Annotated in this window: 75 protein-coding genes (1 of these 75 cut by a window edge); 71 read left to right on the top strand and 4 right to left on the bottom strand. The window is 50.0% G+C overall.

Annotated features, from left to right (window positions below; translation table 11 throughout):
* The 38 genes from CAG68_RS05375 to CAG68_RS05190 all read left to right on the top strand — a co-directional run.
* Window positions 1-502, top strand: partial view of a hypothetical protein gene (locus tag CAG68_RS05375; protein ID WP_161440884.1) — the 3' portion only. Its footprint begins 98 nt before the window's first position; the window shows 502 of its 600 coding nt (coding positions 99-600); its start codon lies beyond the left edge, outside the window; the stop codon is at window positions 500-502.
* Between the two features lie 21 nt (window positions 503-523).
* Window positions 524-1,534 carry a nucleoid-associated protein YejK gene (yejK, locus tag CAG68_RS05370; RefSeq protein ID WP_161440883.1) on the top strand — a complete coding sequence of 337 codons (1,011 nt, stop codon included), beginning with the start codon at window positions 524-526 and terminating at the stop codon, window positions 1,532-1,534.
* A complete protein-coding gene (locus CAG68_RS05365) occupies window positions 1,531-2,262 on the top strand; it encodes a hypothetical protein (RefSeq protein ID WP_161440882.1) in 732 nt (243 codons plus the stop codon). Before yejK ends, CAG68_RS05365 begins: the two co-directional genes overlap by 4 nt.
* A gap of 2 nt (window positions 2,263-2,264) precedes the next feature.
* Window positions 2,265-2,750 carry a hypothetical protein gene (locus tag CAG68_RS05360; protein WP_161440881.1) on the top strand — a complete coding sequence of 162 codons (486 nt, stop codon included), beginning with the start codon at window positions 2,265-2,267 and terminating at the stop codon, window positions 2,748-2,750.
* 2 nt (window positions 2,751-2,752) lie between these two features.
* The gene (locus tag CAG68_RS05355; protein ID WP_140352487.1) at window positions 2,753-3,235 is read left to right on the top strand and encodes a hypothetical protein; all 483 of its coding nucleotides are present in this window, start codon (window positions 2,753-2,755) and stop codon (window positions 3,233-3,235) included.
* Window positions 3,236-3,246: 11 nt separating this feature from the next.
* Window positions 3,247-3,648, top strand: coding sequence for a hypothetical protein (locus tag CAG68_RS05350; protein WP_046376538.1), 402 nt, complete (start codon window positions 3,247-3,249; stop codon window positions 3,646-3,648).
* Window positions 3,645-5,396 carry an SNF2-related protein gene (locus CAG68_RS05345; RefSeq protein WP_161440880.1) on the top strand — a complete coding sequence of 584 codons (1,752 nt, stop codon included), beginning with the start codon at window positions 3,645-3,647 and terminating at the stop codon, window positions 5,394-5,396. Before CAG68_RS05350 ends, CAG68_RS05345 begins: the two co-directional genes overlap by 4 nt.
* Window positions 5,397-5,408: 12 nt before the next feature.
* Window positions 5,409-5,630 (top strand): hypothetical protein, encoded by a 222-nt coding sequence (locus CAG68_RS05340; protein WP_161440879.1) that lies wholly within the window; start codon window positions 5,409-5,411, stop codon window positions 5,628-5,630.
* Window positions 5,631-5,640: 10 nt separating this feature from the next.
* Window positions 5,641-6,405, top strand: coding sequence for a hypothetical protein (locus CAG68_RS05335; RefSeq protein WP_020195229.1), 765 nt, complete (start codon window positions 5,641-5,643; stop codon window positions 6,403-6,405).
* Window positions 6,402-6,713 (top strand): hypothetical protein, encoded by a 312-nt coding sequence (locus CAG68_RS05330; RefSeq protein WP_161440878.1) that lies wholly within the window; start codon window positions 6,402-6,404, stop codon window positions 6,711-6,713. The genes CAG68_RS05335 and CAG68_RS05330 overlap by 4 nt, the downstream gene beginning before the upstream one ends.
* Window positions 6,710-7,159, top strand: a complete 450-nt coding sequence (locus tag CAG68_RS05325; RefSeq protein ID WP_161440877.1) for a hypothetical protein — start codon at window positions 6,710-6,712, stop codon at window positions 7,157-7,159. Before CAG68_RS05330 ends, CAG68_RS05325 begins: the two co-directional genes overlap by 4 nt.
* 311 nt (window positions 7,160-7,470) lie before the next feature.
* The gene (locus CAG68_RS05320) at window positions 7,471-7,719 is read left to right on the top strand and encodes a hypothetical protein (protein WP_012219902.1); all 249 of its coding nucleotides are present in this window, start codon (window positions 7,471-7,473) and stop codon (window positions 7,717-7,719) included.
* 67 nt (window positions 7,720-7,786) lie between these two features.
* Window positions 7,787-8,218 carry a transglycosylase SLT domain-containing protein gene (locus tag CAG68_RS05315; RefSeq protein WP_020195233.1) on the top strand — a complete coding sequence of 144 codons (432 nt, stop codon included), beginning with the start codon at window positions 7,787-7,789 and terminating at the stop codon, window positions 8,216-8,218.
* Window positions 8,215-8,613 (top strand): hypothetical protein, encoded by a 399-nt coding sequence (locus CAG68_RS05310; RefSeq protein ID WP_161440876.1) that lies wholly within the window; start codon window positions 8,215-8,217, stop codon window positions 8,611-8,613. Before CAG68_RS05315 ends, CAG68_RS05310 begins: the two co-directional genes overlap by 4 nt.
* Window positions 8,606-8,809, top strand: coding sequence for an Rz1-like lysis system protein LysC (lysC, locus tag CAG68_RS05305; protein WP_020195235.1), 204 nt, complete (start codon window positions 8,606-8,608; stop codon window positions 8,807-8,809). Before CAG68_RS05310 ends, lysC begins: the two co-directional genes overlap by 8 nt.
* The gene (locus tag CAG68_RS05300) at window positions 8,796-9,206 is read left to right on the top strand and encodes a hypothetical protein (protein ID WP_161440875.1); all 411 of its coding nucleotides are present in this window, start codon (window positions 8,796-8,798) and stop codon (window positions 9,204-9,206) included. Before lysC ends, CAG68_RS05300 begins: the two co-directional genes overlap by 14 nt.
* Window positions 9,207-9,218: 12 nt before the next feature.
* Entirely contained in the window at window positions 9,219-10,391 is a 1,173-nt protein-coding gene (locus CAG68_RS22120; RefSeq protein WP_202599853.1) for a hypothetical protein, read from the top strand.
* Window positions 10,381-12,099, top strand: coding sequence for a hypothetical protein (locus CAG68_RS05290; protein WP_046376547.1), 1,719 nt, complete (start codon window positions 10,381-10,383; stop codon window positions 12,097-12,099). The genes CAG68_RS22120 and CAG68_RS05290 overlap by 11 nt, the downstream gene beginning before the upstream one ends.
* Before the next feature lie 632 nt (window positions 12,100-12,731).
* The gene (locus CAG68_RS05285) at window positions 12,732-13,286 is read left to right on the top strand and encodes a hypothetical protein (protein WP_161440874.1); all 555 of its coding nucleotides are present in this window, start codon (window positions 12,732-12,734) and stop codon (window positions 13,284-13,286) included.
* A complete protein-coding gene (locus CAG68_RS05280) occupies window positions 13,283-13,969 on the top strand; it encodes a DUF7168 domain-containing protein (RefSeq protein WP_161440873.1) in 687 nt (228 codons plus the stop codon). Before CAG68_RS05285 ends, CAG68_RS05280 begins: the two co-directional genes overlap by 4 nt.
* Window positions 13,970-13,979: 10 nt before the next feature.
* On the top strand, window positions 13,980-14,621 hold the full coding sequence (locus tag CAG68_RS05275; RefSeq protein ID WP_237667848.1) for a tyrosine-type recombinase/integrase: 642 nt from the start codon (window positions 13,980-13,982) through the stop codon (window positions 14,619-14,621).
* Window positions 14,611-15,183 (top strand): hypothetical protein, encoded by a 573-nt coding sequence (locus CAG68_RS05270; protein WP_237667847.1) that lies wholly within the window; start codon window positions 14,611-14,613, stop codon window positions 15,181-15,183. Before CAG68_RS05275 ends, CAG68_RS05270 begins: the two co-directional genes overlap by 11 nt.
* Entirely contained in the window at window positions 15,176-15,514 is a 339-nt protein-coding gene (locus CAG68_RS05265; RefSeq protein ID WP_161440872.1) for a hypothetical protein, read from the top strand. Before CAG68_RS05270 ends, CAG68_RS05265 begins: the two co-directional genes overlap by 8 nt.
* The gene (locus CAG68_RS05260; protein ID WP_161440871.1) at window positions 15,504-16,127 is read left to right on the top strand and encodes a hypothetical protein; all 624 of its coding nucleotides are present in this window, start codon (window positions 15,504-15,506) and stop codon (window positions 16,125-16,127) included. The genes CAG68_RS05265 and CAG68_RS05260 overlap by 11 nt, the downstream gene beginning before the upstream one ends.
* A gap of 56 nt (window positions 16,128-16,183) precedes the next feature.
* The gene (locus CAG68_RS05255; protein ID WP_014980821.1) at window positions 16,184-16,390 is read left to right on the top strand and encodes a DUF4236 domain-containing protein; all 207 of its coding nucleotides are present in this window, start codon (window positions 16,184-16,186) and stop codon (window positions 16,388-16,390) included.
* A gap of 64 nt (window positions 16,391-16,454) precedes the next feature.
* Window positions 16,455-16,766 carry a hypothetical protein gene (locus CAG68_RS05250; RefSeq protein ID WP_012219943.1) on the top strand — a complete coding sequence of 104 codons (312 nt, stop codon included), beginning with the start codon at window positions 16,455-16,457 and terminating at the stop codon, window positions 16,764-16,766.
* Between the two features lie 81 nt (window positions 16,767-16,847).
* Window positions 16,848-17,216, top strand: coding sequence for a hypothetical protein (locus tag CAG68_RS05245; RefSeq protein WP_014980820.1), 369 nt, complete (start codon window positions 16,848-16,850; stop codon window positions 17,214-17,216).
* An 11-nt stretch (window positions 17,217-17,227) separates the two neighbouring features.
* Window positions 17,228-17,710, top strand: a complete 483-nt coding sequence (locus tag CAG68_RS05240; RefSeq protein ID WP_237667846.1) for a DUF2781 domain-containing protein — start codon at window positions 17,228-17,230, stop codon at window positions 17,708-17,710.
* Window positions 17,707-18,021 (top strand): DUF6527 family protein, encoded by a 315-nt coding sequence (locus CAG68_RS05235; protein ID WP_202599852.1) that lies wholly within the window; start codon window positions 17,707-17,709, stop codon window positions 18,019-18,021. Before CAG68_RS05240 ends, CAG68_RS05235 begins: the two co-directional genes overlap by 4 nt.
* Window positions 18,022-18,101: 80 nt before the next feature.
* Window positions 18,102-18,752: a hypothetical protein gene (locus tag CAG68_RS05230; RefSeq protein ID WP_161440870.1), complete on the top strand. Its 651-nt coding sequence runs from the start codon at window positions 18,102-18,104 to the stop codon at window positions 18,750-18,752.
* 218 nt (window positions 18,753-18,970) lie between these two features.
* On the top strand, window positions 18,971-19,354 hold the full coding sequence (locus tag CAG68_RS05225; RefSeq protein WP_161440869.1) for a hypothetical protein: 384 nt from the start codon (window positions 18,971-18,973) through the stop codon (window positions 19,352-19,354).
* Window positions 19,351-20,493, top strand: coding sequence for a tyrosine-type recombinase/integrase (locus CAG68_RS05220; RefSeq protein WP_161440868.1), 1,143 nt, complete (start codon window positions 19,351-19,353; stop codon window positions 20,491-20,493). Before CAG68_RS05225 ends, CAG68_RS05220 begins: the two co-directional genes overlap by 4 nt.
* Window positions 20,494-20,586: 93 nt before the next feature.
* Window positions 20,587-21,000, top strand: coding sequence for a hypothetical protein (locus CAG68_RS05215; RefSeq protein ID WP_161440867.1), 414 nt, complete (start codon window positions 20,587-20,589; stop codon window positions 20,998-21,000).
* A 16-nt stretch (window positions 21,001-21,016) separates the two neighbouring features.
* The gene (locus tag CAG68_RS05210; RefSeq protein ID WP_202599851.1) at window positions 21,017-21,289 is read left to right on the top strand and encodes a hypothetical protein; all 273 of its coding nucleotides are present in this window, start codon (window positions 21,017-21,019) and stop codon (window positions 21,287-21,289) included.
* Window positions 21,290-21,300: 11 nt separating this feature from the next.
* Window positions 21,301-21,621 (top strand): hypothetical protein, encoded by a 321-nt coding sequence (locus CAG68_RS05205; protein WP_161440866.1) that lies wholly within the window; start codon window positions 21,301-21,303, stop codon window positions 21,619-21,621.
* Between the two features lie 2 nt (window positions 21,622-21,623).
* Window positions 21,624-21,911, top strand: coding sequence for a hypothetical protein (locus CAG68_RS05200; protein ID WP_161440865.1), 288 nt, complete (start codon window positions 21,624-21,626; stop codon window positions 21,909-21,911).
* Between the two features lie 3 nt (window positions 21,912-21,914).
* The gene (locus CAG68_RS05195; RefSeq protein ID WP_161440864.1) at window positions 21,915-22,130 is read left to right on the top strand and encodes a hypothetical protein; all 216 of its coding nucleotides are present in this window, start codon (window positions 21,915-21,917) and stop codon (window positions 22,128-22,130) included.
* A gap of 129 nt (window positions 22,131-22,259) precedes the next feature.
* Complete coding sequence (locus CAG68_RS05190) at window positions 22,260-22,607, top strand: hypothetical protein (protein ID WP_020195255.1); 348 nt, start codon at window positions 22,260-22,262, stop codon at window positions 22,605-22,607.
* A 40-nt stretch (window positions 22,608-22,647) separates the two neighbouring features.
* Here CAG68_RS05190 and CAG68_RS05185 read toward each other — a convergent pair whose 3' ends face one another.
* Window positions 22,648-22,971: a type II toxin-antitoxin system RelE/ParE family toxin gene (locus tag CAG68_RS05185; protein WP_161440863.1), complete on the bottom strand. Its 324-nt coding sequence runs from the start codon at window positions 22,969-22,971 to the stop codon at window positions 22,648-22,650.
* The gene (locus tag CAG68_RS05180) at window positions 22,946-23,176 is read right to left on the bottom strand and encodes a TA system antitoxin ParD family protein (protein ID WP_020195257.1); all 231 of its coding nucleotides are present in this window, start codon (window positions 23,174-23,176) and stop codon (window positions 22,946-22,948) included. The genes CAG68_RS05185 and CAG68_RS05180 overlap by 26 nt, the downstream gene beginning before the upstream one ends.
* A 314-nt stretch (window positions 23,177-23,490) precedes the next feature.
* On the opposite strand from CAG68_RS05180, the gene CAG68_RS05175 reads away from it, so the two are divergent.
* The 33 genes from CAG68_RS05175 to CAG68_RS05015 all read left to right on the top strand — a co-directional run bounded on the left by CAG68_RS05175 (window position 23,491) and on the right by CAG68_RS05015 (window position 51,941).
* The gene (locus CAG68_RS05175; protein ID WP_161440862.1) at window positions 23,491-24,117 is read left to right on the top strand and encodes a hypothetical protein; all 627 of its coding nucleotides are present in this window, start codon (window positions 23,491-23,493) and stop codon (window positions 24,115-24,117) included.
* On the top strand, window positions 24,114-24,428 hold the full coding sequence (locus CAG68_RS05170) for a hypothetical protein (protein ID WP_012219870.1): 315 nt from the start codon (window positions 24,114-24,116) through the stop codon (window positions 24,426-24,428). The genes CAG68_RS05175 and CAG68_RS05170 overlap by 4 nt, the downstream gene beginning before the upstream one ends.
* Window positions 24,425-25,603 (top strand): hypothetical protein, encoded by a 1,179-nt coding sequence (locus CAG68_RS05165; protein ID WP_161440861.1) that lies wholly within the window; start codon window positions 24,425-24,427, stop codon window positions 25,601-25,603. The genes CAG68_RS05170 and CAG68_RS05165 overlap by 4 nt, the downstream gene beginning before the upstream one ends.
* Entirely contained in the window at window positions 25,603-26,343 is a 741-nt protein-coding gene (locus CAG68_RS05160) for a hypothetical protein (RefSeq protein ID WP_161440860.1), read from the top strand. The genes CAG68_RS05165 and CAG68_RS05160 overlap by 1 nt, the downstream gene beginning before the upstream one ends.
* On the top strand, window positions 26,340-27,263 hold the full coding sequence (locus tag CAG68_RS05155; RefSeq protein WP_161440859.1) for a chemotaxis protein: 924 nt from the start codon (window positions 26,340-26,342) through the stop codon (window positions 27,261-27,263). Before CAG68_RS05160 ends, CAG68_RS05155 begins: the two co-directional genes overlap by 4 nt.
* Window positions 27,264-27,265: 2 nt before the next feature.
* Window positions 27,266-27,463: a hypothetical protein gene (locus tag CAG68_RS05150; RefSeq protein ID WP_161440858.1), complete on the top strand. Its 198-nt coding sequence runs from the start codon at window positions 27,266-27,268 to the stop codon at window positions 27,461-27,463.
* A 20-nt stretch (window positions 27,464-27,483) separates the two neighbouring features.
* A complete protein-coding gene (locus tag CAG68_RS05145; protein WP_161440857.1) occupies window positions 27,484-28,266 on the top strand; it encodes a hypothetical protein in 783 nt (260 codons plus the stop codon).
* Between the two features lie 3 nt (window positions 28,267-28,269).
* Window positions 28,270-28,575: a phage tail assembly chaperone gene (locus CAG68_RS05140; RefSeq protein WP_161440856.1), complete on the top strand. Its 306-nt coding sequence runs from the start codon at window positions 28,270-28,272 to the stop codon at window positions 28,573-28,575.
* A 72-nt stretch (window positions 28,576-28,647) separates the two neighbouring features.
* Window positions 28,648-29,379 carry a hypothetical protein gene (locus CAG68_RS05135; RefSeq protein WP_020195265.1) on the top strand — a complete coding sequence of 244 codons (732 nt, stop codon included), beginning with the start codon at window positions 28,648-28,650 and terminating at the stop codon, window positions 29,377-29,379.
* On the top strand, window positions 29,376-30,371 hold the full coding sequence (locus CAG68_RS05130; protein ID WP_161440855.1) for a hypothetical protein: 996 nt from the start codon (window positions 29,376-29,378) through the stop codon (window positions 30,369-30,371). Before CAG68_RS05135 ends, CAG68_RS05130 begins: the two co-directional genes overlap by 4 nt.
* A gap of 22 nt (window positions 30,372-30,393) precedes the next feature.
* On the top strand, window positions 30,394-31,179 hold the full coding sequence (locus tag CAG68_RS05125) for a phage baseplate assembly protein V (protein ID WP_161440854.1): 786 nt from the start codon (window positions 30,394-30,396) through the stop codon (window positions 31,177-31,179).
* Complete coding sequence (locus CAG68_RS05120; RefSeq protein WP_161440853.1) at window positions 31,179-31,379, top strand: hypothetical protein; 201 nt, start codon at window positions 31,179-31,181, stop codon at window positions 31,377-31,379. The genes CAG68_RS05125 and CAG68_RS05120 overlap by 1 nt, the downstream gene beginning before the upstream one ends.
* Complete coding sequence (locus CAG68_RS05115; protein ID WP_161440852.1) at window positions 31,376-31,666, top strand: hypothetical protein; 291 nt, start codon at window positions 31,376-31,378, stop codon at window positions 31,664-31,666. Before CAG68_RS05120 ends, CAG68_RS05115 begins: the two co-directional genes overlap by 4 nt.
* Window positions 31,667-31,962: 296 nt before the next feature.
* Entirely contained in the window at window positions 31,963-33,561 is a 1,599-nt protein-coding gene (locus tag CAG68_RS05110; RefSeq protein ID WP_161440851.1) for a hypothetical protein, read from the top strand.
* A gap of 69 nt (window positions 33,562-33,630) precedes the next feature.
* Window positions 33,631-34,134 carry a hypothetical protein gene (locus CAG68_RS05105; RefSeq protein ID WP_161440850.1) on the top strand — a complete coding sequence of 168 codons (504 nt, stop codon included), beginning with the start codon at window positions 33,631-33,633 and terminating at the stop codon, window positions 34,132-34,134.
* A 6-nt stretch (window positions 34,135-34,140) separates the two neighbouring features.
* Window positions 34,141-35,691: a hypothetical protein gene (locus tag CAG68_RS05100; protein ID WP_083135867.1), complete on the top strand. Its 1,551-nt coding sequence runs from the start codon at window positions 34,141-34,143 to the stop codon at window positions 35,689-35,691.
* A gap of 10 nt (window positions 35,692-35,701) precedes the next feature.
* Window positions 35,702-36,373, top strand: a complete 672-nt coding sequence (locus CAG68_RS05095) for a hypothetical protein (RefSeq protein ID WP_012219856.1) — start codon at window positions 35,702-35,704, stop codon at window positions 36,371-36,373.
* 110 nt (window positions 36,374-36,483) lie between these two features.
* On the top strand, window positions 36,484-37,017 hold the full coding sequence (locus CAG68_RS05090; RefSeq protein WP_227741527.1) for a hypothetical protein: 534 nt from the start codon (window positions 36,484-36,486) through the stop codon (window positions 37,015-37,017).
* 13 nt (window positions 37,018-37,030) lie between these two features.
* A complete protein-coding gene (locus CAG68_RS05085; protein ID WP_012219903.1) occupies window positions 37,031-37,531 on the top strand; it encodes a hypothetical protein in 501 nt (166 codons plus the stop codon).
* A complete protein-coding gene (locus CAG68_RS05080) occupies window positions 37,528-38,085 on the top strand; it encodes a hypothetical protein (protein WP_031847567.1) in 558 nt (185 codons plus the stop codon). The genes CAG68_RS05085 and CAG68_RS05080 overlap by 4 nt, the downstream gene beginning before the upstream one ends.
* 103 nt (window positions 38,086-38,188) lie before the next feature.
* Window positions 38,189-38,455 (top strand): hypothetical protein, encoded by a 267-nt coding sequence (locus CAG68_RS05075; protein ID WP_237667845.1) that lies wholly within the window; start codon window positions 38,189-38,191, stop codon window positions 38,453-38,455.
* A complete protein-coding gene (locus tag CAG68_RS05070; protein ID WP_014980795.1) occupies window positions 38,445-38,954 on the top strand; it encodes a hypothetical protein in 510 nt (169 codons plus the stop codon). The genes CAG68_RS05075 and CAG68_RS05070 overlap by 11 nt, the downstream gene beginning before the upstream one ends.
* 2 nt (window positions 38,955-38,956) lie before the next feature.
* Complete coding sequence (locus CAG68_RS05065) at window positions 38,957-39,754, top strand: hypothetical protein (protein ID WP_031847569.1); 798 nt, start codon at window positions 38,957-38,959, stop codon at window positions 39,752-39,754.
* A gap of 129 nt (window positions 39,755-39,883) precedes the next feature.
* Window positions 39,884-43,099 (top strand): hypothetical protein, encoded by a 3,216-nt coding sequence (locus CAG68_RS05060; protein WP_161440849.1) that lies wholly within the window; start codon window positions 39,884-39,886, stop codon window positions 43,097-43,099.
* Window positions 43,100-43,101: 2 nt separating this feature from the next.
* On the top strand, window positions 43,102-43,446 hold the full coding sequence (locus CAG68_RS05055; protein ID WP_012219872.1) for a hypothetical protein: 345 nt from the start codon (window positions 43,102-43,104) through the stop codon (window positions 43,444-43,446).
* Window positions 43,447-43,449: 3 nt separating this feature from the next.
* Window positions 43,450-44,874 carry a lipopolysaccharide biosynthesis protein BplA gene (locus CAG68_RS05050; protein WP_140352431.1) on the top strand — a complete coding sequence of 475 codons (1,425 nt, stop codon included), beginning with the start codon at window positions 43,450-43,452 and terminating at the stop codon, window positions 44,872-44,874.
* Window positions 44,875-44,985: 111 nt separating this feature from the next.
* Window positions 44,986-46,662 carry a hypothetical protein gene (locus CAG68_RS05045; RefSeq protein ID WP_161440848.1) on the top strand — a complete coding sequence of 559 codons (1,677 nt, stop codon included), beginning with the start codon at window positions 44,986-44,988 and terminating at the stop codon, window positions 46,660-46,662.
* 4 nt (window positions 46,663-46,666) lie between these two features.
* Window positions 46,667-47,104: a hypothetical protein gene (locus CAG68_RS05040; protein ID WP_012219881.1), complete on the top strand. Its 438-nt coding sequence runs from the start codon at window positions 46,667-46,669 to the stop codon at window positions 47,102-47,104.
* 3 nt (window positions 47,105-47,107) lie between these two features.
* Window positions 47,108-47,662 (top strand): hypothetical protein, encoded by a 555-nt coding sequence (locus CAG68_RS05035; protein WP_161440847.1) that lies wholly within the window; start codon window positions 47,108-47,110, stop codon window positions 47,660-47,662.
* A 110-nt stretch (window positions 47,663-47,772) separates the two neighbouring features.
* Entirely contained in the window at window positions 47,773-48,375 is a 603-nt protein-coding gene (locus tag CAG68_RS05030) for a hypothetical protein (protein WP_020195279.1), read from the top strand.
* Complete coding sequence (locus CAG68_RS05025) at window positions 48,372-49,880, top strand: hypothetical protein (RefSeq protein WP_161440846.1); 1,509 nt, start codon at window positions 48,372-48,374, stop codon at window positions 49,878-49,880. Before CAG68_RS05030 ends, CAG68_RS05025 begins: the two co-directional genes overlap by 4 nt.
* A 5-nt stretch (window positions 49,881-49,885) precedes the next feature.
* Window positions 49,886-50,197, top strand: a complete 312-nt coding sequence (locus tag CAG68_RS05020; protein WP_012219924.1) for a hypothetical protein — start codon at window positions 49,886-49,888, stop codon at window positions 50,195-50,197.
* On the top strand, window positions 50,172-51,941 hold the full coding sequence (locus CAG68_RS05015; protein ID WP_161440845.1) for a hypothetical protein: 1,770 nt from the start codon (window positions 50,172-50,174) through the stop codon (window positions 51,939-51,941). The genes CAG68_RS05020 and CAG68_RS05015 overlap by 26 nt, the downstream gene beginning before the upstream one ends.
* Window positions 51,942-51,986: 45 nt before the next feature.
* On the opposite strand, the gene CAG68_RS22315 is transcribed toward CAG68_RS05015, so the two are convergent.
* Window positions 51,987-52,550 carry a hypothetical protein gene (locus tag CAG68_RS22315; RefSeq protein ID WP_237667844.1) on the bottom strand — a complete coding sequence of 188 codons (564 nt, stop codon included), beginning with the start codon at window positions 52,548-52,550 and terminating at the stop codon, window positions 51,987-51,989.
* 166 nt (window positions 52,551-52,716) lie between these two features.
* Entirely contained in the window at window positions 52,717-53,328 is a 612-nt protein-coding gene (locus CAG68_RS05005) for a hypothetical protein (RefSeq protein ID WP_031847577.1), read from the bottom strand.
* Window positions 53,329-53,599 lie beyond the last annotated feature (271 nt).

Here is a 53,599-nt window from a genome sequence, read left to right as displayed (position 1 = left end):
GTCTCCATTGTCCGTTAAAGGCTTCTTGAAAAAGCCTGTGACAATTTGGACCGAAGAAGAAAAGCGAACCCTTGAGAAAAGCGCAGGGAAAATGAGTGCTGACGACATTGCTTGTTTAGTGGGTAAAACCAAAAAGCAGGTACAGGCCAAAGCGCAACGCATGGGTATTTCATTGGCGTTTAAGAATGCCAAGCCGAAGCCATGGACCTTAAATGATGAACGTTTCATCCAGCGTAATGCAGGCGTTATCTCTGGTGTTGAGATAGCCAAGCAGTTGGGCCGAAAGGTTGAGCATGTATATCGAAAAGCCTATCTGATGGGTGTGTCTCTCCATGTCTTAGGAGAAAACAGCCACGCAGCAATCTACCCCGACCATGAAATTGAGTTGTGCCGCCAGTTAGCCGACGAAGGGTTAAAGGCGCCAACAATCGCTAAGAAAATGGAAATGAGCCGTAGCTTTGTTCATCAAGTGATCAAGCACGAGCGCAGGACCTACAGATAATCACACAAAGAAGGAAACCCAATGAGTATTTCATTGAATGCAGTTGCTCTACACCAGCTGGTCAAAAATGAACAAGACGAGCTGACTGTTCACTATGGTAATCACCATCTACCTATCCAGCCGGCCTATGAGGCCCTTGTTGAAGAGCTTCACCGTGCTTACTCGGGGAAAACCAAAGGCTACGGACAGTTTCAGTCTGATAGCGAGTTCAAGCAGTGGCTGATTGATAGCCGCAAGGGTGAAACCCCTTTCTATGATTTCTCAAAGACTGGCGCCGCTCGTCTCAAAGAAGAGCTGAGCAAATACCCGTTTGCTGATGAAGGCACGCTGATCTTTGCTGAGTATCAATCCCTTGCAACGGACTACCTGCTGATCGGCTTGGTGTCTTCAAACTCAGGTATGACCGTCATGGATAACCTGAGCCTGAGCGCTACCGCCTATTTGGATATTGCCAAAATGGATCTGGCCGCTGTAGTTGACCTCTCAACATTTGAAACCGATCCGGCATCAAACCGCTACCTGTCATTCATCAAGGGGCGCGTGGGCCGCAAGGTGTCTGATTTCTTCCTTGATTTCCTGCAGGCAGAAGTAGGTTTTGATGCAAAACAGCAAAACCAAGTGCTGATGCAGGCGGTTGAAGACTTTTGCGCGGACGCAAAGCTTGAACGCGAAGAAAAGATCTCACTCAAGAAACAGGTTCATGACTACTGCAATGACCAGAAGAAAGCCGGTGAAGAGATCAGCGTTAAAGAGTTGTCAGGCGAGTTGCCAGAGTTTGACGGTGAAGTGGGTTCCTTTAGCCGCTACACCCAAGAGCAAGGCTATGAGCTGGAAGATAGCTTTCCTGTTGATGCCGGCTGCGTTCGTAAGCTTACAAAGTTCGTGGGTGCTGGTGGTGGTATCAATCTGACGTTTGACGCTCTGCTGCTGGGTGAGCGCGTGTTCTACGATGCGGAAACCGACACTCTGACTATCAAGGGAACACCGCCGAACCTGCGTGATCAGTTGACACGCCAAGGGGGTGCAAAATGAACCCACTATTCAACGCAAAGGGATCCCCAATCCCGCCACGCCCAAAACTTACCGATGAAATGAAGAAAGCCGGCGCACTAAAGGCAGCTCAAAGCGGTCACTTAACCCGTGTTGACGGAGATGAAGCGGTAGTGTTTGCCATTGATATCGCAAAACATTACCACTACGGCATTGACGCTTACGATTTAGCTAAAAAAATGGATACCTATGGCGGCTGGGACGTGGATTCGATGTTTGTTGATGATATGGAGCAAGTAGACGGTTATATCCAAGAGATCCATCGTGATGCAATTGAAAGTTGGGGCAAAGCCTATCAACCAGTACCGCCTTTTGAGCTTGGGACAGAGCTGGAAGCTTACTCGTTCTCAACGAATCGTCATGGAGGTGTGATCGATGGTATCTGTGAGCATACGCCAGCAATGTACTTGGTCAAAATGCACGATAGACCGGAAGATGATACTTCCCGCCGTCTAATTAAGTTCGAAGAAGCGAAGCTGCGCAAAGTGGCTGTTGGTGATGTGGTTGAGCCAATAAAACCTGACTATCAGCTGGCCAGTGGTTGCGGTCGCTACGATAGTGCCGTGGTCGTCTCTGTAGAACCCTTTGTTATTACCTCTCACGCTGCTGATATGCGTTGGCAATCAACCGTGAAGCGTGAGCAATTCAAAATCGTTGGCAAGGTAGAAGGTGAAGCACTGGAAGCCTGTATGAAGCGTTTGGAGGCTTAACCATGGCAAAAAAACTGACCAAATTGGATGCGGTCCGCCTATTTGAGCGAGCTACGGATCAAGAAAACCTCTGGGAACACTTGATGGACGATTTTTATGATGAAGATACCGACTCGTTTCCATCTATTTATGACGTCATGGTGGCCCTTGGGGTGAGCAAAGAAGAGTACATGCAGGCAACAAGTGCTCAGAATGTTGATTGGCCGGAAGAGACTAGCGCCCCAAGTGCTCTTATCAACACCTCTGTTGAAGTTAAAGGGCCGGTTGAATATGGCATGACACTGGCTGCTTACATGATTGCTGGTGCAGATGTGTGGCCGTGGCACAAGGGGTACAAACCTCTCGATACGGAAGAGTGTTCACACCACCTTTACGGTTGGGAAGAGTGCGGTTTCATGAAACATGCGGGTATTGCTGAATCAGCGTCTGGTGATTTCAAGTCTCCATTGGAATTAATCGAAGCAGTAAAACAGGGCAAGGGGGCTTAACCATGCACGATCCTATTTATATTGACCAAATGAGCTTGGTTAACGCCATCAATCAAGAGCTGTCTCGCCAATGCCCTGACATGCCATTTTGCCCGAGCATTTTTAATACTGCTATCAAAGCGGCCAACTTGGTTGTTGAAGAGTGTGCCCGAGAGCCGGTAAAGGTCAGAGAAGGTATGTCTATCTCTGAGTGGTTTGAATGTGATGATACGGGTACCAGCTCTAAATACATGGCCTATGTCATTGATGGCGGTACGACGCGCTTACCGATTCAGGGGTATTCCTACCCTCATGATGCTGATGACTTTGGTCGCTGCCTTCGCATGGTCCGAGCGCTTGGATTTGAGAAGAAAGTATTCCTGATGCTGACCACCGGTCATGAGTGGAGAGAGATAGCTTCTCACTGGGACGAGCTGGTGGCTCATTATGACAACGAAAACTGGGAAGAGCTTTACAGCTTCTTGTCCGGCTTGAGCAATCGCTAAGGAGTCGGAAGATGCAAAACAAAGTCGGGGCAGAATCAATCTGCCTCAACGATAAGCTGGAAGCCCTGATCGGCATTCTTCGCAAAGGAAAATACGAATTTGCTGATGAAAAGGTGTGCCAAGAGTACTTAGAAGAGCACTTCACCAACCTTGGGCTTCGCTTTGAGCGTGAATACCGCTTGTCTGATGGTCGCAGCATCATCGACTTTTTCTTTCCTAATTCCGGTATTGGGCTGGAAGTGAAAGCTTCCAAGGCGTGGAACAAGATGGGCGTTTACCGCCAGTGTGAGCGTTACTGCCTTAATCCGGAGGTAACAGGGCTGATTTTGGCGACCGCTAAGCCACAGGGCCTGCCAGAGCAAATCGAAGGCAAGCCGACGCGCTTCTATTACTTAGGGGAGAACGGTCTATGAGTAAGCTCGTGATTAACCGTACCTTTGGGGCGCTACGTCGCTCAGAATCGCGCTGGGAGCTGGTGGATATCGAGCCTCATGTTGCTATTCGCCTCAAGCAGTTGTTCCCGAAAATACCCAAACAGCAAGCCAAGCTTTTCTCTTTGCAGGACTCTCAGGAGGTTGCAGCGGATCTGCTTTGGTTTACCCAGCGTTATGCCCTGCAGGCGTCCGATAAAGATTTACGGTACCTGAAAAAACGCAGCCGTGAGTACCACAAGAAGCAGGAAGAGGCGCACGCTATCTTGCTGCCTGACTACACGCCGGCGGTACGGGCGGGGCTAATGCCTAACCAGTCTCTGCGTGATTATCAGCTGGTGGGGCTGGATCTGCTTGAGTCAGTTAAAAGACTGCTGGTTATTGATGATGTGGGTTTGGGTAAAACCTACCTTGGCTTAGGTGTTGGCCTGCTGCCTAACGCCTTGCCTTTGGTGATTGTTGTTGAGCCGCACTTGCAAGATCAGTGGTGTGAAAAAGCCGCTGAATTTATCAACCTGTCGGTCCATAAAGCGAAAGGCACCAAGCCGTACAAGCTGCCACAAGCTGATATCTATGTTTTCAAGTACAGCCAGCTTTCGCCATGGGTTGATGTGCTGTCCGCTGGCTGGGTAAAAGCCATTGTTTACGACGAGGTGCAGCAATTAAGACGAGGCGGAGAAAGCCAGCGCGGTATGGCGGCATCCGTTATTAATCAGAACGTCCCTATGGTTGTGGGTTTGACCGCAACGCTTATCTATAACTACGGGATTGAAGCCTTCAACATTTGCAACATGATTAAGCCGGAAGTGCTCGGAAGTCGTGACGAGTTCCTACGTGAATGGTGTACCCGTGATGCTGGCGTTGCCAACGATAAGGGCATTGTGGCGGATCCTGATGCGCTGGGTTCGTACCTGAGAGAATCAAGGGTGCTTATTCGCCGTACCAAGGCCGATGTTGGTCAGGTGGCGAAACAATTGGAGCCGCATATCGAGTGGGTGGCGCCAAACATGAAGAAAGTAGCAGATATGGAAGTGCTGGCTGAGCAGCTGGCCGTGAAAACGCTATCCGGCTCTTATGTGGAGCGAGGACAAGCGGCCCGAGACTTTGACCTCAAGATGCGAGAAATGACGGGGATAGCGAAAGCTCACAGCGTTGCGGCCTATGTTCGCATGTTCATTGAGTCTGGTACTCCTGTCGTTCTATTTGGTTGGCACAGAGGCGTTTATGACATTTGGGCCAAAGAGTTAGCCGATCTCAATCCGCTGTTTTACACCGGCTCTGAGAGCCAGACCCAGAAAGAGCGCAACAAGAAAGCCTTTATCAACGGTGAATCTGACCTTTTGATCATGAGTCTTCGCTCTGGTGCTGGTACCGATGGCATTCAGCACCGCTGCTCAACGGTAATTTTTGGTGAAGAGGATTGGAGTCCGCAGGTCATGACCCAGTGCATCGGTCGATTGGACCGTGACGGTCAGGAAGACTCTGTATTTGTGTTCCATGCGGTCACTCAGTACGGCAGTGATCCGGAAATGCTTTCTATCTTGGGTGTGAAATCTTCACAAGCACGAGGTATTCAAGACCCAGGTTCTAAAGTGGTTGGAAAGCAGGTGGACACGGACCGCATCAAGAAGCTGGCAGAGCATTATCTGGCAAGCCGTGGCGTGAAAGTGCCGGAGAAAGCGGAATCACTCAACGATGCAGACGTAGAGCTGCTTAGAGAAGTTATTTAGGGATTATTTATTATGGCAAGCACAATTATGCATGTACATATTCCGGTCGAAAGGCTTCTTTCTATGGAAGAGCAAGAGTTTAGCGAGACAGTAACGCATCCAGATGGCATGGAAGCGGCGAGAAAAGAGTTGAAGGAAATGCTTGATGAGGGGGTTACTTGTCTGGTGTTGGATTCGACTTGTGACAATAGAAACGCGGACGGCTCATGCGCTGGGCACCCTGAAGAAGACTAAGGATACGACGATGAAAGAAACATACCTCCCATTTACTGCAGATATGGTCAACGCGCTTTTAGATGGCCGCAAGCTTGTTACCCGTCGCCCTCTGGTTATTCCAGAGGGCTGGGAACTGCACGACCGCAAGCCTTCCAAAATCACCAGCTCTCACCCGAAAAAAGGCAAGTGGGGCGCGTTAATTCGTCGCGGAGTCGGGACCGACTTTCCTCAGTCAGATCTTGTTACGGCTCCTTGCTTTGTTGGTGATCTGGTCTGGGTTCGTGAAACTTGGGGTGTTGTGAACCATTCATTTGATGAAGACGGCAATATGGTTGAATGGACGCCAGATAGACCCGCTTTGCCAGTGAAAGAGCTGAAATATGGCAAGGGCTATTACACAGGGAGCGTTATTTATCGTGCCGATGGTGAAATGCGCTGGTGTAATGATTTTGAGGAAGAAATATCAGCATGGCATCCGTCAATTCACATGCCAAAGGCCGCAAGTCGAATTACATTGAAAGTGACTGACGTTCGTATTGAACGAGTGCAAGAGATTACTGAAGAGCAAGCCGTGCTTGAGGGAATGCCGACAGATGAAGAGTGCCAGCGTAAGGCGGTTGAATCTGGTTTGAGTTGGTACCAAAAGCCGGTTACTTGGTTCAAGAACTTATGGGATGGCCTTTACAACAATTGGAGTGATAACCCGTATGTCTGGGTTATTGAATTTGAGGCCGTCAATAAGAACGTTTCCGAGGTTGCCGAAGAGCTGAAACAACAGGAGAGCGCAGCATGAAAAACTACTTTGCAGAAATAATGAAGCTGGTTATGCGCCCTGATTACCGCTCAAGTAGTGCTGTCACTCAGGCGATGCATGAAGAGTTTGCAGACGCTCAGCTTGTTATCGGTGCTCAGGCTCAAATGGCTGAAAAGCTCAATCAATACCGTCAAAAAGGGCGCTATGGCTGGTGGAATGAAGAGGTTTGCACCATAGACGAGCTGTATTCTTACCGACAAAAGGCGCTTGATGACAACGATCATGCCAGCGTTCTGACATTTACCAGCATGATTGCCGCGAGAGAAGCGCATAAGGAATCATTGTGAACTACGGTCAATGTGTCCATTGCGGCAATGATGTCTATCAAAGCGATGAGCGTGTAAGCCTGTCATGGGGTGTGTCACACCTTGAATGTCATGAAGACTATCACGCCCAGTCTGAGCTTCTCATGAAGGAACTGGCTGAAGAAGAAAATGCCCGTTACAAGAGAGACTGTAAAGTCATTAGTCGCTTAAAGCGCACCCTTAAACCTAAGATTTGGCAAGCAATTGATTGGGCCATTTCTGAACACAGGTACCAAGACTTGAAGATTGTCGGTATTGATGAAGTTGCCGGCAGTAAAGAACGAGCAAGAGATTGGTATGGTGAGAGTGTTGCGGTTCGTTATATCTACGATGATACAAGCACTGACTACTGGGGCGACGGCTACGGTGGATTGATTTGGATACCTATCGGCAAGGCCCGTTATCTTCAAATGCACATATGGGGTTAGGTGACGACGTCACGTTAAAACACAACTCATACGATTAAAGACCAGCCAGAGCGCTGGTTTTTTTATGCCTGTATTTCACTGAAAAGCCCGATAAAAAAGCGAGACTGGCGCGTAATCACTGGTTTAGTGCTGCTTTGCGTAATCCCTTGTATTACGTGGGCTTGTCGCGCCTCAGTGAATCTATTGCATAGGAGGATTCGCGCTCTAGGCCGGCGCAGCTCAATAAAAACGTGTTGATGCGATAAATCCCCCGTCGAAACACACTACAGGCTCAGCTAACGCTGTCTTTTTGTTAATAAATCGGAGGGCTTATGCCTGAATCAATCAATCTCACCACGATGGGCGTGACCGCTCTGACTGGTATCGGTATGAAGTTGGTGTTGTTGTGCCTTGCTTTGGTGGTTATGACCATGATGCGCAAGGTTATTTTTGGTGAAGACGGGGTGAAAAATGACTGGATTGCGCAAGCTAAAGAAAAGGGCGATTACCGCTCTATTGCTATTTACCAGTGCGTTATGTTCGGCAGTACCTGCTTCCTCCTTGGCAGCGTCCTTTCCTGACACTTACGACACGCAGATCCGGAAGTCAGCAAAACGCTGGCTTCCGGCGTATGAGGCGGTCTATGGGATGGAGATTTTAAAGGCTCAGCTGTATCAGGAGAGCCTTCTCGACCCGCAGGCCGTCAGTTATGTCGGGGCGGCAGGATTGGGGCAGTTTATGCCTGCTACGTGGGCTGAAGTGTCCGCTCAGCTTGGTTTTGATGAGGTGTCGGTGCATAGCCCTGTTCACAACATCGAAGCTGCTGCGTACTACATGGCCGGCAGGCTGAATGTGTGGAAGTCCCCCCGCCCAATGTCGGACCGCTTATCGCTCGCTTGGGCCTGTTACAACGCTGGGTGTGGCTGGATCATCAAGGCTCAAAAGCTTTGTGGTAATCCCGCTCCCTACAAAGACATCATCCGGTGTCTTCCGCAGGTAACAGGGCATCACTCGAAAGAAACCAAAACCTATGTTGAGCGGATTTGGCGGTACTGGATGCAGATGAGGATGCTCAAATGAACCCTGTGTATGTCGCAGGTGGTCTCATTGGGGCTTTGTTACTGGGCGTCGTCGGCGTCCAGTACATCACCATCGACAACTTAGAGACCACCATTGAAACCAAAACGCAAGAGAATGCCCAGCTGGCGCAAACCAATGCCCAGTTTAAGCAGGACTTGCAAGAGTCCAACGAGCAAATCACTCAGATGGAGCAAGCGCGAGATCTTGAGCGGAAAATATCTGCAGATCGTGAGCGCGAACTTTCTAAGAGTAACAGTGAGTTAGGACGAAAACTCGCTCAACTTGAGAAGGAGAGTGGCAATGATGGGAAAGAGGCTGCGTGTTTGCGTACTCGGATGCCTGACAGTGTTATCCGGATGCTCGGCGGCGCCACCAAAAACAGTGACGGTGATTAAAACCGTTGTAGAGAAGCAGTATCCACCACCGGAATGGCTTAAAGACTGCCCTGATGCACCGCTGAGGGGTGACAGCTTTGAAGACGGTATCGCTCAGAGCGTTGAGCGGGAAGCGGTCATTAAAGCCTGTAACGTCGATAAACAGTCGCTTCGTGAATGGGTGGAAGGTGAGGGCGAACAGGATGACGGGGACTGAGTTTAAAGATTTTGTGGTGCCATTGATCACTGCCGTTCTGGGCGCTGGTTTTTGGAACTTCATGATTAAACGACAAGAAAAGCCACTTGATGATGCACGGGCCGATGAGGTCATGATTCAAGGGGCGACGTCTGTCGTGGAGTTGCAGCAAAAAGTAATGAACCAGTTGCAGGAGGACCTTGATAAGCGCGTCAAGACCATTGAAACCCTCTATTCAAAGCAGTTGGAAAATGAACGCATAGAGTGGGAGCGCGAGCGCAGTAAGTTGGAGAGCCAAGTTGCTGAAATGTCTCAGCGTTTAGCGAAATTGGAGAAGATAAACAAGAGGTTACTACAAGAGAACGAGTCACTAGCAAAGTGCGATCACTGTATTGCTGAAGCAGCGGCAGCACAGTAGTAGAGGTTAGCTATGGCTAGAAAGTCCACCTACGATTGGTCGAGTCTACTGGCGCTGTTATTTCAGCGCCAGAAGGACGATCCCAAGTACAAAAACAAAGACTTTGCACAGGATGAAGGGGTGCCGCTTGGCTCTCTCACCCGTGCGATTACCCAGTACCGCAAAGGTAAGATTGAAATATCGGGCAATGCCCCGATCGACCACGATAATGATCGTAATAACGATCTTAATAATGATCGTTTAAGCGATCGCAAAGCCAGTAAAACAACAACCAAAAAAGGCAACAAAACCAAGGCCAAACAACAAGTTAACACCAATAGCGATCACTCTGACGGGGAGCGCGCGCGCAATAGTGATCGATCGTTTTCCCAGTCTGGTGCAAAACGAAATAGGGGTGGGCAGGCTGGCAATTCCAACGCCAGAAAGCACGGGCTTTATGCTCGCCACCTGACGGATGAAATGGCGGAGGCGTATGAAACTGCGCTTTCTGCTGCTGGCGGTATTGATCATGAGTTGGCCTTAGCTCGCGCTAAGTTGGCTGAAGCTTTCCGGTTGAAGGGCGAACAGGAGTACATCGAGAAGCGAATTGCAGAAGAGCAGGCCAGAAAGGCAGAAGAAGCGGCCAACGAACCGCCGCCCCCTGCAGCGGATCCGGATGATGAAGGGTTTACGCCTAGCTTTCAAAAGCCAGACTACTTCAACCATGCAGCGATGCGTGCAGAAGCGTTTGAGGACAACATAGGTCCACTGGGTACCACGATAAAGATGAAGCGCGTGGACTGGGACGCTGTGATTGACCGCTGGATGGGCCGTGTTGCTAACTTGGAATCATTGCGTCAGAAGTTGTTGCAGGGCAGCACGCTATCTTACAGCGAGCAGCTGGCTATCAAGTCGACCGTCTTTAACCAGTTAGCAAATGAAGAGATTGACGCATTAACCGCAGGGCACATGCTCAGTGCGAATGGCTTAGACATTCCGCCTAACCTGCTGGCGCAGATCCGCTTTGAGCTGGGTGAAGGCGATGATGACGATTCCGAGCTACCAACGGGTGCAGTTACGCCTCAGATGGTGGAAGAGCGCGAGAAGCAGCTGCAGCTTGGTAATCAGCAAAGCTCTGAGGAGTTCTTGGCGGCGCGTATGGCTGAACTGGAAGCGCTAAACGCTGAGGATAGCCATGGCAGCTAGGAACAGAAGCCGCAAGAAGCATAAGCACGCTGCTATTACTCTGGATCCTCGTTATCTGGATTTTGCAGCGAGCTATCGCAGCCGGCCATTGGCGTTTATCTATGATGTTATCGGGATGGAGCCGTCGTTTCAGCAAATCGAAGTCATTAACGCCCTGACGCCTGTCGGGGCGCGTGTGTCTGTGGCGTCCGGTCACGGTACCGGTAAATCCCACCTGACCGCTGCATTGTGTTTGCACTTCATCATCACGCACCCTGAGTCTCTGTGCATGTTGACCGCAAACTCGCTGGATCAGGTAACAAACGTTGTCTTCTCGTACATCAAGCGTCTCTGGGTGAAGATCTGCCAGCGTCAGCCATGGTTAGAGCAGTACTTCATCATTACCGCGAAGTCTTTCTACGCCAAAGGCTACAAAGGTGTCTGGCAAATCTTTGGTAAAACCTGCTCTAAGGGCAATGAGGAAGGCTTGGCCGGTCAGCACCGTAGAGACTATATGGTTGTGGTCGATGAGGCGTCAGGCGTATCAGATCGAGCCTTTGAGGTGCTGCGTGGTGCATTGACCGAAGACAACAACAAAATGCTGCTCATTAGTCAGTTTACAAGGCCGACCGGTCACTTTGCTGACTCTCAAATGGAGCTGGCTGAGCAAGGGCTGTACACGGCTATCACGCTCAACAGTGAAATGAGTCCGTTTGTTAACCTCAAGTTTATCCGAGAGAAGCGCATCGAGTACGGTGGCGTGACTAGCCCTGAATACGGGATCCGTGTTCTGGGTGTTTGTCCTGATGATGCAAGTGGCTTCCTGATCTCCCGTAGTCTGGTTGATAAAGGCTTTGAGGCGGTTATTGAATTTGCTGATGAGTGGGGCTGGGTGGCTGTTGCCGACGTCGCCGGTGGTGAAGGTCGAGATAGTTCAGTCCTCAAGATTGGTAAGGTCTGTGGCTTTGGTAGTGAGCGACAGGTTGAAGTGGTGAAAGCGATTGAAGCGCCGGCAGATATGGACGGGGTTCAATTTGCTCGCTTTATTCACCAAGAAACGGCTGGTTACACCAATATTTCGGTTGGCATTGATGCGGACGGTTATGGTCTGACGACAGCGCAAGAGTGTGAAAAGCTGGGTGTGAACGTGACTCGTATCCACTGGGGCCGACCACCACACGCGAACTCAGTGAAGCAGCGTTTCCCGAAAGAGAAAGACTTTGCCTGTGTCATGGTCAAAGAAGCCTTGGGCACTGGCCGCTTGAAGCTGCATAGAGGTGAGACGAAACAGTTTGAGAAGAAACTGCAGAAACAGTTCGTCAAGATCCCGTATGAGTTTGACGAGTTGGGCCGCTGGCGTATCTTCTCCAAGAAGCAGCTGCGTAGTGAGGGTATCAAGTCTCCCGATATCTTTGATGCAACGGCGTTCTTCTGGTTGGTTGATTACATTCCTGCCGGCGAGCAAAGCGATGGTCAATCTGATAATGCTCTGGCGAAAGCAATGGCATTGCTGGGAGAGGAAGAGGCAAGCCCAGCGGATCAGGCTATCGCTGCGATTGAAAGCGGTGGTGTGGTTGAGTGTGAGGCTGATGATTACCCAGATGTCAGGGCCGCGATTCAGGCAGCTTGCAGTGACTGGATAGACGATGGACTGAATGAGTACGCACAGGTTGGCTTGATGGAGGTCGAACGACTGGACGAGTTCTTTAAGTTCTACAGGCGAGCATAGGCGGTTATCCCCAAATCAAGGGGATAACCCTGTGCAAAAAATACTCTTACACTTTACATAGGAACAATGGTCCTAATCGGCTAAATTACGGGCAATGGCTGCGCCATTGCATGGCTTAGCAGGGCGGCGAGGATAACAAGAAAATGTTGTAGTGCCAGCGCATTAGCGCCCGTACTATCCCTTTTGAAAGGTTATCCTTCTTTCAACTCGGTGTAAGACAAAGCCCGCTCCTGTGAGTGGGCTTTCTTATATCCAACATTTTTTTGTTGTGGTTAGGGTGATCGCAGACGCACTAAGATGAACGGGCATTGTTTGCAATGGCGTAGCTTCCCTTAGCTGCATACGGGGGTACGGTAAGCGGTGATTAGCCACACTGGCTGTCGACCCCCAGCCTCATGCCAAGACCGAACATTGCTATCCCAATGATGAAATTGCATTGCCAACTAGTAGGGTAGCCTCGCAAGGATGCGGGGCCTTTTTTTATCTTCCTTATTGCTAAAAGCACGTTTTAGCAATAAGAAATCCCCCGTCATTTCTCACATTTCCCTATCTTTCCCTTGATTGATTTACACAATCTTATTATATTCTCGTTATAGCAATTAGATTTGTAACCCCGACCAAAGGAAAAAATCATGAAAATCGAACAAAGCACAGCGATTAAGTTGCGCATCACTGAGATTGAATCTCTCGACCCTATCACCGTATTTTTGGAAGACTATGTTGCCGGCAAAGGAAAGATTGTCATTGAGTGCTACGGAAAATCGTGGTCCTCATACTGGGGCGCGATGGGTGGCAGAACTATTGCTCAGTTCTTCTGTGATTGTGATGAGCACTACCTGATCTCTAATCTGTGTGGTTCGCTAAGTAGCGAAGAGCCGGATTATGATGCTTTTCTGCCTCTGGCGAGAGCGCACATCTTAGGCTGTCGCCGTTTAAATCATATCGGTTCCAGCTTGGCCCGTGCGCTTTACGATATCGAAGATTGGGAAGAGTACGCTCCCGAGCACAGCTATGACACTTACAAGTGCCCTGATCATGAAAGCAAAGAAGAGTTCGAATATTTAGACCTTGGCATTGTCACTGCCCCTACAAGAGTGCCCCACCAATACGCTTACATGGTTCGCATCGTCAAAGCGGTTCAGGCTGCATTGAGAGAGTCTGGATTAGCAGGTAAGGAGGCGGCATGAATCCCAAGCATTTAGAGAAGATCAAGAAATGCTTTGATCTCTCCAAGTCCAGCAATCCCAATGAAGCGGCTAATGCCTTGGCGATGGCTCGTAAGCTAATGCGCAAGTATGGCCTCAGTGATGAAGACATCGAGTTCATTGAAATGGGTGAAACCACCAGCAAAAGCCGCATCCAACGCAAGCCGGTTGTTTATGTGGGCGTGTTGGTTTCAGAAATCGCCAAGGCGTTTCAGGTTATCCCTATGCTTGAGACTAACTTTGAAGGCTCTTTTCCTCAGTTCATTGGACGCAAAGACGCTGCCATGATGGCCGCATATGCTTTTGATGTGCTCTACCGCCAGCTGATGAATGCCAGAAAGCAGTATTTGTCGACTCTGACCCCCCGAATGCGCAAACAAAACAAGACCGTTCGCGCTGACCGCTACTGCGAAGGCTGGGTGATCTCTGTTACTGAAAACCTGAAGGCAGAGAAATTGCCCGAAGAGGAAGAGACCCGCATTAAGTCATACATGAAGCATCAAAGCCAAGACGGGAAAGAGCCGGAGCAGGCAAAGAGTATGCGTCGTAAAGGTGGCAGTCGTGACGATTATCACTCTGGTGTTCTGGATGGAAGCAATGTGCAGGTGAATACGCCGGTACATGGCACCGAGCAAGCCAAATTGTCCCATAGTGTGGCGCCATAAAGGCGGAAAGATGATCAAGTGCGGTGAGTTTCGACTTGCTGCACCACCAGAGAGAAAAATCATGAAACAAGTTGACCCAATCAAAGATCTGGATGACGTGAGAGCCATCTACAACCGCCTCAAAAAGTGGGGGAACCATCGAGAGGCTGAACTGGTCATGCTCGGTTGTAATGTGGCCCTGCGTATTAGCGACCTGCTGAAGCTGAAATTCGACGACATCAAGACAATGCAGCTAGAAGGTGAAGACATTGGTTATGTTGAGCTGGAAGAGAAGAAAACCGGCAAGCCAAAGCGCCTGACTCTGAATAGAACCGCGCTGCAGTGCGTTGAGCGCCTGAGAATGAATAATCCCGAGGCTATCTATCTGTTTCAGGCTACCGGAAATCGCGTCAAAGGCGATCCTAAGCCGGTTAGCCGTCAATGGATATCAACCAAGCTGATTGATGTTAAAGACAGTCTGGGGCTGGATTACAGCTTAAATACGCACTCATTGCGTAAGACCTTCGGCTACCACGCCTATAAGAACGGCGCAGACATTAACGTACTGCAGAAGCTATTCAACCACTCAAGCGTTACGGAGACGTTTAAATACATCGGTATCACGGATGAGCGCGTGCGTGATGTTTACCTAAGCATTGATATTGGACTGTAAGGAGAAAGTCATGACTAAAGTAATCAAAACGCAAGCGGAGCTATACCAAGTTCGTCACGACAGCTGTGTGGGCTGGGGTGATATCTTCTTAATCTGTGGTAAAGAGTCTGTCAGAGTGGCTATCAACTCGGACTATGGCACATACTCTCATAACTGGACCCATTGCGGCGGTGATCCCAAAGAGTTTCTGACGGAAATAGATTTCGACTACTGCATGAAGAAGCTCACCGGCTATAAACACTACGTGCCGGCACCTGAGCAATACCCCGTTGAGGTGAAGCGATGCATCATAGAGTCACGCCGTGAAGATGACTTGACCAAAGCAGAGGCGAGGGAGGCGTGGGAAGACATGCTATCCACTGAGCACAGAGAAGGCGACCTGTACTATAAGGAGCTTATTGATCACCCCTTATTTGATAAAGTGTTCGGTGACTACGAGTATCTCCCGTCAGCAACCAAAGTATCCCCTTGCTGTCAGGACTTCTGGGATAAGGTCTGGATCCCCTTTATTGGTCAGTTAAAGGAAGAGCTGGCCCAAAAGAGCGAGGTCGCCCATGCGTAATCACATCCCTTACGGGCTTTGTACTGACTACGATGAGTTGTTTGAGCGGGTGTCTGAAGGGGAGGTGATTGTCGCCTTTATTAACGCCAGTGGTTTTTCATCGCCCCCTGACATTCTTTACTCTGTTTGTAAGATCTCAATGGAACATGGGCGGATACTGGGGGGTGTGTCTGGCACTCGGTATTTGGAGGTGTCTCAAGATGATGTTGATACCTACAATGCTAGCGAAAGAATGGAAAATGGCACTCTCAAGAGTTTGTTTTTAAGAGATTGCCAACGGTTAATGTTGGGCTGGATAAAGCCTAAGAAGGAGGTGTTGAGTGAAAGATGATTTGTTCTCTGACCTACTTGCCAGTGCCGAGGAAATGGTAGCTATGGAGAAAGAGCGCTCAAAACAGCCTGATTTTGGCCGTACTACCATTCAAGCGGCAATGTCTTCTGTGATGGGGAGGGCGTTGCAATCCATGTCCGTTCCTGAGAGTTACCTTGGCACGCCAAACGCAGAGCAAACAACCGCTGATATGGTTCGTTTGTCGATGGAGACCGTTCAGGGCAAGTCAAAGCGTGGCGCGGTGTCAGGGGTTCAATTTGCGACTATCCCAGCTCAGGAAAGCAGCTTTGATGTTGGGGATTTGGCAAAGTTCCAGCTGGACATCACAGAGGAACGCTTGCGATCGGAAGCTGCAGGTTTTTTTGCGTGGTTGTTCGATTGCCTGAAAGGGCTGGGGTTTACTTCGGTTGATGGCGCGAGGGATAAGGGATACAAGTTCCTGATGCTCGATAGCCTGCAGGCAGAAAGAGGACCATGGCCACGCATTGATGAGCGCATGGTGGTTGTTCTATCACCTGATGGTGAAAAGATTGCTCATCGCAAAATCTCTGCTGCTGCAATTACACGTCTGGATACAGTTTTTGAGGAATCAGTCTCTTCATTAAAAAAATAAGCAGGTTAGGATTTAAGGCGGGGTTATCTCGCCTTTTTTATTGGCTAGGAGGAACGGTGAAAGGTTTAAGGTATCAAAAAAGAATTAGAGTACTGCCCTTTCTTTGGGTGAATATATCTAAGGCGAGCTTTTCAATTACCATTGGCAACCGATTTGTTAAATTAAATATTGGTCGTCGTGGTGTTTGGTTTAGTGGCTCTTTGGTTGGCACTGGGTTGTCTTTTAGAAAGAAAGTGCCACTGCAAAAGAAAGAAAACAGTTAATACCGTTAAAATACTCTATAAATACTCATTCGGTATTAAGTAAACACCAATAAGGAAATGCACTGTGAGCAATGAAGTAGAAATTCAATTAGATAATGATCCGCTCGGTCGTCAACTGAAGCTAACCCGTGATCTTGATGGCTATAACAACGAGTCAAACTACCCGTGCAATACGTGCCTGCATGGCATCTTCAACGTTGACCACTGGTGTTGCCGGAAGCTGCCGCACGACTGGGATGAATGGGACCAGTTCAAGGGCACTGACGTTTATCCGTTTGAAGAGATAAACCGAAAGGCAAGGGAAGTGCTGGGGCGCCCTGTCGATTACCCCAAAGAGGACGTCATTTTCTACGGATGCAACGCCAAGAACAGCTGATAACCTGACATTTTTGTATAGATGCTCGCCCAGTGGAGGCGGTGAATAATGAGCCTGTTCACCTAACCTTCAGGAGCATCTATGAACACATCCCTTGCCTATCTCAAGGCACTATTCATCTTCATTTTCATTCTACTGGCCGGTGCCGCTGTTCTGCTGAGTCCGCTTGGCGTTCTGCTGGTTGCCGGCTCTTTGTTGTCACTGCCCTTTCGCAAGATCAGACCCTACATTCTCAACGTGTGGGAGTCGGTCGACCAAACTGTGAATGCGGTGGGATTTGGCAACATGGACCACACCATATCAGGGCGTATAGGCCGCGCTGCCATGAAAGGGAGCAAGGTGGCCCTTATCATGGAGAAGGTGGTTAATGCGCTGTTCTGGTTTGATCCTAACCACTGCCGACGGGCCATAGAACACGATGAGCACGAGCAGTGCTACTCGTTCAAGTGATGGGGGATGATATGAAATACTACATTACCCGTTACACGGATAAGCTGCCGTCTTGGCAGGCTGGCAACGCCCGTCTTTTCCTGATCACCCTTCGCAAAGGTAAAGAGCACGACATTGGTCTGCTTGAGCATGAAAAGTGCCACGTCAGGCAGTGGTGGGCGCTATTTCTGCTGATGTCTTTGATTGGCTGGCCTGCGCTGTACTTCTTCAATAGCGATCCGGTCATGATGCCCGTCAGTATCGCGATCACCGGCTTGGCGCCTGCGCTTCATGCCTTGCTGTACCTGTTGGTGCGTCCTTATCGCCAATGGTCCGAGGTGCAGGCATACAAAACCCAGGTTGCTAAGGGCAATTACAGGGACAATAGCTTTGCCGTTCGGGCGCTCATGAATCCCAAATACAAGCTCAAGCTCACGGAGTCTGAAGCAGAAAAGCTGCTTGGTTTGGATTTGAATTCACTGTTAGCAGCTGCAACTAAAAAGGACGCATCATGAGCAATAAAGTGGATCCCGTAGTTAACGGGAATGGTGATTTGGTGGGCTATATGGCTGATTGCGTTGGTTGTGGAATACCTCATGTGATCTATGTGGCTAATCCCAACGGTGGGCCAACGTGGACCTTTAATGAAAGTCTGGAAAAGCCAACCTTTAGCCCCAGCCTGCTGGTAACGTGGGACGAAGGAGAAGAGCGGATCCATAAACGCTGCCACTCGTTCATTGTAAATGGACAATGGCAATACCTGAATGACTGCACGCATGATTTAGCAGGTAAAACGGTTGATATGGCTCTGGTTGAGGAAGACTAGATTTAACAAAGTTGTGTTGTACGGATAGGCGGGTAATCCGCCTATATTGGCTAAGTCATAGTCATGTATAGGGAATCACAATGAGTATTTATCAAGTCCTTTCGTATTGCTTAATGTCATGGTTTTTCATGACACTGGGCGTCTATTTGTTTGTGGGATTGCTCGGTAAAAAAGAGCAGATTTCAACGACCAAACTATTCAAAGAGTTTACGCTGGCATATTGCGTTGTCATGGCCGTTATTCTATTTGCTGCGCCGTTATCTGAACCGCTCAGGCAATTATTATGGGACCCATTAAAAGGCGGCTCGGCTATTGGAACGCTCTCTGTTTTGCTGATGCTCTTTTATTCTGTTCCGCTGGTTGCGCATAATTTAATTGGCTCAAGTCGCGGGAAAAATAATATTCCAATCCCCTCTGGTGAAGTCTTTTTGTTATTTAAGAAGGGTAACAATGAAAAGCGATATTTATCCATTGATGTGCGGGATATGGCGTCGGTATTACGTGCGAAACGGACGCTACTGGCCGAAGTTCAAGACGATGAGACCGTGCTGGATGCCACTTGCCGGATTCAAGATCAGTACGAGCAGGGCGGTTATGATTTGGTGATCGTTAATACCACGGGCGTCGGGTATGCACTGCGCGAGACGCTGAAAACACACTTGACCCGCATTCCGGTGGTGGGTGCTCTGCCTTCTGGCCCCGTTCCGGATTGTCACGTTCTCCCCGCCTAATTGCCACGATTGAGCAAAAAGCCGCCTACGGGCGGTTTTTTATTGTCGGCAAGAAATACCCGAGCAAAGATGAATATTTAAAGTGTTACCGTGTCACTTTATGGGCGATCAGAAAATGCCCGTCTAACTCTCAATTTCTGAGAACTGTCATTCTCGGAAATTGACAATTTCCCCGCTTTCAATCAATATGGTTGCATATTGTAAGAAGGACCCCGACCATGACCAAAAAACACGAACCCTTTTCAGTGGCGATCCAAGCCACCGAGAAAGCTTTAGCGACTGCTCAGAAAAAACTTGATCAAGTGAAAGCGGATTTTGAACTGTACCTCGACTTTCAGCGTCGTGCTGAACTGCTCGGCAATCTGGCGTTTGAAATTGGCCGGTTGGAAGTCGAAGTTGAAATGGGTAAGCCTGCCCAGCGCAAGAAAGCTGAAACCGACTTGAAGGCAAAGCAACGCGAGTACAACCGGCTCGCTAATTTCGATATGGACAAGAACTGGCAGAAAGAGCAGGAGTGTGAAGAGAAGGTTCGACACCTCACCGGAGAGCTGAACCAGCTCAAACACCTCAAACAGCGCGATCATAGGTACCTATTCGCATGATAGAAAACCAACTCTCCCTGCTCGGTGACTTTTCCGGAGTCAGGCCGGATGATGTCAAAACGGCAATCCAAGCGGCCCAGAAAAAAGGCATCAACGTTGCTGAGAACGAGCAGTTCAAGGCTGCATTTGAGCACCTGCTGAATGAGTTCAAAAAGCGGGAAGAGCGTTACTCTCCCAACACGCTGCGCCGGCTGGAAAGTGCGTGGACCTGCTTTGTTGACTGGTGTTTGGCGAATCATCGCCATTCTTTGCCGGCGACACCGGATACCGTAGAAGCCTTCTTTATTGAGCGAGCGGAAGAGTTACACCGAAACACGTTATCGGTGTATCGCTGGGCGATCTCCCGTGTTCACCGTGTGGCTGGCTGTCCAGATCCCTGCCTCGATATCTACGTGGAAGACCGGCTGAAAGCCATTGCTCGCAAGAAAGTGAGAGAGGGCGAGGCCGTGAAGCAGGCATCCCCGTTCAATGAGCAGCACCTGCTTAAACTGACCTCGCTTTGGTACCGCAGTGATAAGTTACTGCTTCGCCGCAATCTGGCATTGCTGGCCGTGGCTTATGAGTCAATGCTGCGAGCGTCAGAGCTGGCGAACATTCGCGTGAGTGATATGGAGCTGGCCGGCGACGGTACCGCGATACTGACTATCCCCATCACCAAAACCAATCACAGCGGGGAGCCGGATACCTGCATACTCAGTCAGGATGTGGTCAGCTTGCTGATGGATTACACCGAAGCCGGCAAGCTGGATATGAGCAGTGACGGATTTTTGTTTGTGGGTGTGTCCAAGCACAACACCTGCATCAAGCCCAAGAAGGACAAGCAGACTGGCGAGGTCCTGCACAAGCCAATCACCACCAAAACGGTCGAAGGTGTGTTCTATTTTGCATGGGAAACTTTGGACTTGGGGCGTCAGGGGGTGAAGCCTTTCACGGCGCACAGCGCGCGTGTTGGTGCTGCTCAAGATCTGCTTAGAAAAGGCTACAACACCCTGCAGATCCAACAGTCTGGCCGATGGTCTAGCGGTACCATGGTGGCAAGATATGGCAGGGCGATACTGGCGCGTGATGGTGCAATGGCTCATAGTCGCGTCAAAACACGTTCAGCTCCTATGCAGTGGGGAAAAGAGGAAAAAGATTAATACACAATTGATACCAGATAAGTATCAGATGTGCATTTATATGATACTGTTTAGGTGTTAACTTTAACGTAATTAGATACAAGGATTAGAGCTATGAAAGTGACTTTTGAAGAGTCGATGTTGGATGAGTACCTTGAGCAGCTGCGCGTGCAGTTTTCTCGTTACAGCAAGCTTGATCAGCACAAGGTTTTAGAGTCGGTCCGCTCGCTGGTTGTGGAACCCAAGCCGATCGCCAAGGCTCGCTCTGTCGAAGAGGTTCTGTCGGACATTCGTGAAGCGATTGAGGACGGAGGTCGTGCAAGAACGTTCTTTACCACGGCATTTGCTAACTGGTACCGACGAGTGCCAACGCCGCGCATTGCTCATTTGCATGATTACATCAATCTTGACCTGAAGAATCGCCACCTATTCCAAGAAATGATGTGTCTGCGCGACTCAGGGCACTTTGACGACGAGGCCCTTTACCAGTTTGAGCAGTACTGCTTGTCATTTGTGGATAACAATTAGGATTACCGAGGAAGCTATGAAACATAAGTTTGAAGGTTTTATTTTAGAGATCGTTGAAGAGTCCCCAGACACACCTATGGGGTTAACTATCGAAGGGAGTGCCGGCTTCACAATAGAACTGCCTAAGTCCGGAGCTTTTCATCATTATCCGCTTAACGAAGATGGCGTGAATGTCGTGATGTTCAAAATGGACAACTCTACTAAAACCCCGCCTGAGATTTCATTTCAGCTGACAGATGTTGAGCTGGAAGAGCTTAAAAAGGTGAGTGTTTTGCCTGTGCTTGGCTGATGGAGAGGCTTATGAGTATCACTATTTTTGGCACTGTTCTGGTGCCAAAATCAATGACTGAAGAAGAGGCGCAAGCACTTCAGCGTGAAATATCCGAACGTGACGAGTTTGATGCTATCCGAGTGCAAAGGGATGTGACCCGCAAGGCTTACATCATGTTCCAAGGCGAGCGCACGGTCGAATCCAAAGGGCTTGAGCACCCAGACGTTATGTTTGGCGCTTGGTGCGATACTGGCGGGGATCCATTTTTCTATGAGCCTGCCTACAAGCCCATTGCCTACTTCCTGAAAGAGCGCGGTTATAACGTATTAAGTTTTCCTAGAGAGAGATAAAGATGAGTGACAGCATAGTGCAATTGTCCAACGTGTTTGGGGTGCTGAAAGAGAAGTTGCCCACAATTGAAAATGAATTTGACCCGCTTGAGCTGGAAGTCGAAGAGTGCGACGGTATTATCGTCGACTACATCATCAACAAGGCCGGTGATGGCTATGTGTTGGTGATTGACGATCGTGACCTAACGCCTGAGCTGATCACACTGGAATTTGAATCTGGTGACGCCATGGTGGCTTATTTTGAAGACGGCAAACGCAAGCCTATGGTGCTTGATTCGGTGGAGAATTAAGGGGTGGAATTGCCAGATCTAGACAATTACCTTCCTGTTGCAAGGCAGAAGCTTACCTCATTAATTGATGAAACAGACTTCTCTCTGGTGGAATCTGTTTCAGATGACAGTGCAGGCCCTGTGGTTTTAGTTTTCCATGGTGGGAAAAAGTGCAGTGTTGACCGTTGGGGTAGGGTGATTTGGTTGCACTTGGATGAACCATCCGGAGTTTCCGGATAGTTCGCGGTTTATGGCTTACCTCAGTTGTCCGGCATTTCCGAACAGCTGGGACCAATAACCTTTTGTTGTGGCGACAGGGTGAGCGCAATGCCACCCTAAGTCCGTTTTATCGAGTAGAAGGAACGGACCATGGACAAGTTAGAGCAGCTGGGCCACCAGCTGGCCGAAGCAATGAAACAAGCGGATCATGCCAATGTCGGCACGATTGGCAGTGTGCATCACAAAGTCAGCCCGTTAGCCTGTGAGCTGGCAAAGAATAATAATCCCTATCTCACCCTCCTGAAAGACAACCATGAGCGTTTCGAGCGTGAATATGGGCGCCCAGCGCAGCTCGTGTACATGCCTATGGCTATGCTGATGTCTTTGGTCGGTGATCTGCCACAAATGGAACAGCAGCTTTTCTGGATGTCGGAAGTAAAGAAAATCGAAGGCATGGAGGTGAAGCTTAGTCAGGATGGTACGCTTCGGCTTTTTTGACGATCTGCGGGGAGTGCCTTTCGGGCGATTCCCCGCCGGTTCAGTTGATCAGCTTGAGGTCGTTTTTCCGTTGGTTTTTCAGGTCGGTATAAAAATTCTCATGCGAACCAAGGCTTAACAGGTAAAGCCTTAACTCATTATCAACCCAAGAGTAACCGAGCAGCAATTCTTGCTTGTTCACCTTGAATTTATGTACCCGCAAATGTGACAAATCGCCTTTCTTTTGCTGACCTATTTCCGGATTGGCAATAATTTTTTCGATCTCATCTTCAACGGTGCTGAGTTGCCTTGTTGGCAGCTTGCTTAGGGCTTTGGTGAAGCGTCTAGCCTCAAAGACCTCAATTTCTCTTTGTTCTTCGCTCATACGGCTTCACCAACCCCTGTTTAACCTCTTCAGTAGCTAATAATGATTCACGGACAAACTCATAAGAGAGGTCTGGATTCTCCATCATGATTTTGCCAATCTTGGCCCAGTACTCTATCTGCATAGGCACAGAGCGATTTTCTGCGGTCCCGTAAGCCTTGGCTTCGGAAACAAAGTCATCATTTAATCGGACGCTTGTTGCCATTGTTCAATCTCCTATATAGCGGTGATTTCATTATAGACACAATGGCGCACAATGCAATCATTTGTCGCATCACAAGTAAGGCGTGCCACTTGTGGCCGGAAGTTGCTTGCGTCGCGCGCTCTAATTGACACAACTCACTTAAAGCAATTAGCGAGGCCCATCAAATCAAGTCTATTCAGTGGCTTATACGCCTCTAGTTGTCACAACGAGCAAATAAGCAAAACAAAGCAATAGAATTTCGCAATATTTCCCTGTTGCTGCGACAACGTGCGCCAGCGTTCATCATGACCTCATTTCTATGATGAGACAAAGCCATGAGCACACAGAAGAAGATATTTTGTGTCACGCTACTGGGAAGAGAGCAGGTCCAAGCGACCGCCGTGCTTGATAATGACCTGTTGGTGATCGCCAAGCTCGAAAAGATTTCCGGTGCGTTTGGCACATGGAAGCGAAAGCTCAAACGTGACTTGAAGAAAAAGCACGACGAAGGCTATCACATGGTCGTCGAAGAGCGCGGGGATGATTTCAGCGAGTACGCCCACAAAGTGTTACTTGAAGAATCGGACCCGACTGAAAAGCGCGGTTACATGAATATCGCCTTTGACCACTATTTTAACCTGCTTCGCCTTGGTGACACTACCGATGGCAACCAACAAGGTTGCATTGTGTTGAACAAGGGTTTGGAGCGTCACTGGATCCGTGACAATAGCGTTAACATCGTGCCGGATGACCGTGGGCGTTACCGCTATGACATCGACCACTCCAAATTTTCCGGTTATCAGCGTGCCATTCTGTTGTGCGTGCTGACGGCGTGTGAGTTCAACCAAGTTAACCAGCACTATGTTGATACGTTCTTGGATGCCATCAACGTCGAAGACGAAGATCCCGCCTTTACAACGCTACGCCGCATCACCATTGAGCGCGATATGGGGGATGCATGACCCAGTTATCACGCCTAAGCCCTTTGAATATCCAAGATGAGCTGATCCGTGCTCGTTTTTACCGTGAGCTGCGCGACGGTTTGTTTGAGTGGGAAGAGTGGGAGGTCTCGATAGATGAGATCCGGATGCCCGAGCTTATTTCCTTGCGTTACTACGGGACGGATAGCCTCAAGAAAATCGTGTCGGTGTGTGCTGGCCTTGATGATATGCGTGAATACCTCGCTGCCGGTAGCCTGATCCGCCTGCCGACCATTAAGTGGGTGAGAACGCGCATTCGCTATTACTGCCAGTTTGAGCAGGAGGGCGTATGAAGCAGCCAGAAATGACCCAAAACGTCCGCAATCAGGACAAAGAATTTAACGAACGTCGCCGTAACCAGAAGGCCGAGCGCCAGTATGCGCGTAGAACGCTGTCACCGGCAGCGATCCGTGAAGCAATCCGCACCGGTGAGTTGCCCTTGTATCACTCGGTGTTGCTGGGTTCAAAGAAAGGCGGCGATCCCTTCACCATTGACGACATGCGAGCCTTTGACAAGGCGCGTAAGTCGACCTCGAAGAAGTGGGGCCGGACTCGTGGCGCCCCGCTGGATCAGCTGATTGTTGCCTCTCGCAAGATAGACGTACAACGCGCCAATACAGAGATCCAAGTCGCACGGCTTTATAAGGTCCGTGGTGATTTGCTGCACTTCAATGTCACCGCCTCGGGCAAGCATGGCGAGGGGAGCTATCAGGTCCGGATCCGTCTTGAGAACTGGATGGAAGAGTTAACTCAGACGCAGCGCAGCTGGGCAGCTGCCGTAAAGCGTATCTGTTTGGGCAATGTCTCCATTGACTGTCAGTGTGGCCGTTATCAGTTTTGGTACCGCTATGTCGCCACAGCCGGCAACTTTGCCATAGCGCCCTATGAGAAAGACTTTCCGAAGGTCCGAAACCCCAAACTGACCGGTTGTTGCTGCAAACACCAGCTCAAAGCGCTGGGGGCGTTAAAGTCGCCTACGGTGCAGGCCCAGCTCGCCAAACAGCTTGAAGCGCAGGCTGAGAAAGAAGGCTTTGCCGGTGATAACACCGATTCGTTCCTGACCAAAGAAGACCGCGAGCAGTTAGAGCGTGCCCGTCCTCGTGATGTAGACAAAGCCGCTGCTATGCAGGTGATCAACAAAATGAAGCAGGCCAAGCGCGTCTTTAAGCGTCAGGTCAAAGATCCGAAGTACATCAAGAAGCTGGAAAAAGAGGTCGCAGAGCTGCGTAAACAGCTTGGCAAGCAGCAATCTAAGGTCTCGACTAGCAAAGCGAAGGCAAAGAAAGCCGTTGAGCAGCGCCAGAAGCAAGCGCAGGGCGCAAGCCGTGACCAATTGAAGGCAATGCTCAGATCTGAGCTGGACAGGGCCAAGATGTACGGCGCAGACCGTGACAGCGCGGTGAAAGTCTTCGCCAAAATGAACAAAGTCCCACTGGCTGACGCCCAGAAACTCGCTAAGGACCTGTAATGAGCAGAATAACCCCCATAGACCGCAGACGTGTGTTTGAACCTATCTACGCCGATCTGCAGAAGACATTAGACATTAACCCCAATGCGTTTGACTGCCTGCTCTTTAAAGCTCAGCTGAACGCCTTAGAACACATTGATGACAGTGATGTGGTCGGTAACTTAGAGGCTCGGGAGGAAACATTTTCTTATAGTAGCCCGACCATTACACGGGCCATAGAATTGCTCAATGATGGTGATTCTATCCAAATGCTGGCGTTTGGTGATGGTACCGATGAAGGCGAAGAAGTCTTTCAGATGCTCATCAAAGAGCCAAACGTACCCGAGCAAAGCGTTATCTGGATTGAAGAGCAAATCGCTGATGAAGAAATACAGGTTCGCCTGCTCTACATCGTGAAAGCTGAGCCTATTGGTAAGAACGGATCCGGCGGTTTTAAGTACCACTTGATGCCGTTTGATGTCGGCAGTGACTTCCTGCCAGACAAGTTTGAACCAGAAGCCGGCGAGCCGATTGAGTTCTTACCAAATCCGCATCCAGAGCCAAGTTTGACGGGTGTGGTGAACAAACTGGCGCAGTCAGCCAGCAAAGAGCAGATTGAAGCCTTGCGCCAGCCGGTACCAACGGTGAGCGAGCAGGATGAAGTCAACGAAGAGAACCTGAACAAGCAGGCAACGGACCTTCAAGAGAAAGTGGGCGCCATTGCCGATATTTTTGATGTATTCAAAGGGGATGAACAATGAGTACCGATCCTAACGCGCCAGTCGATATCACACTCACGCCGGTAACGGGTGTAGATGATGCGACCGTTACCGCGCCATCCCCGAGCGATATCACAACCCAGCCAGTTCAAAACAAAGTGTCGGTCCCGTCAGTGACGGCGCCGGCCTCTGTCGATTTTACGCCAGTTTCAACCGCTGATGAGGTTAACGACGAGTCTCTGAACCGTACCGCGAAGACGTTACGGGATGATGTGAACGCTAAGCTGACCTCGTTTGCAAACTCAGTCTCGCTCATTCTGGGCCAGTTGGGGACCGAGCACAGCCTGCAGATCGCTGAAATCAACAGCAAGATGGCCGCATTGCGCGATTCCATCAATGCTGAGCTGGCAACCATTCGCACGGAGAACGAGCAGCAGAACGCTGACATTGCAACGGCCATTAACCAGCGACTCTCGACGGTGATGGCGAACCTCACCACGCTATCCGGCGCCATCAAGAACAGCCAAGACAAGATCGCCGCCCTTGATGCGACCTATGCGACCGACTCTGATATTGCCGCCAAGGTGGCAACCATCAATGCCGCATTGGAGCAGCTGAACCAGACCGATACGGACGTACTGCAGCAGATGCAGGAAACCGTCAATCTGGTGAACTCCATGCGCAAGCTCAAAGAGAAGAACATTACCATTTCCAGCACTGCCGGTACCTATGACTTTTTGACTGTGCAAGAGGGGATGGGGAGCTATTCACTGGCGACCGACTATATGGCTACGGCCACGGTTGAAGGCAATCCGCTGGTGGAGGCGTACATCACACAAAAACTCGCGGTGGGCTTCACCATTGAACTGAAGTCCAAAGGGGTGCATTTCCGCCCTCAACCACATGATGCCAGCGTGACGCCCGTTTCTGTGCGTGTCACGTTGACCTCAACGCAGGGCTAAGCATGGCAACGCCCCCTAAGCGTTATGGCGAGCTGGCAACCGAGCAACAGGTTGCCAATGCCAAACAGGAAGCTCAAACCGGCATGGTCTCCACGCTGGAATTTGAGCAGTTTAAGCAGGATCTGATGGCGACCGTTAAAGCCATCACTAAACAAAACAACGATGTTGCAGATCGTTTAAGTGGGAATACCAATGCATAAACAAACTATGGGAGGTTGCCATGAGTGACCCATTATTTCAGGCACTAATTGAGAGTAACCGACGTCTGACGGATACTTTTGAAAATAAAGCGAATGAGATTGACCATAAGGTCGAGCAAACCGCGAATGAGATTGCAGAGACCATCACGTCTAACAATCTTGTAACGTACTACGTTGACGCAGAAAACGGCAATGATGAGAATACAGGCGCGTCGTCTCGTCCTTTTAAAACTTTAAAGAAAGCCCTTAGAACATGCTCGACTGGCTCTAAGGCTACAATTTACGTAGCTCGCAGCCAACGTCATATTCTTGATGGAGAAAATGTTAGATGTTATGCCGCCTTTGTGAATATTGTTCCTTGGAAGGATAACACTGATACAAGTCAATCTTATCACTACGATGAAACCACCCCTATCGTCTCGCTTGAGGCGGTCCTGTATATGTACGGTACAATCGTTTTTGGTTCTTACCGTAAGACACTTATTGTTGAAACAAGTGAAAAAACACCGACGTATGGCATTCAATTTTCAACAGCAGGAAATTTTGTTATTGCGCGAAGCCGGTTAATTCTTAATCTTCAGAGTGATAGCATCCCTCTTTGTGGTTCATACTTTAATTATGTTAACCCTGTTAAAGTCGCATTGCGTGAAGCAGACATTGTAAAAACCAAAGGGTTTTTAGCTCGAAGTGGCTGCCTATTTTCGGTAGATGTGGCTACAGGGTTTCAATATACCGACGATGTCATTCTCGGCGCAGACGAAAATAACACCCCATCTAACGTACCATTTACACCACAGGAATAAATTATGATTGTTTCGTTTCATTACAACGGCCAAAGTTATGTTAACTTTGATACAGAGACTGACACGTTTAAGTTACTGGACATTCCGCAGGCGGAAAAAGATAAAGTGGTGGCAAACGCCAAATGGGAGCTGGTTAGAGAAAAGCGTCAGCCGTTAATTGATCAGACAGACTGGACCCAAATGCCTGATGCTCAGCTTACAACGGATAAAAAAGCCGAATTTGCTAATTATCGCCAGTTGCTGCGTGATTTGCCTCAGACTTATGACAATCCAGATGATGTCGTTTGGCCGCCAAAGCCAACGCTCTAACATTTCCCTGTAAGGGATCTCGAAATCGAAAAGGGGTAGCGTTGTGCTATCCCTTTTTTATTGGGTAGTACCATGACCGAGATTACTGAAAAGAACGACATTACCGATTTTTACCCCGTCGATGTGGCCTTTGGTGGTCACATCGTTGATGCATTGGCAGAGCTGGATCCGGAAAGCTGTCCGCACCATGTAAAAGCCTTTCTGCAGCGTGATACTAAGCAACAGGTATTCCGTGGTGACTATGATTCACCCAAAGCCTTTATTCAGGCAATTCGACAGTTCCAAAAGCAGACAGGTAGCGACGGAGAGCGCAAATTCAATGCGGCCAGACTGCCGCTGATCAACTACTACCGCCCGATCGGTTTTCGTAGTGCGTCCGCTGAATATGCGCAGTTCGTAGAGAGCGTCACCGGTTGGGACGATGCCCTGCTCAAAAAGACCAATATCAGTATCAGCTACCTTGAGCTGACCTACCGCATCGTGTTTATGGCCAATGATAAGGCGTCTGTAGAGCGTTTGGTGCTGGCGTGGCACATGCACATTGCTCGTCGCCGTGCTGGTGGCCATCGTTTCAATGTGACGTACTCACTGTTTGGCGAAGACATCGACTTACCGATCACCATAGAGGACTCTCAGACAATTGAGGCGAACAATTTAAGCCATAACTACGCTGATGGTCGCTTATATGCCGTGGACGTTGAGCACAAAGTCAATGCGCCTATCTTGTATGGTAAAGGCGTGGGCCATATCAGCCCGATCCGTTGGAAGATTGAGTTCAGACCGCTTGAAGAGGTGTTCTCGTGAGTCGTCATGAGCACCAGCTGGTCCAGTCCATCGTCTATCACGGCGATCAACGTGAAGAACTGGACCTGTCCTTTTTGCTTGAAGCGACGTTCGTTGAAACCACAACGTTAGACGGGCCAAAGCTCATTATCGAATACGACGATAAAGAGCAGTACCTGCGTGATGATTTGGCGATTAAGGAAAAAGCTGTGTTTACCGTGGTGTTGTCCGATCCTGTCAATCAGGATGCACTCAACTGGGAAGCGCAATGGATAGTCATGACGATGCCGGTCAGCGAGGGTGGTGCCATCACGTTTAACCTGCTTTTAAAGTCGCTCCATGACCTAAAGCAGCCGTCGCCCAGTGCCCGTTGCTTCGTCAAAGAGCCAGTCAGCAAGGTGTTGCGCCAACTGGCCCCAGACATGCCGCTCGATGTCGGTACGTTCCCTATCCGGTTGGACTTTCATTTGCTGCCGGCGCAGCGTCCATCACGCCTGATTAGGCAGATGGCAAAAGAGCTGGGCGCATTGGTGTTTATCCGTCGCGGCACGCTGGTGTTTCGCACGCTCAAAGAGCTGCAGGAACGAGCGCCGACTTACTTGTATCACTACAACGACACGCGCCAGCAATACCAAATATCGCAATACACGACACCCAATGACAGCTCGCTGATTGAAGATCTAACCCAGCGCCGGTTTGTGGGGTGGGATGACAAAAAAGGCATGGTCTATTCCGGTAAACACTCGGCAGCGCCCATCGAGCATTCAGGCATAACCAGCCGGTTTGTGTTGGACAACCTCAGCAAGATCCCCATTCCGGTTCTGGACGCCTACATGTTTGGTAATGGTGGTCTCAGGGCAGGGGATGCGATCGAGATTATCTGGAACCGTTCAGATTTAGAAAGGCCAATAGATGAAAGCCTGCCAACGCTGGTGGTTATTGGTCTGGTGGCGCATAGCTACAAGGGTAAAAAGTATTACAACCGTATCAAAGGGATACTAGATAAACACTAAATAGGTATTTAAAGGGTATTCAATGGATAATCCAGCCGATCTCCTGCTCCAACGGCCAGAGCTAGAAGCTGTGGTGGTCAGCGTGCAGGACCCAGAGAAACAAATGCGCGTGCAAGTGCGCGTGTTTGGTGTGTTTGACGATGTGCCGGACGACAAACTGCCGTGGGCGACGTATAAGCTGCCAGTCGGTGCCCGAGTCGGACAGGGTGACTTTACACCGGTTCAGACGGGCGATCTGGTGTGGGTGGATTTTCCTTATTACACCCATGGGCGCAAAGATACACGACGCCCACGGATCACCGGCTCAGTGCATCATAATCCTGACGGTATTCCGAACCTGCCGCCGGAAGCATTTGAAGGTGAAGGGCGATACCAGCATAAACGTAGCCACAAAGAACCCAAGCCATCGCCGCAGGGCTACCACGAAAGCAAGGTGTATATTCTTCACGGCATGATGTTTGAAGTGGAAAAGGACAGCGTCTATCGCGTTACTCACATGCCGACAGGGACTGCCTTTGAGTTTGATGCGCGTGGGCACTCCATTTTACACGTCGAAGGCGACAGCCATCACTCAACCACGGGCGATATGGAAAATCATGCTGGTGGCAACATCAACAATGAAGCAGGCGGCAACCTGACAGAAAAGATTGGGGGATACTGGCGAATCAATGTATCCGGCTCGGCGCATATTGATGCGAAAAGCATTCACCTCAATAAAGGCAAAGGCGTTGTGACCGGTGATCACCTCTGCTCTTTTACCGGTAAGCCTCATTCTGATTTCTCAACACAAGTGACAGCGGGTAAATAATGGCGCTTAGTGACAGTACTCTCAAAGGCATGATCAAATCCAACCTTGAAGGGTTTGGGTTTGTGGCCAACCAGCACGGCAAGATGGATGAACTCGCAGAAGCCATAGCAAAAGCGGTTGTCGAGCACATTACCTCTTCCGGTGAAGTGATCGTGAAAGGCGGCGGCTCTTATGGCGGCGAAAAGGCGAAGATTGAATGAATACGAACGGTTTGGATGCGCTGCTTAAAGAAAAGCAGTCGGGTATGTCTTTCCCTGAAATCACCAAAGAGGACGAACGTAAGGCCCGTAACATGATGGCTGGCAGTATTACTCCAATTACGGTCTGTAATGACTGTGGTTCAGTTGAAATTATGCACCGTTTAGGCTGTCGCTGCAGTTGGTCACTAAATGTGAAATGGTTATTTACTGATTCGAGCGGTTCGCAGCTTAAACACGGCAGAGATTTCCTGTTTATCGAAGATAGACCGCTCACGGCATACACCTAAATCGTTTTTCTCTTTCCCTAAAAAAGCGCCGTTTCTGGTGCTTTTTATATTGTCATAAACATGCTATTAGCACGATTTAGCAATTAACCTGTTTTCGCTTCACTTTTCCCCTTGCTCTATGTGCCCTCTCTACTTGCTAAAAATCGGTTGTGTAAATTAGAAGTGCCGGCCGGCAAACCCCCGATAACTAAAATTTTTGTGTTGATGCTGGGTATCTCCCCCCTTGTTAGCCTCTTTGCTGAAAAACCATGTTTGAAGCACCAAAGCCGGTGCGCAAGTCCAATAAGGAAGAGACAATGGGAACTCCTAGCACAGAACAGGCGTACCGCGATCAGGTCGCTACAATCAACAACAACGCTTCGCAGCTTGCGCGACATATTATCGATCCGCAGATGGATAATGGTGAGATTATCACTGACAGTGCCGCTCGCAATGAAGCCATCATTCAAAGCCTTGACGGTTCAATCTTTGATAATGCCGGTGAAATGTCAAAGATGGTTGCAGGCTCTGCCGCCAACGCGGTCCGTCACTACCACTCAATGCATGGTGAAATGCCGTCAGCTGAGCTGATGTCGTCAATGCACAACAGTATTGAGAACATGCTGGATCCGAACACTGAAAACCCTCATCTACGCGCGATTCTCGATAGTGCCGGTGATGGTTCAATGAGTGCTTCTGAAGGCATCATTCAGCGTAACCGCATGGTTGCTCTGGTTGTACCGGTGCAGCTGATGATGATCACCAATGACATGGTGACGCACATTCCGGCGAACTATAACAAGTCTGAGATCTTCCGCATCAACCGTGTGGCCGGCTCAACGTTTGGCGACCTAAGCGAAGGCGATTTGATTGACGTCGATTTCAACGGTCAGTATGCGTCGATGGACCAACGCCACCAAATCGGCAGCGGTGACGGCACAGCCGTTGATTTCAGCTTCGATATCGCTGCTAAAGCGAAGGCAATGCCATTTGTGAAAGGCAAGGTCCGTATTCTGGTTGATCGTATGCCTGTTGGTGGTGATGACGGTAAAGGCGGCATCTTTGGTAAATTCACTGACGCAGACGGTGACACGGTAACATTTACCGGCACGGTGAATTATCAAGTTGGTCAGCTTGCGGTGAAGTTCTCCAAAGCACCGAAGACCGGCATCGAGATCCATACCATTGCAGACATCTCCATTGAGAAAGACCCGTCTCTGATCCCGACCGTTGAGCACGAAATGGTGAGCTACGAGCTGTTCCCGCACGAATCTGCGCTGGTTAGCTCCAACTCTATTCAGTCTCAGTTCACTGGTAAGCGCGAATACAACATTGATATCGCAGGTATGCAGCTGGCAACCGCTCGTAACCTGATGGCAGCGGACAAAGACCGCAAACGCCTGAACGATATCTACTTCTACGCGAAAGGCGAGAAGACATTCGACCTGACGATTCCGTCTGGCCTGTCTTACCGTCAGCACTACGAAATGATCCAAACCACGCTATTGGCAATTTCTACCGAACTGATGAACCGCACCAAGCGTAGCGGTCTGGTGGGTGTCGTTGCTGGCCGTGAAGCGTCTCGCGTTCTGAAATCGCTGGGTGCGCCGCACATGGTGTACGCACCGAACTACCGCCAACTACCACAGCCGCACTATGTGGGTACCGTGTTTGGCTACAAGTTCAAAGAAGACCCGCACATGGCGGACCCATGGCGCGTGCTGTGTTACGCCAAAGGCCGTGAGCACGGTGATGCTGGTTATGTGGCGGGTGATGCGATTTCAGCGATCAACTACGCACACAGCATCGGTCGTAACCTGAAGCACGAAAACACGCTCTACGAGCTGGCTTATCGTGATCTCCACCCGCACAACGGGCGCGATTGGTTCATGTGGTTGCGCTTCACGCCTCAGTAATCGCACTGGTTTCACTGGGTGCCGCTTCATTGCGGCGCCCACGTCACTTAACTAAGTAGGAATTTGTCTATGGCAACCACAAAAACAAACACCCGCACTACCCGTAAACCAGCAACCAGCAACAAAACCACTGAGACCACTGACGACAAGTCAACTGGTACAGATGAAACGGTTGTCACTGGCGAAGCTGGCGCAACAGGTGCAGGTGATGCCGGCGCTGGCGATACGAATACCGGTACTGGCACCGAAGGGGCCGGAGAAGAAGGCTCAGAGTCTGGCGATACATCTACAGGTACCGACGGTGACAATGCCGGTGCAGAAGGTAGTGAATCAACAGGCGCCACTGATACCGGCGCTGGCGACGTACCAGAGGGTGATGATTCTGCCCTTGAAGTGCTAATGACCAATAACAGCGTTTCTGGTCACGAAATTTTGCGTGCTGACGGCAGCATTTTAGCTATCAACGGGCACTGCAAAGATTTATCCATCACGACAAACAAAGAAGAGCTGATCGCTATTCAGTCCGCTCTTGCTGATAAGCCGTGGGTGGAAATCAAACTTAAAGCGGAGTAATTCAGCATGTCTGGAATGATCAGCCAATTTATTACCGAGGCAGCCGGCATTGCCGTTCTGCCGCCCATTGATAACAACTACACCACAGGTGGCGGTGACGTCGCTGTTGGTGCTTGTGTTGTTATCGCGTCAAAAGGCCCTGTTGGGAAAATCATCACAGCCACTGCAGATGACTGGGAAGATCTACTGGGCCGCCCTATGCCAATGAACCAAGGCACCAAAGCCGAAGGTTTACGCCACCTTAAAGATGCACTGGATTCGCTGCAATACTGCCACGTCGTGCGCGTTGTCGCTGATGATGCAAAATACCCATCTATCGCGCTACCTGTTGCTGATGGTGCGGCGGTGAAATCGTCACACAGCTACGGTACGACATTGAGCCTGTCTGCCGGTCACTGGCTGTCGGTTTACCCTGTGGACGGCGACCCATCGACTAAGCGCCGTATGGTGATCAGCGACGTCGATACGGATGCAGAGCGTTTCACGCTGTCTTTCCAAGAGCAAGTCAGCGGCGAATGGCAAACCCTGCAAGGTGAAAGCTTTGTGGTGGGCGTGAACGTTGATGATGTCGACGACTCTGGCCTTACTGCCTACCTGCCGAATGTGCTGGAAGAGCGCTCAGCGCGTTTCCGTGCAGAAATCGCAGCAACGGTCGACTTTGCCGTTGTGAAAGCCTGCGAAGAAGCCTTTGAAGGCGGTACCAATGGCGGCGAGCCAACGCTGGATAACTGGAAGGATGCTTGGGATCTACTCAAGACAGACGACATCGACTTTAACCTTTGTTTTGCTGCCGGTAACTATGAGCCGTCCGCGATTGCTCACATGATCACCATCGCTGATGGTCGTCTGGCGCAATTCCGTTTTGACGTACCGCCATGGTTAACCGAAGTGGCCGCAAAGCAGTGGTTGGAAGATGCCAACCTTGAGTCTTATCAGGCGTCTTGTTTCCACTATCCCTATAAAGCGACCGACGAATGGTACGGCGGTAAGAGTGTCTGGGGCTTGTCTGGTGGTGCCACTGCAGCGAAAGCGAAGTGTTTTGCCCAGCCAACCGGTCATGCCGCTGTTAAAGGGGCGCACTATACCGCTGCCGGTGAAAAGCGCGGCCTTGTGAACCGTCGTGGTATCGAGCCGCTACATCTGACTGGCAAGCTGCAGCCGACAGAGCTGGTGAAAGCGCGTATTAACCCTGTCGCCAAAGGCAAGGTGATCAATGACTGTCTGAATATCTGGCGCAAGAACAACTACCTGCGTTTTGAGCACACAACAGCCATTCTCAATGACCTGTGTCATGAGTTCCTGCAAGCCGCTGCCGTGGTCCAGTTTGAGCCTGATGGGTTTGTGCTGGAAAACCTGCAGGACCTTGCAGACAAGATCTGTAAGAAGCGCTTTGAAGCCGGTGCGTTCGTTGAGCCTCGCAATCCGAACAAAGACGGCAAAAACCCTTACCGTATCACGCTGAAGCAAGTCGAGCTGGACTACTGGCACATTGAAGTCGCTTATGCTCAAACCGGCGTGGCGCGTCGTATCGCAATTCAACCTCGCCTGATGGCGTAATGGAGTAAAAATGTACGGAACAGGTTATCCATTTGGTGGTTCTGATCCTGTGTTCGATGCAGCTGGCTTTGCGCCAGCTGCTAAAAAACCTGAGAGCAATGAATACACCATTCCAGAGCAAATTCTGGATGATGCCAGCAACGATCTGGGAGAAAAGCAGATCCGAGCGAATGCTATGGCCGCTGCGCTGACATGGTTGGAAGACAATGACGCCAGCTATTCAAACTTTGAAGCGATTGTTGCTGGTCTCGCTGATTTGGACGAAGACGGTGAGGTTACAGAGCCAGAAGAAGATCTATTCAACGAAATCTTAACCATGGCCGCAGACTCGCTGGTGGAACTGGGCGCCAATGCTGCCAATGTTCAGGGCTTCATTGATGATGAAAGCGAAGAGGCGGGTGAGAAGCTGCATACCTACCTCAACGATAAGCTTGCTGACAATGAAAAGTCTGATGACGAGCTGATCACTGAATATGCAGTGAAAGCCAAATTAGTGCTTGATGCGACTCAGCGCGTGGTCCGTAACGGTAAGGTGAAAGTCATTAAGAAGCCACTGAAGAAAAAACGTCTCTCTTCTGCGCAAAAAGCCGCACTGAAGAAGGCGCGTCGTAAGGCGAATAACTCAGGGGCGCGACGTAAACGTGCCAAATCCATGAAATCCCGTCGTCAGCGTAACATGTAATGGCGAAGGTCTGGCAATCCACAGGGGCGCGGACCGTTGGCAACAACGATCCGAAAGTCAGCCAATACCTCAAGTGCTGGATAAAGCAGGGTAACACCTGCGTTGTCGGTGTGATTGGGGAAGGCACGGCAAAAGAGCTGAATGCCAACTGGAACAGCCCTTTTGAGGGCGACTCTGTGGGTTCCAAGTTCAGCAAAGCCGGTGGCGTGCTGCAGTCAGGCACGGTTACAGAGTCAACCAATGGCATGACATCAATCACAACCCTCTCAAGCCGTCAGGTCTGGGAGGGCAACCAACCCCACGCATTCCCGATAACGCTCTCGCTGTATGCGTTATCAGACCCAAAAGCCGAAGTCGAAGACGCCATTATGGAGTTAGAGCGCATGTTCTCTCCTGAAGTAAACGCGATTTCACCGGTCGGGAATCCGGTAGGGGATGGCAATGCGGTCGGTCGAGTGCCGAGTTCTGTCATGGTCAACATCGGGCGCAATGTCGTGCTCAATGGTTGTGTGATTGAAAGTATGTCGGCCCCGCTGGACGGGCCTCGTAGCCGTGATGGATACCTGATGAAAGCTGACATTCAACTAATGATTCAATCTGAGGCAATGCTCAATCGTTCTCAGATCCCTTCAACTTACGGTTAATTGGAGCTAAACAATGGCTGTACCAAACGCAAAAGGGAACGTCGACTTACTGCGACAAGCCCACAAGAAAAACGTCGCGCTCGGTGAGCGTGCGGTCGCCTCGGATTTCATTGTCCGAATCGTAGAATATCCGGAAATTTCGGCACTGATCCGTACTTCTCAGCTGCCGGAAGAAAAGCGCGGTGAACCCGTTGAAGACTTCGGCCAGTACGGCCAAGGTTTCCGTCAGTACGGTGCCACTAAGCGTGATGGTGATATTGCGTGTCAAATCGTTGAAATCAAACGTGGTGACGTGATCAAGACCATTTCCAAAATCGTTGACAACAAAGAGTACGTCACGATTGAAATCGTGCTGCATGGTGAAGATATCGAAGAGAAGGGCTACCGACTTGAAGATACCATGATCGCAGCGGACCCATCGGATCTGGATGTTGAAAACCGTACTGGTACCGTGCGTGTGCCAGTGAACTTCCTGTACAACTGGTTTGAACGCATCGGAGGTTACGCAGGATGACCCCCAACGCCCTATTAGCTCGCGTCAAGGGACAGTTTATCACGCTGTACCATGACGAAGCAGATAAGCTCGAAGCCTTGCTTATTCAAGCGCTCAACGAGTATCAAGATAGGGCGGGTGTGATCCGGACTGTCACCGTGACACTGGACCAACAAAAAGCCGGCGGTATTGATGTACCGCCGCATTTCATGACCGTGGTAACGGCCAATGACGTTGATCAGGTCTGGCATGAAGTCACGGTAGAAGACGACAAGCTGAACATTGTGACCACGGAATACAGCGTGGCCCCGTTCAAAGTCCAATATCTGGAAGCGATCAGTCAATACGATTTAGACAATGATACGCTGCCAGCACACACCACAGGGATGCTGCAAAAGTATCTCAAAGTCCTTATCGACATCCCCAACACAGAGCGTGAGCAATACTCCCGCAGCGCTGCCGGCTTACCACTGGATGGAATGCCGCAATTGTCAGAGCTGTATGAGCGCAAACGCCAGTTAGAAGAAGAAATGGAAGAGTCGGGCAATATGCTGATGCCTTCCATGCTGCTTTAGGAGAGCGGCCATGCGCCACAATGACGTTTCAATCGGTACACCCTTATATTTCTACCAAATCACCCCAGAAGGGCCGCTGGTGGGCGAATGGCTCACTTGTGAAGTGACCGGCGAGCATGGGCAGGTTTGGCTGGTCAGTTACGAAGACAGAGTGTATGCCGTCGACAAGGCGACGTTAGTCAGTGAGCGAACGGCGTTTTACACCCAGAAAGCCCCTGAGAACGAGCCAAAGGGCCGCTATGCACTCTCTGAGTCATTGCGCCAGTACTTTATGGCAAACCGTCACCACAGAATGCCCTATGAGCTGATCCGTCAGATGTACGACTTGGTGAATGACCATGTGACAACGGGGGCGCCGGATGGCCGCTGATTTCAATCGTGAAAAGATGCTGGTTAAGAAAATGGTGCATACCTACTTCCAGCATCAATGGCAGTTCCGGTTGGAAATCGAAGAGCAACCGCTGGATTTTGAGATTTTCATCAAAGATGTCACCTACGGCCCTATTGAACTGGAATACGAACCGGTGAAAGTCGGGGTAAACCAGCTGCAGTTCCCGACAGGGGTAATGCCAGTGTCTATCTCAATGACCGTCCGTGACCATGACGACGAACGGATCCATAAGTGGTTTGCCGAGTGGACCGCCAAAGTGGCCAATGGGGATGGCACCGTGAACCCGCCGTTAAACCCAGACACCAAATGGATCAGGGACTGGAAAAAATACACCCTGATCCACAAAGGAACGGGCTTTGAAGAGGTGTTATCTGAAACCTATCCCGTTGCGCCGGTTCAACTGGGGGATGTGACCCAGAGCTATACCGAGCATTCATTTAAAGAGTTCCCGCTGACCGTTATTCAATTTCGGAGTTAATCATGTTTGCACCGTTCTCATTACCCAGCAAACCTATCCAGCAAGTGCTTATTCGAGAAGCGACCACAGCAGAAACACTGGATTTCTGTGATGTACTGCCCGAGCACGAAGAGTCATTGACTACCAAGTTTTTGAACACGATTCAGGACAAAGAGAGCTTTACGGACTGTCAGCAGTGGACCGCTGAAGACCGCCGTCTGGCGCTATTCTGGTACTGGATACATACCACGGATGACACCTTTGTTTCGCTGGATTATGAGTGCCCTCATTGCCAGGAAATGCACACCAATGAGTTTGACCTGCGCGATCTGGCCGAGGGCTACCAAGAAATCGAAGGGATGGCGAGCCGTGATCTGTCATTCGAAGGGCGAAAGTTGGTGATCTCGCCGCTCACCGGCAAGGATATGGAAGAGCTGGAAAACATGCGCCTTGCTTTGATGATGGAAAAAGAAGGTTCACCCGCCGCCACCCGTAAACAGGCTGAAATCCGTTTTCATAAGCTCAAAGCGGCCCTGTACATGGCAGATGATCATGAAGAGAAGCCGTATAAACGTGAATCCAACCTAAACAACTGGCTACGCGAGTTACCGGAAACCAAGTACAAAGCCCTGCAGTCCCACGTCACTGCAGCGTTGGAGAGCATGACTCACGGCCTGCCAAGCAAAATCATGGACGACGGCAAGATTATGTTGCGGTCGCCTCGTCACGTTTGCCCTACCATCAAGGCCAAAGAGAATAAGGAGGTGACAACTGAGTTGTTGCTTCCCTTTCGGGATTACAGCCGGATTCCGCGAGTATAGTAGCCGTTCTTGGGATGTCATGCTTAATGAGCTATCCCTTGATGCTGGTCAGCCGATAGACAGCCTGCTCTGCTCACCAAGAAGCCGTGTTTTGACCATGCACAAACGATACAGAAAGGCAGGGCAATCGTGACTATCAAAGAAACACAACAGGCAGAAATTGTCGTAGACCCAAAAACACTGTCACCTGAGCAACAGGTGACAGATGCAACCCAGCAAGAAGAGGATTATCAGCCTAAAATCCTCGCCATTCTTGATAAGATTGAGTCAAACACGTCTGCTCTGTTACGTCGGGAGCCATTGGCTGGTGGCTCAACGTTGGTTCAATCTTCTACGCATCAAAACAACACTGATTCAGTATCAAACAAGCATCAATCAAATGCTCAACAAGTATTTAATGCCAGCCGTGAGGCTGCGCAACGTCCTGTATCACGTCAGGCAGAGAAAGTGCCTGAGTCTGGTCGCCCACATCAAGCATTGCCGGCCACGCACAAAGCAACAGAGCGTGATTCTCAAACACGGTCAGAACAAGCCAAGCATAGGCTTACTGAGCGCGTTCACGAGCAAAATAACACCCTCACATCGCGTGATAGTGATGTTGTTCGAGAAGTCCAAGCCAGCGACCATACGCAGCGCACCGGTGACAACGAAAGCCAGCAGCGAGAGCGTGATTCTCAAGTCGTTATTGCAGGCGGTGAAAGCAAACCTCAAGAGACGGACAGCCAGCCAAGCAAGACCCCTGATGCTGGGGCGAAAGCCGGCCAACAGGTAGAGTCAAAAGGCAACCGTCAGGCTTCCGTTACGCCAGCGCTTGCCACGCCTGTTCAAAAAAAGGAACAGAAACCGCGCCATACTGCGCCTTCGGTATCGCCGGCAGCGGAGTCGAAGCCGACCCCCGCACAAAACCAGCGTGAAATTGAGCGTTCCGATCCGCAAACATCGACTCAATCAGTCGCCAGCACTGATAACCAGCCTCAAGATAATGCGCCTGATGATAAAGGAAGTGTCACTGCCAGCCAGCAGGCCCAAGAAGAGCAAAAAGAAAAGCGAGAACGCTCAGGCTTACTGAAAACGGTCGGGGACGTCTTCAAAAAGGCCACAGAAGAGCGCGAAGAACTGGAGGCGGGAGACACGGCCACGGATGCGGCAGGCTCAGCAATGGGCGGCTCCCTTTGGGAAGCGGCAAAAGAGGTCAAAGAGGCGACTGACGATGTAAAAAACAGCTCCCTCGGTCAAAAGGTCCTTGAGAAAGTCACAGGGAAGAAAGCTGACAGCAACGAAGCAGACGATCAGGCTCGTGATGATGCATCATCCAAAGAAATATTTGCGAAAGACAACCCCCACGGGCCAGTCAGGGACGAGAAAGGGCGATTCATTAAGCGAGCTGAGGCTCAGGCCCTAAACCATCCCGCCCCACCTTTGGAGGTTGAGCAAAAAACAGATACTCACAAAGCACTAAACGAGCATCAAGATAATACCAAAAGAAAAGACGAATCCCGTCAAAGTGAGGAGCATTCACGCGCTGTCGATGAGTCTAGTAATCGCAATCATACTGCCACTGTTCAAACTCAGCAGCAAACAGCAACCAGCAAAGAAGCATCGAGCCATACGGCGACGGATAACCGTCAGGACAGCATACATGATGAAAATACGATCCAGCGTGTTACTCAACAGCCGACCTCAGAGCTTGGGAATAAGCACCTGCAGATTGCCAGTCAGTCACACCATACTGACGACTCTCGGGAAGAGATCCAAGGCAATAGCCGCGAGCTGCAAGATAACCATCGCCAAACCGATCAAAGTAGTGCCAGCCGTTCAATTGATACTTATAGGGTATTAGACAAACATCAAAACAACACTCATAAGCAAAGCGAGTCTGAACACCAATCCAGCACACTGGACAAAGATAACCAGCGTTCTGCCAAGACCAGTGCTCACCAAGCTGATAAAAACAGTGACAACCGGATTTCTGATACTCACAAAGCATTAGATAGGTATCAAAACAATACTCAAAAGAGCAGAGAAAGCCACACTCAAAAGCAAAGTGAATCAGACCGCCAAAGCCGTGAGGTCGGTACGCACAATCAAACCAGTGTCACGTCTGCCAATGTCGTCAGAGAGAGAGAGCAGACCCGCAGCAATGAAGCGATTGCAGATCGATTGGATGAGCAGTACGACCTCTCTCAAGACCAACACAAAGAGCTGATCAAGACCATCGACAAGAAAGAGTTCGGTGGTGAAGGTGGCGGCTCCCTCATGGACAGCGTGAGTGAGCTGTCAGATATGTTTGGTGGTGGTGATGGCAAAGAGAAGGGGGGTGGTAAGCGACGTCGAGGCCGAGGTCGGAAAGGACGTTTAGGCTCTCTAATTGACCGTTTTAAAGGCAGCAAGGGCGCAGCAGGTAATGCATCGGCTCTAAAAGGCGCACCAACCACCAGACTCGGTCGCGTCGCTCAGGGTGTGAAGAATGCAACGGGAACGTTAGCCAATTCCGGTGTGGGCAAAGCCGCTGGTGGCGCTCTGAAAACCGTGGGTTCTGTTGCCAGTCGTGCCGCAGCCCCTGTCGCCGCACTGGCAACTGGGTACTTCAAATACAATGAGGTGAAAGACAGAGAAGATCTGACCGGTTCACAAAAAGCGGTCCAAGTCGGGGCCACCACAGCAGGCTCCCTTGGTGGCGCCAGTGCCGGCGCGGCCATGGGTGCCGCTATGGGTTCGGTGGTTCCTGTTGTTGGTACTCTGGTGGGCGGTTTGCTGGGGGCTGCAGTGGGTGGCTGGCTTGGCAGTAAGGGGGGTGACATTGTTGGTGAGGCGATCAGTGACAAGATGGAAGGCACTGACGGCAAAACACGCGCAGAGCGAGAAGCCGAAACTCTTCAGTCTACTACTGAGTCGAGTGAGTCCGTTACAACCAACGGCGATAAGTCGGAGCTTTCAACGAAAAATGCCGAATCCGCGCAGGTAGTGGCAACCAGTCGTACAGAATCTAGCGCTCAAGAGGCTGGCGCCGTTCACACCTTGCAAGCCTCTGAGGCAGCAGTCATGCCTGAGCAGTTAAAGGCACCTCTACCTGAGATCAGCCCTTCCAAAGCGGCAATGAGTCAGACCAGCAACAAGGAAACCCATACCGAGAAAACGGAAACCGTCGCCAAGATTGATGAGAAAAAACTGGGTAAAGCGATTGTCGATGCAATGAGTAAAGCTCAGCAACAAAGCGGTGTTAGTGCGTCCGCTTCCGGCCCTCGCTATGCTGCTTCTCAGTCGAAGTCGGCATCGGTTCCCGCACCAATTAAAACCGAGTTCGAAGATAAAACGCTCGTGTTGATGGCACATGACAGGATTTAACAATGGAAGAGCTTAATCACCTACTCAACGTTGACAGCACAGGCCTTGCCGTCGCATACGATGGCAAAGCCATGAACAACAACATAGAAGAGTGGTTTGAAAATCCAGAGCACACCATTGCGGATAACCCCGCTTGGGGGCACAACTTGGCGCCGTTTCAGTTTTGTGCGCAAACAGAAGACGACGCAGTGATGATGGAAATGGCGATCGTGGAAAAGTTACCCCGTGACGTTCAAGGCGTTGTTATCAAGGGGATCCGTGTGACCTTTCCAGACATCGATCTTTGCCGCATTGTCATTATCCATCAATACGGCCTGTACGATAATCCCAACATTCCACTGAGGTAGCCAATGAGCAATCTTGACAACAAGGCAGAAGCACGCGCTTCCTTTACCGACATCATTCGCAAAAAGCCGGTATTAGAGCCATTGGCTGACAGTCAGGTCATGCAGGGCGTCAATACCTTTCAAAACCTCGCTTTGGAATACGCGCTACACAAGTTGGAGCGAGCAAGGCAGGAAGGGTACCTGAGCACGGCATACAACCGTAGCTCGATTCTGGCGCTCGCAGAAGACCGTCAGTATATCCCACGCAAAGCCGCTCCTAGTCGCGGTCAAATCCGGATCCGGAATAAGCAAAACCGTGACCGAAGCGTCATGGCTTATTTTCCTATTGTCTCGGAAGATCAGGTTTACTACATGGTCAATGAGAGCGTGCGTGTGGCCGCTGGTGGCGAAGTGGTGGTGGATGGCTGTCAGGTCAAACGTCACGAGCTATCGTTTGTGGTTGAAAAAGAGCAGCCTTTCCTTGAATTTGAGTTTGGGAGAGCCATTAGTGTCAATTTGCATAAATTCAGAGTGTTTGTGGATATGGGTTCCGGCGCTGAAGAATGGTACCCAACGAACCGGTTCCGTAATGCACGCGCGGATAAAGTCTTTGATGAGTTTTACTCACACACCGATCAGGTCGGGATCCGATTTGGTAACAACATCTTTGGCCTTGTGCCAAGCAAAGGGGCGCAGATCACGGTTGAGCTGTGGTTGACTGAAGGTGACACCAAGCTGATGCCCAATCAGCCTCTGACGCCTGTCGATGATAATGCCGAAGACATCGAGTTTGAGACCGCTTCTGTCTTTACAGGCGGTGCAGCCAGAGAGGAAACCGACGAGCTTCGCCGTAACGCTCTGTATTACCCGCTCTATGATGATAACCACGTTTGGGATGATGACTACCTGTTCTTTATCAAGCAGCACTTCCCCGAGGTGATATGGGGCAATGTGTGGGGAGAGGCCGAGCAAGAAGAAATGGACGGCGAACTGAAGCTTGAGAACGTCAACAAGATCTTTCTCTGCGTCTACGCGCCGGATAACCCAAGTATCGGCAGTGAAATTCAGGCGTACATGCAAAAAAACATCCCTCAGTTTAACCGTCGGTACCACAACGTGCCCGTGGACGAGCAAGCATTCACAGCCAAAATTACCGGCAAGCTTCTACGCAGTATTACACTGACTGATGCTAAGAAGCTGATCAGCGATACGCTGTGGAACAATTACGGCAAAGATGCCAGCAGACGCAAAGCGAAGGCGCTAAAGCGCGACCTCTATCGCCTGATGAACGGACTCAACATCTTTGAGAGCGAAGATGATATTGAGATTGAAATTATCGGCCAATCGGAGCCGGAAAATCTCAAGCAAATGATATACATCGATCTTGATGCCACTATGAACCTGCTCGATGTCGACTATACAAATAACGCAAGGTTAAGTATTTACTAAGTATTAAAGACACACCTAATAAATACCCGCCTTAGGTAAAAAATCTTTTTGTCGTGGCGGGTGCTCACCTGAAACCGTACTCTCATTCAAGATTTTGAGTGAGGTTTTCCCGTGGCTGAAAAATGGTTAGTTGAGCGTCTGACAAAGAGCAAACAAGGCTCTCCCCAATGGGTAGCGCTGGCTGAAGCATTGGAAGAATACTGGGATACCCACTTTTTCAATGAGCTTCAAACCTTTGAAGACAGCAAGAACATATTTACCGCCAGTGAGGACCACCTCAATCAAAAGATTGCCGAGTTTGGCGATTACTTTGATACAGCCCTGCCGATCGACGAATCCGGCAAGCGCCTCTCTATCTCATGGCAACGAGACAACATCCACGAAAAAGACACCATCGTTCCATTCGTCAACGCATTGCGCGTTAACTTCGCAGGTTTGGGCGTGACGTGGGAGCCGTTGTACTCCAACAAGAGCCTGCCTTATGCCCGAGATAATCTGTTCACTGAGCAAGAGGTCCAGATCAAGAAATGGGATCTCAATGATTTCTGGATGACCTCTCGCGGCAAAATCGCCGTCGACTTAACGCACCTGCACAAGCTGGGAATGGCAAAAGAAACCTTTATTGCCATTGCTAAACGAGAGATTGAGCGCCTGAGACCGGCTCACATCGTGTATGACGGTGAGCTGTTCATTCTGACCATCAACTTTGACTATGCGCCGCAAAGCTACCATGTCGAGCGACAAACGATTGGAGAAAGGGGTGGCAGCATGGTTTATCGCCTCACTGCCTCATTTGACGACCGTCCCGCTGACGTGCCTTGGCTGGATGACAGCCCTCTGTATGTGGAGCACCGAAGAGGTACCACAACGAGCGAAGCGGACTTTGTCATTGGTGGTATGTCGTGGTCTCTCGACCTGTTTGTCGATCTGGGTGGTCGTCGTGTGCCATTGGCCGGAAAGGAAGGCGACATCATCAACGCGCTGCAGGAAATATCCAGCATCGAGCGTTACATTCCCGTTCAACATGCCGACCTACCACTGTCAGGCGCCTCGTTGACCGCGACCCGCTATCCTTGCCTGAATTTCAGTATGCACTATCACTTTGATGTAGTACCCGCTGACAGCATTCAGACCGACGCGAATGAGCCTATCCACGGACAGACTCGCACAACCGTAAAGCCAACGGCGATCAGTTACCAGCTGGGCGCGGATTGGTCACTTGACCTGTTTTTGGTTACGCCGTCAGGCTCAGTCCCGCTTGCGGGGAAAGAAGGCGAGTCGCTGCCACCAATGAAGCAGCACCGAACGCAACATCGAGCGTTTGAAGCAAAGGTTAATCCGACCAGTCAGTTGGTGATAAAACAAAAGCAGTCATGCCACGCCATTGATTACAGCGCGGGTTCCGGTCAGAGCCACGTCATATCAAAAGCGCCATGGATGAGTTATCAGCTGGGTGCAGATTGGTCTCTGGACCTGTTTATCACGACGCCTTATGGAACGGCGGCCATTGCCGGCAAAGAGGGCGACACTTTACCACCAACACGCCACCACAGGCTCAAGCTGCGCACATTTACAACGCAAGTTGAGCCGCTGAGCAATACCCATTTCAAACAAACGCAATCATTTTGCCCTGTGTTCTACAGTGCTCAAGTTGATTGCATTGTTCGAGAGTTTCCGTCTCAGCCTTATGAGCTAAACCAACCGGCTGAGATTAATCAAAATCCGTGGCTGGGATTTGACGAGATCCCAGCTGACTTTGCACCGTTAGACACACCACTTTGGAAATAGCGCTATGTCAACAAATCAACCATGGCAGATTGCAGAGCTACTGCCTCGTTTTTACGAAAAAAACGCTCTCTCAATTGCAGGACTGGCAAGCCAGTTCAAGATCGTAAAATTTAAATTCGGTCATGACCCGTTGCTGGTGGACGACAGTCAAACCCCGCCGGCCTTATCACCGTTCGATCCAGCGGGGACCGACATTAAAAACGTTTTCTACGAAGGTACCATCAATCCTTCCGAAGACGTGGTTTGGGCGAATGGTCGCTTGCTGTTCCGCTGCATCATGCCTGAAAACACATTGTCTGAGCCGAAACAGTACAGCCAAACCGGCCTATACGACGCAGACGGCGACTTAGTGGCAGTCAGTATTGATTTGCCAGACTGGGTAACACCGGAAGAAGGCATCAACACGCACCCATACGTTAACTTCCCAATTTCCGGAGAGTAATGGATGAACACATACCCACAACAACCGTTGGATGATCTGAGAGTAGACACGGCATGGCGTGAAAACTACTCTGGGGCATCCATGAACCAGAAGCTGCACGGCCTTTTGCCGAAAGGGGTGTACTCAGGCTTTGCGGTCAAACCAAAATCGGGACTCACCGTTGAAGTCTCAGGTGACGATCAGAACATTGCGGTACTGGAAGTCGGCACGTATTCACTGACGGCCAGAATGCCAAGCAATGTGAGCAAGCAGGTCACGCTCACTGCCGGCAAAACGCAGTATGTCGTGCTGGAAGCGCAATACGCAATGCATCAAGCCTCAACGATTGGTGTTTATGTGCGAGACACTGTGCCAAGTAACGCCATTATGCTGGCCAAAGTGACACTGCCAGCTGGCGCAACGTCGGTTCCTGCAGACAGTATTGAGCTGGCCTTGCCGTCTAAACCTGTCACCGCTGCCGATTATGCCGAACTGGCCGCTTACACCATCGACAACGGTCGTCGAACCTTGGAGCTTCAAGAAGAGCTGAACCAGCTCAAGAAGACGCTGGGGCTATAATTCTTACTCCCTCACGCCTTGAGGGAGTAAATTTTCCTGTTGATGCGATCCCACCACCCGCGCTCTACCATCGAACTGTTAACAACACAATCACAGTGTGGAGCGTTCCCGTGAGTTACTTATCTTTCGATTATGCCCAATTCAACGAAAAGGGCCTGAAGAAAGTCATTGACGAATTTAAGCGTCAGGATCTTCAGGTCACAAGTGTTGAGGCGGACAACAAAGCCAAACGACAGTCTGGTGTTCAGACTAAAAAAGCCACCCTTCATTTTGCTGATGGCCAGAAGCTCATGCTTCAAGCGACTGCGCAAGGGGCTATCTTCCAAGTTCGCCTTAATACGCGAGTCATTCCGATCAAGCATGTTGACGATCTCAAAAAAGCCGTGGCCGAGATCGCCGGCAAAGTCAGTGCAAACAGTAAGCAGTTTCAGAAAACTCTGAAAAAACGAGCATCCAGAGCCAGCAGCGCCAGCAAGGACTCAACCAGCCGCGCCAAAACCTCGCTGAAGGCTCAAATTGCACTCGCTAAATCGGATAACCAAGAGCTGGAAAGCTCTGTTCAGGAAAAGCGTCAGCAAAAACAGACGCTGGAAGAAGCTCTGCCGGCTAAAGAGCAGAGAAAGTCCGATATCAGTGCGCAAATCACCCAAGAATATTCGGTTTCCGAGCAGCTGGAAGCTGAACTTAAACAATTAGAGGAGCTGACCTCATGAACCCAGTGAACGGATTAAAAGTTTACGCAATGCCAGATCCACTGGCAAAAGGCTTTACACGCTCTCAAATCAAAGAAGCCATGTATCAGTTAACGGCAGATCCGGAGCAAGAGGCATTGATGCTGGAAGCGGAGCCGTTCGCAATCATGGATGCGGCCTATGTCGAAGGTGAGCGAGTGGAAGCCCACGACGGTTTTATTCTGGATGCGGTCACAACCAGTTATGCGACGTTCCCGCGCACGATGAAGGCCCTTGCTCGGGCGCTAAATCGTGCTTTGTCCAGCAGCAACATTACCGTGACTGCTCATGAGGTCGGAGAGCCGAAGAAAAACAACCTCTTTGCAACAGTGGCCGCGCAGTTCATCCTCAGCGACGGTCAGGCTGTCAGTGTGGTGTTTCATGCCCCAGATGAAGATCCCAAAGTGTTCAAGCCAGATGATGTCGTGATTGCGTTTCGCTGGCTGCTCAATAAGCGCGATATTACCCAAGTTGTGGCCCCTGAAATGAACAAAGGGAAGATGCGCGAAGTCTCCCTGTCGACGATCGGTAAACGCATTGGCAATATTGCCGCTGCCAACTCAGAAGCCTTTCAGGCCAAGCAAAAAGAAGTGACGGAATCGCGCAATGAGTTAGCCAGCCTGCAGGAATCGTCCAACGCTTTACTGGATGAACTCAATACACTCACGACAGAAGTCGCGCAACTGGAAGGCCGAGACAAAGAACTTGAGCACATGGTCACAGTGAAGTCAGACGAGCTGGCCGAGCGCCAACGCTACAACGATAGCCTGCGTGAGAAGATTTCCGCTCTGAAAGCAGCACAACCAGAGCCTGAACCATCACCCGAGCCATCACAAGGCGAAGGAGAGCCTCAACCAGAAGAAAATGCGGCCTTAGAGCGCTTTAGACTGGTCGAACCTTCATTATTTAAGGATGTCGTGGCATCAATCAGCACCATTGCAGCTATTGACCGAGGTGAAGAGAAAGGGTTAACTCGCTCACTCTTTGTAAGTTCGATTGTTAACAAGTTAAAAACTCGACATAACAATGGGCAATCCGAAGTTGTTGATGCTGCACTGGATTTTATCTCTGAAGCGCAAAAGTCTCTCGATAAGCCGATCATTTCCGCTCGAAATGGGGTTTGGTCTTTACATAGCAATGCCGCTGGCAGTAAGGAAGAGAAGGATGAGAATGCCGCACCGGATGCGCCAGAAACACCATCAACGCCTGAAGATACGCCGACAGAGACGCCAGACACACCGGATGAGTCCCAAAAAGGGGAAAATGACGACATGAATGAACAATCTGTAGGTGATAAGCCCCAAGCGGTACTAACATTAGAAAATATCGTCAATGGTGTACATGATGATGTTGCTGCAGATGATGTGCTTGAAATGATAGAAGAAGCCAGCGAAGAGTTAGAAAAACTGGGGCTGGTGGAAGAATACGATGCCCTGATCGGCTCAGCGGTAGAGAAATACGCAGAGCTTGATGAAAAGCAGGAGTAATAAGCATGTTGTCTGGTGTAGAAAAGCTCAAGCTGGCAAAGGAGATACGCCAGCTAAGAGCGCAAATTAAAAGCGCATCAATAAAAGGGATTGAGAAGTTGAAAATTGCCAAGCAAATAAAGGCAATTCGCGCTCAAATTGTGGGTGGTGCTCAAAAGCTCGCTTCTCGGCTTGATGAACTCATAGGGGGTAAGTTTGATCACCTAGAGCCAGTCAAGTTTATCGCTATTGTGCGTGAAATTTCCGAAGAGTCGGGCGAATTTGAGTCCGTTAAGCAACCAGTAATTAACTATGTCGAAAAAAGACTCCCAGCCTAAAAAGAAGGCAGTCATTTCCGCCATGCAAGCGTCCAGTGAGATTGACGGCCTGAGTGCCGTCTTTCTTGCGGCCTTTGGGGAAGTGATCAGTGCCCAGACGCACCAAGCGAAGGCACTAAAACAAAAATTAATCGACACCGACGATGACTTAGAGAAATTCCAAGTGTGGCGGGACATTGTTTCGCTGCAAGTTGAATTGAGCCGGTATAACGACAACCGGTTGGAAACCATTTCAGAGCAGGGCGCCGACCTTAACAGCTTGCGACAAGCCTATATTGTCCCTGACGACCTTGACGAGAGACAGCGCCAGTTTTGGCAACAAAGCGGCGAAAGCTTCTTGAAAGCGGTGATTTCTCCTGAGAAGGCGCAATCACTCAAAGATGTCGCGCACAGCATCAATGAGCTATTGCGCAGCAATCCTGACATCAATGAAAAAATTGAACGTCTCGAAAGTGAGTACATTTCGCCACTGGCTGAAAAGGCCAGAGGGGTGATCGGTCAAATTACAGAAAAAGGGCAAAGCGAAGCCCTGATGTCCGAATTCGAAATGATCCGCTCAGCCATTGAGTCTGCACACCGGACCCAAATTGATCCAGTTCTCATGGCGTCCAGTGGTGAGCTGGACCAAGCTGCCAAAGCGCAGCTGCAGTCACTGCAAGAGCAAAAGAAACGTATTGGCACTGAACTCATGTCCAATGTCTATGACGCGCTGATTGAGCGCTCAAGCGTTTCTCAGGAAGAAGCGGACCTATGGGCGTCAAAACAGGAGATCAGCGCCTCAGCGGTGGCGAGAATGCGCAAATCGGGCTATCCCGAGTCTGAAGTGCGTCGTGATATGGCAACCTACTACCGATTGATCAGCGGACGGCTCGACAATGTTCGCCTTGTCACTACCGGCAGTAAGCGTGCCAGCGCAATCATTAATACGGCCACAATAGATATCGACCATGACTTTGACCGGCGCACGCTCTTTCATGAAATGAGCCATTTACTCGAAGCGGATGAGTCCGTCAAGCTGGCAAACCAACGCTTTATCCAAAAACGTGCCTCGGGTACCCCACAGCGATTGAGCGAACTCACCAATAACCGCTCCTACAAAAGCGACGAGGTGGCGATCCCCGACAACTTCTACTCACCGTATGTCGGCAAGGTGTATGCGAGCGGGGCTACCGAAGTGGCGTCTATGGGTATTCAGCAATTTTCATCACTGGAAAGCATGTACGCCCTGTATGACAGCGACGAAGAAATGTTCACGCTTATGGTTGGCATGATGACAGGCGTTAACGACACCTTGATACAGCGCCAGAAAAAGCAGCTCGAAAGACAGGTCCATGGTGATGCTTTTGGTACTGCCGTTAAGAAGATTGTGGACAAGCTATCATGGCACGACGGCCATCGAATGAGTTCAGATGAAGCATGGCAGCAAGCACTCACAGGGAAAGGGAAAACCAATGCTCACAATAAGAAGTGGGGATGGAAGCGCACCCTTGGAAGTTGCGAACTGTTCCCTGCAAAAGCCCCGCGCCAGCGAAAGCAGATATATGGTGTAACCGTGGCTGGTGGTGACGACACACAACCGAAGCGGCACTTTTTCAGAGAGAAATTGCAGGCAGAGATTTTCGTGTATCTTCACGAGTTGTCTACCAGAGATATTAAGCCGTTACCTCAAAGCGCCTTTTATCTTGCCTGCAATAATCAAGCACCAGATTGGTATCAAGTTGATACTGAATTACCACTTATCTAGTACCTATTCCGGCTCCTTGCCTGAGACTTGGAGCCGGTTTAATGCTCACTCGCACCCAAGCACCCTCGACATACCCTCAACTACGCTCAGCCGGATCCGAGCCAATGAAAGCTCACGCTTCGCCTGCGCCAGTCCTTCCTCAGCCATTTCCTTGGCTGACGATGACACTTTGGCCTCACTGTGCAGCACGGGGAGGTCTTTCTCGGTGAAAAATTCCAATACATGCGGCTGAAAAAGCTCAACCGGTGGCGTGGAGTAGCCCTGATGAACCGCTCGTTCGTAAATTCGCTCGAACTTGTCAGAGTTCGTGTGTTTACAGTAGGTCAGAAACCTATCTCGCATGGTCCGATCGGACACGTTAATCATGACTGCAGCATCATGGATGCGAGCGCCAAGGAAAATAGACAGGATCGCTTTTCTCGTCTCTTCACAGTAGGGGGAAAGCGTTCCTCCTTTCGAATGAAAAGTTGAGGGCGAGCCATTCTGAATCGCTTCATTCTCTGAAATCGTGACATCCGTTTCCCTGTGTCCTGCAGACTCAATAAAGCCCGTTCCAAAATCCGATTTCTCAATATGAGTTATCACAGTATGAAAGTAGTCACCTAGCACTACGTCTTCTCCTTTTTCTTATTATGGAAGTACAACCTTTGCACCAACATAGATACTGTTCAAATATACAGTATCTTACATCTTTTTTATATAAATCAAAGACTCAATAGTGGGCGAGTATGCATAAGAACCCGTATGTTGTATGTAGACAAAAACGTCCACAAACCTAACGAATACGGAATGAGTCGGTCTTGGTGATTAGCTTGGTTGATGAGCAAGTAGACAATAAAGTGCGCAGCTCAGACACGCTGTAGCCGGTCTTATCTCGTATGCGTGCCTTCATTGAGCGCACGGTAGAAGGCGTTACGCCCAGTCTCTCTGCGGATTCTTTGTCTGAAAGGCCCATGCGCTTACAAAAGATGAGTCTGGTTTCTGCCATGCTGAGGGGGTTTGCGAGATCGGCAAAATCGGGCACTTTGACGTGCCTAGATTCGGTAACGCGAAAGAAATCATTAATCAAAAATGTGGTGCCCATCAAATTTCCGTTGAGGTCCACTAACGGGTATTTTTGGGTTTCAATGGTATGCAATTTGACACTGCTGCCGAAAAAATAATCGCAATCTGCAAATACCATAGCTTGGTGCTCTTCCATAATGAGCTTATCTTGGATGGCATATCCTTGAGCGACTTCATCACTGACACACGTCGGCATTTCTTCTAAGCGCTTACCATAAAAAGCGTAGCCGCAAGGCAGGTCTACCAGTTCGCGGTAATGGCAATTCATCACAAGGTACTCAGAATCCAGCCCTTTGATCCCCGCCGGCCCAGGATATCGCATCAATTCAGCCACAAGGCAATCACAGAGCACGAACTGGCCCGAGTGGATGCCGTGGTGAATCGACGTATCCTTTCGGGGATAGCATCGTCGACACAGGTGTTTGTTCTTCTCTAAGCATTCATTATAAGTATTTGCGGCCATTCTACCCTCTAAAGTTTTACAAGACCGCCAACTGCAAAGCGTAATTTATATGTTAATTATTATATTAATTTATAGTGTAGGCCAATTTCGGACAGTTTTGTGTTGATGCCCGTATTTATGCGCCTTGTTA

Origin of the sequence: Vibrio sp. V42_P2S4T144 (assembly GCF_009904715.1) — a bacterium.
GTDB lineage: Bacteria > Pseudomonadota > Gammaproteobacteria > Enterobacterales > Vibrionaceae > Vibrio > Vibrio alginolyticus.
This window is presented reverse-complemented; position numbering and strand designations above follow the sequence as displayed.

Bases quoted from the DNA above. Each gene is read 5' to 3' on its own strand.
- CAG68_RS05210 (WP_202599851.1), top strand. From the start codon at position 21,017: ATGAAACATAAGTTTGAAGGTTTTATTTTAGAGATCGTTGAAGAGTCC.
- CAG68_RS05005 (WP_031847577.1), bottom strand. From the start codon at position 53,328: ATGCGATATCCTGGGCCGGCGGGGATCAAAGGGCTGGATTCTGAGTAC.
- CAG68_RS05170 (WP_012219870.1), top strand. From the start codon at position 24,114: ATGACCCAGTTATCACGCCTAAGCCCTTTGAATATCCAAGATGAGCTG.
- CAG68_RS05315 (WP_020195233.1), top strand. From the start codon at position 7,787: ATGGAGATTTTAAAGGCTCAGCTGTATCAGGAGAGCCTTCTCGACCCG.
- CAG68_RS05020 (WP_012219924.1), top strand. From the start codon at position 49,886: ATGTTGTCTGGTGTAGAAAAGCTCAAGCTGGCAAAGGAGATACGCCAG.
- CAG68_RS05150 (WP_161440858.1), top strand. From the start codon at position 27,266: ATGGCAACGCCCCCTAAGCGTTATGGCGAGCTGGCAACCGAGCAACAG.
- CAG68_RS05275 (WP_237667848.1), top strand. From the start codon at position 13,980: ATGATCAAGTGCGGTGAGTTTCGACTTGCTGCACCACCAGAGAGAAAA.
- CAG68_RS05200 (WP_161440865.1), top strand. From the start codon at position 21,624: ATGAGTGACAGCATAGTGCAATTGTCCAACGTGTTTGGGGTGCTGAAA.
- CAG68_RS05145 (WP_161440857.1), top strand. From the start codon at position 27,484: ATGAGTGACCCATTATTTCAGGCACTAATTGAGAGTAACCGACGTCTG.
- CAG68_RS05165 (WP_161440861.1), top strand. From the start codon at position 24,425: ATGAAGCAGCCAGAAATGACCCAAAACGTCCGCAATCAGGACAAAGAA.
- CAG68_RS05280 (WP_161440873.1), top strand. From the start codon at position 13,283: ATGAATCCCAAGCATTTAGAGAAGATCAAGAAATGCTTTGATCTCTCC.
- CAG68_RS05335 (WP_020195229.1), top strand. From the start codon at position 5,641: ATGAAAGAAACATACCTCCCATTTACTGCAGATATGGTCAACGCGCTT.
- CAG68_RS05320 (WP_012219902.1), top strand. From the start codon at position 7,471: ATGCCTGAATCAATCAATCTCACCACGATGGGCGTGACCGCTCTGACT.
- CAG68_RS05050 (WP_140352431.1), top strand. From the start codon at position 43,450: ATGAGCAATCTTGACAACAAGGCAGAAGCACGCGCTTCCTTTACCGAC.
- CAG68_RS05125 (WP_161440854.1), top strand. From the start codon at position 30,394: ATGGATAATCCAGCCGATCTCCTGCTCCAACGGCCAGAGCTAGAAGCT.
- CAG68_RS05160 (WP_161440860.1), top strand. From the start codon at position 25,603: ATGAGCAGAATAACCCCCATAGACCGCAGACGTGTGTTTGAACCTATC.
- CAG68_RS05140 (WP_161440856.1), top strand. From the start codon at position 28,270: ATGATTGTTTCGTTTCATTACAACGGCCAAAGTTATGTTAACTTTGAT.
- CAG68_RS05110 (WP_161440851.1), top strand. From the start codon at position 31,963: ATGGGAACTCCTAGCACAGAACAGGCGTACCGCGATCAGGTCGCTACA.
- CAG68_RS05085 (WP_012219903.1), top strand. From the start codon at position 37,031: ATGGCTGTACCAAACGCAAAAGGGAACGTCGACTTACTGCGACAAGCC.
- CAG68_RS05345 (WP_161440880.1), top strand. From the start codon at position 3,645: ATGAGTAAGCTCGTGATTAACCGTACCTTTGGGGCGCTACGTCGCTCA.
- CAG68_RS05065 (WP_031847569.1), top strand. From the start codon at position 38,957: ATGTTTGCACCGTTCTCATTACCCAGCAAACCTATCCAGCAAGTGCTT.
- CAG68_RS05205 (WP_161440866.1), top strand. From the start codon at position 21,301: ATGAGTATCACTATTTTTGGCACTGTTCTGGTGCCAAAATCAATGACT.
- CAG68_RS05040 (WP_012219881.1), top strand. From the start codon at position 46,667: ATGTCAACAAATCAACCATGGCAGATTGCAGAGCTACTGCCTCGTTTT.
- CAG68_RS05285 (WP_161440874.1), top strand. From the start codon at position 12,732: ATGAAAATCGAACAAAGCACAGCGATTAAGTTGCGCATCACTGAGATT.
- CAG68_RS05095 (WP_012219856.1), top strand. From the start codon at position 35,702: ATGTACGGAACAGGTTATCCATTTGGTGGTTCTGATCCTGTGTTCGAT.
- CAG68_RS05035 (WP_161440847.1), top strand. From the start codon at position 47,108: ATGAACACATACCCACAACAACCGTTGGATGATCTGAGAGTAGACACG.
- CAG68_RS05115 (WP_161440852.1), top strand. From the start codon at position 31,376: ATGAATACGAACGGTTTGGATGCGCTGCTTAAAGAAAAGCAGTCGGGT.
- CAG68_RS05155 (WP_161440859.1), top strand. From the start codon at position 26,340: ATGAGTACCGATCCTAACGCGCCAGTCGATATCACACTCACGCCGGTA.
- CAG68_RS05015 (WP_161440845.1), top strand. From the start codon at position 50,172: ATGTCGAAAAAAGACTCCCAGCCTAAAAAGAAGGCAGTCATTTCCGCC.
- CAG68_RS05235 (WP_202599852.1), top strand. From the start codon at position 17,707: ATGAGCAATAAAGTGGATCCCGTAGTTAACGGGAATGGTGATTTGGTG.
- CAG68_RS05365 (WP_161440882.1), top strand. From the start codon at position 1,531: ATGAACCCACTATTCAACGCAAAGGGATCCCCAATCCCGCCACGCCCA.
- CAG68_RS05340 (WP_161440879.1), top strand. From the start codon at position 5,409: ATGGCAAGCACAATTATGCATGTACATATTCCGGTCGAAAGGCTTCTT.
- CAG68_RS05330 (WP_161440878.1), top strand. From the start codon at position 6,402: ATGAAAAACTACTTTGCAGAAATAATGAAGCTGGTTATGCGCCCTGAT.
- CAG68_RS05100 (WP_083135867.1), top strand. From the start codon at position 34,141: ATGTCTGGAATGATCAGCCAATTTATTACCGAGGCAGCCGGCATTGCC.
- CAG68_RS05190 (WP_020195255.1), top strand. From the start codon at position 22,260: ATGGACAAGTTAGAGCAGCTGGGCCACCAGCTGGCCGAAGCAATGAAA.
- CAG68_RS05360 (WP_161440881.1), top strand. From the start codon at position 2,265: ATGGCAAAAAAACTGACCAAATTGGATGCGGTCCGCCTATTTGAGCGA.
- CAG68_RS22120 (WP_202599853.1), top strand. From the start codon at position 9,219: ATGGCTAGAAAGTCCACCTACGATTGGTCGAGTCTACTGGCGCTGTTA.
- CAG68_RS05025 (WP_161440846.1), top strand. From the start codon at position 48,372: ATGAACCCAGTGAACGGATTAAAAGTTTACGCAATGCCAGATCCACTG.
- CAG68_RS05355 (WP_140352487.1), top strand. From the start codon at position 2,753: ATGCACGATCCTATTTATATTGACCAAATGAGCTTGGTTAACGCCATC.
- CAG68_RS05175 (WP_161440862.1), top strand. From the start codon at position 23,491: ATGAGCACACAGAAGAAGATATTTTGTGTCACGCTACTGGGAAGAGAG.
- CAG68_RS05240 (WP_237667846.1), top strand. From the start codon at position 17,228: ATGAAATACTACATTACCCGTTACACGGATAAGCTGCCGTCTTGGCAG.
- CAG68_RS05180 (WP_020195257.1), bottom strand. From the start codon at position 23,176: ATGGCAACAAGCGTCCGATTAAATGATGACTTTGTTTCCGAAGCCAAG.
- CAG68_RS05135 (WP_020195265.1), top strand. From the start codon at position 28,648: ATGACCGAGATTACTGAAAAGAACGACATTACCGATTTTTACCCCGTC.
- CAG68_RS05245 (WP_014980820.1), top strand. From the start codon at position 16,848: ATGAACACATCCCTTGCCTATCTCAAGGCACTATTCATCTTCATTTTC.
- CAG68_RS05230 (WP_161440870.1), top strand. From the start codon at position 18,102: ATGAGTATTTATCAAGTCCTTTCGTATTGCTTAATGTCATGGTTTTTC.
- CAG68_RS05185 (WP_161440863.1), bottom strand. From the start codon at position 22,971: ATGAGCGAAGAACAAAGAGAAATTGAGGTCTTTGAGGCTAGACGCTTC.
- CAG68_RS05220 (WP_161440868.1), top strand. From the start codon at position 19,351: ATGATAGAAAACCAACTCTCCCTGCTCGGTGACTTTTCCGGAGTCAGG.
- CAG68_RS05225 (WP_161440869.1), top strand. From the start codon at position 18,971: ATGACCAAAAAACACGAACCCTTTTCAGTGGCGATCCAAGCCACCGAG.
- CAG68_RS05055 (WP_012219872.1), top strand. From the start codon at position 43,102: ATGGAAGAGCTTAATCACCTACTCAACGTTGACAGCACAGGCCTTGCC.
- yejK (WP_161440883.1), top strand. From the start codon at position 524: ATGAGTATTTCATTGAATGCAGTTGCTCTACACCAGCTGGTCAAAAAT.
- CAG68_RS05265 (WP_161440872.1), top strand. From the start codon at position 15,176: ATGCGTAATCACATCCCTTACGGGCTTTGTACTGACTACGATGAGTTG.
- CAG68_RS05310 (WP_161440876.1), top strand. From the start codon at position 8,215: ATGAACCCTGTGTATGTCGCAGGTGGTCTCATTGGGGCTTTGTTACTG.
- CAG68_RS05290 (WP_046376547.1), top strand. From the start codon at position 10,381: ATGGCAGCTAGGAACAGAAGCCGCAAGAAGCATAAGCACGCTGCTATT.
- CAG68_RS05105 (WP_161440850.1), top strand. From the start codon at position 33,631: ATGGCAACCACAAAAACAAACACCCGCACTACCCGTAAACCAGCAACC.
- CAG68_RS05080 (WP_031847567.1), top strand. From the start codon at position 37,528: ATGACCCCCAACGCCCTATTAGCTCGCGTCAAGGGACAGTTTATCACG.
- CAG68_RS05300 (WP_161440875.1), top strand. From the start codon at position 8,796: ATGACGGGGACTGAGTTTAAAGATTTTGTGGTGCCATTGATCACTGCC.
- CAG68_RS05350 (WP_046376538.1), top strand. From the start codon at position 3,247: ATGCAAAACAAAGTCGGGGCAGAATCAATCTGCCTCAACGATAAGCTG.
- CAG68_RS05070 (WP_014980795.1), top strand. From the start codon at position 38,445: ATGGCCGCTGATTTCAATCGTGAAAAGATGCTGGTTAAGAAAATGGTG.
- CAG68_RS05215 (WP_161440867.1), top strand. From the start codon at position 20,587: ATGAAAGTGACTTTTGAAGAGTCGATGTTGGATGAGTACCTTGAGCAG.
- CAG68_RS05120 (WP_161440853.1), top strand. From the start codon at position 31,179: ATGGCGCTTAGTGACAGTACTCTCAAAGGCATGATCAAATCCAACCTT.